This window comes from Streptomyces cyaneochromogenes (assembly GCF_003963535.1).
Lineage (GTDB): Bacteria > Actinomycetota > Actinomycetes > Streptomycetales > Streptomycetaceae > Streptomyces > Streptomyces shaanxiensis.
Map to the genome: position 1 here is coordinate 2,625,965 of NZ_CP034539.1, position 57,671 is coordinate 2,683,635.

At 70.7% G+C, this 57,671-nt stretch carries 48 protein-coding genes, 1 tRNA gene and 1 pseudogene (3 of these 50 only partly in view); 25 read left to right on the forward strand and 25 right to left on the reverse strand.

The features are described from left to right. A protein-coding gene (gene rpsA, locus EJ357_RS11675) for a 30S ribosomal protein S1 (RefSeq protein WP_126391287.1) crosses the window boundary here: on the reverse strand, positions 1-1,006 show its 5' portion. The gene continues 491 nt to the left of window position 1, outside the view; 1,006 of the gene's 1,497 nt are visible here — the first part of the coding sequence; it begins with the start codon at positions 1,004-1,006; its stop codon lies beyond the left edge, outside the window. 380 nt (positions 1,007-1,386) lie between these two features. Between rpsA and EJ357_RS11680 the strand changes: the two genes are divergently transcribed. Next, positions 1,387-2,208: a class I SAM-dependent methyltransferase gene (locus tag EJ357_RS11680; RefSeq protein WP_126391290.1), complete on the forward strand. Its 822-nt coding sequence runs from the start codon at positions 1,387-1,389 to the stop codon at positions 2,206-2,208. Positions 2,209-2,212: 4 nt separating this feature from the next. Then, positions 2,213-4,690 carry an ATP-dependent helicase HrpB gene (gene hrpB, locus EJ357_RS11685; RefSeq protein WP_126391292.1) on the forward strand — a complete coding sequence of 826 codons (2,478 nt, stop codon included), beginning with the start codon at positions 2,213-2,215 and terminating at the stop codon, positions 4,688-4,690. Here the strand turns inward: hrpB and EJ357_RS11690 are convergent. From EJ357_RS11690 to EJ357_RS11700, 3 genes are all read right to left on the reverse strand, one after another. Continuing rightward, positions 4,680-5,672: a DUF3068 domain-containing protein gene (locus EJ357_RS11690; protein ID WP_126391294.1), complete on the reverse strand. Its 993-nt coding sequence runs from the start codon at positions 5,670-5,672 to the stop codon at positions 4,680-4,682. The two genes, hrpB and EJ357_RS11690, sit on opposite strands and share 11 nt — an antisense overlap. A gap of 25 nt (positions 5,673-5,697) precedes the next feature. Continuing rightward, entirely contained in the window at positions 5,698-5,832 is a 135-nt protein-coding gene (locus EJ357_RS11695) for an SPW_0924 family protein (protein WP_126391296.1), read from the reverse strand. 166 nt (positions 5,833-5,998) lie between these two features. Next, positions 5,999-7,729 (reverse strand): lytic transglycosylase domain-containing protein, encoded by a 1,731-nt coding sequence (locus EJ357_RS11700; RefSeq protein WP_126391298.1) that lies wholly within the window; start codon positions 7,727-7,729, stop codon positions 5,999-6,001. A gap of 337 nt (positions 7,730-8,066) precedes the next feature. On the opposite strand from EJ357_RS11700, the gene EJ357_RS11705 reads away from it, so the two are divergent. Then, on the forward strand, positions 8,067-8,945 hold the full coding sequence (locus EJ357_RS11705) for a DUF4184 family protein (protein ID WP_126391300.1): 879 nt from the start codon (positions 8,067-8,069) through the stop codon (positions 8,943-8,945). A 561-nt stretch (positions 8,946-9,506) separates the two neighbouring features. Here EJ357_RS11705 and polA read toward each other — a convergent pair. Beyond that, positions 9,507-12,233, reverse strand: coding sequence for a DNA polymerase I (gene polA / locus EJ357_RS11715; RefSeq protein WP_126391304.1), 2,727 nt, complete (start codon positions 12,231-12,233; stop codon positions 9,507-9,509). 179 nt (positions 12,234-12,412) lie between these two features. On the opposite strand from polA, the gene EJ357_RS11720 reads away from it, so the two are divergent. The 9 genes from EJ357_RS11720 to EJ357_RS11760 all read left to right on the forward strand — a co-directional run bounded on the left by EJ357_RS11720 (position 12,413) and on the right by EJ357_RS11760 (position 23,059). Further along, positions 12,413-14,704: an FdhF/YdeP family oxidoreductase gene (locus EJ357_RS11720; protein WP_126391306.1), complete on the forward strand. Its 2,292-nt coding sequence runs from the start codon at positions 12,413-12,415 to the stop codon at positions 14,702-14,704. Positions 14,705-14,757: 53 nt separating this feature from the next. Beyond that, positions 14,758-15,246, forward strand: coding sequence for a hotdog fold thioesterase (locus EJ357_RS11725; protein ID WP_126391308.1), 489 nt, complete (start codon positions 14,758-14,760; stop codon positions 15,244-15,246). 171 nt (positions 15,247-15,417) lie between these two features. Continuing rightward, positions 15,418-16,290, forward strand: a complete 873-nt coding sequence (locus tag EJ357_RS11730) for a trypsin-like serine protease (protein WP_175647371.1) — start codon at positions 15,418-15,420, stop codon at positions 16,288-16,290. A gap of 177 nt (positions 16,291-16,467) precedes the next feature. After that, on the forward strand, positions 16,468-16,878 hold the full coding sequence (locus tag EJ357_RS11735) for a hypothetical protein (protein WP_126391311.1): 411 nt from the start codon (positions 16,468-16,470) through the stop codon (positions 16,876-16,878). A 481-nt stretch (positions 16,879-17,359) separates the two neighbouring features. After that, positions 17,360-18,589: a branched-chain amino acid ABC transporter substrate-binding protein gene (locus EJ357_RS11740; RefSeq protein WP_407698480.1), complete on the forward strand. Its 1,230-nt coding sequence runs from the start codon at positions 17,360-17,362 to the stop codon at positions 18,587-18,589. 114 nt (positions 18,590-18,703) lie between these two features. Continuing rightward, positions 18,704-19,633: a branched-chain amino acid ABC transporter permease gene (locus tag EJ357_RS11745; protein WP_126391313.1), complete on the forward strand. Its 930-nt coding sequence runs from the start codon at positions 18,704-18,706 to the stop codon at positions 19,631-19,633. Between the two features lie 23 nt (positions 19,634-19,656). Beyond that, a complete protein-coding gene (locus EJ357_RS11750) occupies positions 19,657-21,468 on the forward strand; it encodes a branched-chain amino acid ABC transporter permease (RefSeq protein WP_126399380.1) in 1,812 nt (603 codons plus the stop codon). Between the two features lie 5 nt (positions 21,469-21,473). Then, on the forward strand, positions 21,474-22,346 hold the full coding sequence (locus tag EJ357_RS11755) for an ABC transporter ATP-binding protein (RefSeq protein ID WP_126391315.1): 873 nt from the start codon (positions 21,474-21,476) through the stop codon (positions 22,344-22,346). Continuing rightward, on the forward strand, positions 22,343-23,059 hold the full coding sequence (locus EJ357_RS11760) for an ABC transporter ATP-binding protein (protein ID WP_126391317.1): 717 nt from the start codon (positions 22,343-22,345) through the stop codon (positions 23,057-23,059). The genes EJ357_RS11755 and EJ357_RS11760 overlap by 4 nt, the downstream gene beginning before the upstream one ends. Before the next feature lie 70 nt (positions 23,060-23,129). On the opposite strand, the gene EJ357_RS11765 is transcribed toward EJ357_RS11760, so the two are convergent. After that, positions 23,130-23,786, reverse strand: coding sequence for an ANTAR domain-containing response regulator (locus EJ357_RS11765; protein ID WP_126391319.1), 657 nt, complete (start codon positions 23,784-23,786; stop codon positions 23,130-23,132). A gap of 103 nt (positions 23,787-23,889) precedes the next feature. On the opposite strand from EJ357_RS11765, the gene EJ357_RS11770 reads away from it, so the two are divergent. Both EJ357_RS11770 and EJ357_RS11775 read left to right on the forward strand, forming a co-directional pair. Further along, positions 23,890-23,973, forward strand: a tRNA-Leu gene (locus EJ357_RS11770). Between the two features lie 86 nt (positions 23,974-24,059). Then, positions 24,060-24,836, forward strand: coding sequence for a helix-turn-helix domain-containing protein (locus EJ357_RS11775; protein ID WP_126391321.1), 777 nt, complete (start codon positions 24,060-24,062; stop codon positions 24,834-24,836). Positions 24,837-24,873: 37 nt separating this feature from the next. On the opposite strand, the gene pyk is transcribed toward EJ357_RS11775, so the two are convergent. Together pyk and EJ357_RS11785 are read right to left on the reverse strand one after the other, a co-directional pair. Further along, positions 24,874-26,310: a pyruvate kinase gene (gene pyk / locus EJ357_RS11780; RefSeq protein ID WP_126391323.1), complete on the reverse strand. Its 1,437-nt coding sequence runs from the start codon at positions 26,308-26,310 to the stop codon at positions 24,874-24,876. Positions 26,311-26,471: 161 nt separating this feature from the next. Then, positions 26,472-27,185 (reverse strand): SIMPL domain-containing protein, encoded by a 714-nt coding sequence (locus tag EJ357_RS11785; RefSeq protein ID WP_126391325.1) that lies wholly within the window; start codon positions 27,183-27,185, stop codon positions 26,472-26,474. 151 nt (positions 27,186-27,336) lie between these two features. Here EJ357_RS11785 and EJ357_RS11790 point away from each other — a divergent pair, with 151 nt between their 5' ends. Beyond that, a complete protein-coding gene (locus tag EJ357_RS11790) occupies positions 27,337-29,142 on the forward strand; it encodes a bifunctional metallophosphatase/5'-nucleotidase (protein WP_126391327.1) in 1,806 nt (601 codons plus the stop codon). 26 nt (positions 29,143-29,168) lie between these two features. Here EJ357_RS11790 and EJ357_RS11795 read toward each other — a convergent pair whose 3' ends face one another. The 6 genes from EJ357_RS11795 to EJ357_RS11820 form a co-directional block, all read right to left on the reverse strand. Then, the gene (locus EJ357_RS11795; RefSeq protein WP_126399382.1) at positions 29,169-30,539 is read right to left on the reverse strand and encodes a lysine N(6)-hydroxylase/L-ornithine N(5)-oxygenase family protein; all 1,371 of its coding nucleotides are present in this window, start codon (positions 30,537-30,539) and stop codon (positions 29,169-29,171) included. A 542-nt stretch (positions 30,540-31,081) separates the two neighbouring features. Continuing rightward, the gene (locus EJ357_RS11800) at positions 31,082-32,548 is read right to left on the reverse strand and encodes a pyridoxal phosphate-dependent decarboxylase family protein (protein WP_126391329.1); all 1,467 of its coding nucleotides are present in this window, start codon (positions 32,546-32,548) and stop codon (positions 31,082-31,084) included. Positions 32,549-32,813: 265 nt separating this feature from the next. Then, positions 32,814-35,318: an aminopeptidase N gene (gene pepN, locus EJ357_RS11805; protein ID WP_175647372.1), complete on the reverse strand. Its 2,505-nt coding sequence runs from the start codon at positions 35,316-35,318 to the stop codon at positions 32,814-32,816. Between the two features lie 101 nt (positions 35,319-35,419). Next, positions 35,420-35,965, reverse strand: coding sequence for a response regulator (locus EJ357_RS11810; RefSeq protein WP_126391333.1), 546 nt, complete (start codon positions 35,963-35,965; stop codon positions 35,420-35,422). Positions 35,966-36,167: 202 nt separating this feature from the next. Beyond that, entirely contained in the window at positions 36,168-36,518 is a 351-nt protein-coding gene (locus tag EJ357_RS11815) for a chorismate mutase (RefSeq protein ID WP_126391335.1), read from the reverse strand. 24 nt (positions 36,519-36,542) lie between these two features. Continuing rightward, on the reverse strand, positions 36,543-37,430 hold the full coding sequence (locus tag EJ357_RS11820) for a helix-turn-helix domain-containing protein (protein WP_126391337.1): 888 nt from the start codon (positions 37,428-37,430) through the stop codon (positions 36,543-36,545). An 87-nt stretch (positions 37,431-37,517) separates the two neighbouring features. Between EJ357_RS11820 and EJ357_RS11825 the strand changes: the two genes are divergently transcribed. Then, positions 37,518-39,293 carry a glycoside hydrolase family 35 protein gene (locus tag EJ357_RS11825; RefSeq protein ID WP_126391339.1) on the forward strand — a complete coding sequence of 592 codons (1,776 nt, stop codon included), beginning with the start codon at positions 37,518-37,520 and terminating at the stop codon, positions 39,291-39,293. Positions 39,294-39,317: 24 nt separating this feature from the next. On the opposite strand, the gene EJ357_RS11830 is transcribed toward EJ357_RS11825, so the two are convergent. After that, complete coding sequence (locus EJ357_RS11830) at positions 39,318-40,115, reverse strand: S1 family peptidase (RefSeq protein WP_126391341.1); 798 nt, start codon at positions 40,113-40,115, stop codon at positions 39,318-39,320. Between the two features lie 160 nt (positions 40,116-40,275). Between EJ357_RS11830 and EJ357_RS11835 the strand changes: the two genes are divergently transcribed. After that, a complete protein-coding gene (locus EJ357_RS11835) occupies positions 40,276-41,172 on the forward strand; it encodes a hypothetical protein (RefSeq protein WP_126391343.1) in 897 nt (298 codons plus the stop codon). Between the two features lie 117 nt (positions 41,173-41,289). On the opposite strand, the gene EJ357_RS11840 is transcribed toward EJ357_RS11835, so the two are convergent. The 3 genes and pseudogenes from EJ357_RS11840 to EJ357_RS11850 form a co-directional block, all read right to left on the reverse strand. Next, a complete protein-coding gene (locus EJ357_RS11840; protein WP_407698514.1) occupies positions 41,290-42,213 on the reverse strand; it encodes an SDR family oxidoreductase in 924 nt (307 codons plus the stop codon). Positions 42,214-42,378: 165 nt separating this feature from the next. Next, positions 42,379-42,501: pseudogene (locus EJ357_RS48855) on the reverse strand (SDR family NAD(P)-dependent oxidoreductase); the annotation flags it as partial. A 1-nt stretch (position 42,502) separates the two neighbouring features. Next, on the reverse strand, positions 42,503-43,243 hold the full coding sequence (locus tag EJ357_RS11850; protein ID WP_126391345.1) for an SDR family oxidoreductase: 741 nt from the start codon (positions 43,241-43,243) through the stop codon (positions 42,503-42,505). Between the two features lie 54 nt (positions 43,244-43,297). Here EJ357_RS11850 and EJ357_RS11855 point away from each other — a divergent pair, with 54 nt between their 5' ends. Genes EJ357_RS11855 through EJ357_RS11870 form a run of 4 tightly spaced genes read left to right on the forward strand, consistent with a single transcriptional unit; the run spans position 43,298 to position 46,702 of the window. After that, positions 43,298-44,089 (forward strand): enoyl-CoA hydratase family protein, encoded by a 792-nt coding sequence (locus EJ357_RS11855; RefSeq protein WP_126391347.1) that lies wholly within the window; start codon positions 43,298-43,300, stop codon positions 44,087-44,089. After that, positions 44,086-44,931 carry a CoA transferase subunit A gene (locus EJ357_RS11860; protein WP_126391349.1) on the forward strand — a complete coding sequence of 282 codons (846 nt, stop codon included), beginning with the start codon at positions 44,086-44,088 and terminating at the stop codon, positions 44,929-44,931. The genes EJ357_RS11855 and EJ357_RS11860 overlap by 4 nt, the downstream gene beginning before the upstream one ends. Beyond that, positions 44,928-45,650 (forward strand): CoA-transferase subunit beta, encoded by a 723-nt coding sequence (locus EJ357_RS11865; RefSeq protein ID WP_126391351.1) that lies wholly within the window; start codon positions 44,928-44,930, stop codon positions 45,648-45,650. Before EJ357_RS11860 ends, EJ357_RS11865 begins: the two co-directional genes overlap by 4 nt. Further along, positions 45,650-46,702: an NAD(P)H-dependent flavin oxidoreductase gene (locus tag EJ357_RS11870; RefSeq protein WP_126391353.1), complete on the forward strand. Its 1,053-nt coding sequence runs from the start codon at positions 45,650-45,652 to the stop codon at positions 46,700-46,702. Before EJ357_RS11865 ends, EJ357_RS11870 begins: the two co-directional genes overlap by 1 nt. A 65-nt stretch (positions 46,703-46,767) precedes the next feature. Here the strand turns inward: EJ357_RS11870 and EJ357_RS11875 are convergent, their stop codons facing one another. From EJ357_RS11875 to EJ357_RS11885, 3 genes are read right to left on the reverse strand one after another with little or no spacing between them, the layout of a single operon-like run. After that, the gene (locus EJ357_RS11875) at positions 46,768-47,925 is read right to left on the reverse strand and encodes an acetyl-CoA C-acetyltransferase (protein ID WP_126391355.1); all 1,158 of its coding nucleotides are present in this window, start codon (positions 47,923-47,925) and stop codon (positions 46,768-46,770) included. A 34-nt stretch (positions 47,926-47,959) separates the two neighbouring features. Beyond that, complete coding sequence (locus tag EJ357_RS11880) at positions 47,960-48,571, reverse strand: TetR/AcrR family transcriptional regulator (protein ID WP_126391357.1); 612 nt, start codon at positions 48,569-48,571, stop codon at positions 47,960-47,962. Positions 48,572-48,610: 39 nt separating this feature from the next. Further along, positions 48,611-49,393 (reverse strand): SDR family oxidoreductase, encoded by a 783-nt coding sequence (locus EJ357_RS11885; RefSeq protein ID WP_126391359.1) that lies wholly within the window; start codon positions 49,391-49,393, stop codon positions 48,611-48,613. A 60-nt stretch (positions 49,394-49,453) separates the two neighbouring features. Here EJ357_RS11885 and EJ357_RS11890 point away from each other — a divergent pair, with 60 nt between their 5' ends. Continuing rightward, a complete protein-coding gene (locus tag EJ357_RS11890; protein ID WP_126391361.1) occupies positions 49,454-50,593 on the forward strand; it encodes an acyl-CoA dehydrogenase family protein in 1,140 nt (379 codons plus the stop codon). Beyond that, positions 50,593-51,588: an acyl-CoA dehydrogenase family protein gene (locus EJ357_RS11895; protein WP_126391363.1), complete on the forward strand. Its 996-nt coding sequence runs from the start codon at positions 50,593-50,595 to the stop codon at positions 51,586-51,588. The genes EJ357_RS11890 and EJ357_RS11895 overlap by 1 nt, the downstream gene beginning before the upstream one ends. Here EJ357_RS11895 and qcrB read toward each other — a convergent pair. Continuing rightward, positions 51,566-53,212: a cytochrome bc1 complex cytochrome b subunit gene (gene qcrB / locus EJ357_RS11900; RefSeq protein ID WP_126391365.1), complete on the reverse strand. Its 1,647-nt coding sequence runs from the start codon at positions 53,210-53,212 to the stop codon at positions 51,566-51,568. The two genes, EJ357_RS11895 and qcrB, sit on opposite strands and share 23 nt — an antisense overlap. A gap of 120 nt (positions 53,213-53,332) precedes the next feature. Then, entirely contained in the window at positions 53,333-54,055 is a 723-nt protein-coding gene (locus EJ357_RS11905; protein ID WP_126391367.1) for a vWA domain-containing protein, read from the reverse strand. 146 nt (positions 54,056-54,201) lie between these two features. Here EJ357_RS11905 and EJ357_RS11910 point away from each other — a divergent pair, with 146 nt between their 5' ends. Both EJ357_RS11910 and EJ357_RS11915 read left to right on the forward strand, forming a co-directional pair. After that, the gene (locus tag EJ357_RS11910) at positions 54,202-55,167 is read left to right on the forward strand and encodes a rhomboid family intramembrane serine protease (RefSeq protein ID WP_228473029.1); all 966 of its coding nucleotides are present in this window, start codon (positions 54,202-54,204) and stop codon (positions 55,165-55,167) included. Next, the gene (locus tag EJ357_RS11915) at positions 55,164-56,072 is read left to right on the forward strand and encodes a chitosanase (RefSeq protein WP_126391369.1); all 909 of its coding nucleotides are present in this window, start codon (positions 55,164-55,166) and stop codon (positions 56,070-56,072) included. The genes EJ357_RS11910 and EJ357_RS11915 overlap by 4 nt, the downstream gene beginning before the upstream one ends. Before the next feature lie 136 nt (positions 56,073-56,208). Here EJ357_RS11915 and EJ357_RS11920 read toward each other — a convergent pair whose 3' ends face one another. Then, positions 56,209-57,671 carry the 3' portion of a glutamate synthase subunit beta gene (locus EJ357_RS11920; RefSeq protein ID WP_126391371.1) on the reverse strand. Its footprint extends 1 nt past the window's final position, so 1,463 of the gene's 1,464 nt are visible here — the last part of the coding sequence; the start codon is cut by the window's right edge — 2 of its three bases fall inside, at positions 57,670-57,671; it ends in the stop codon at positions 56,209-56,211. Beyond that, positions 57,665-57,671 carry the final stretch of a glutamate synthase large subunit gene (gene gltB, locus EJ357_RS11925; RefSeq protein ID WP_126391373.1) on the reverse strand. Its footprint extends 4,625 nt past the window's final position, so 7 of the gene's 4,632 nt are visible here — the last part of the coding sequence; its start codon lies off the right edge, out of view; the stop codon is at positions 57,665-57,667. Before gltB ends, EJ357_RS11920 begins: the two co-directional genes overlap by 8 nt.

Below are 57,671 nucleotides of genomic sequence, written 5' to 3' on the forward strand. Positions count from 1 at the left end.
TCTCCACGTGGCGCTCGGCCAGCTCGGAGATGTGGACCAGACCCTCGATGCCCTCGTCCACGCGGACGAACGCACCGAACGGAACCAGCTTGGTGACCTTACCCGGGACGACCTGACCGATCTGGTGGGTCCGGGCGAACTGCTGCCACGGGTCTTCCTGGGTCGCCTTCAGCGACAGGGAGACACGCTCGCGGTCCATGTCGACGTCGAGGACCTCGACGGTGACTTCCTGGCCGACCTCGACAACCTCGGACGGGTGGTCGATGTGCTTCCAGGACAGCTCGGAGACGTGGACCAGACCGTCGACGCCACCCAGGTCCACGAAGGCACCGAAGTTGACGATCGAGGAGACGACGCCGGAACGGACCTGACCCTTCTGGAGGGTGGTGAGGAACGTCTGGCGGACCTCGGACTGGGTCTGCTCCAGCCAGGCACGGCGGGACAGGACCACGTTGTTGCGGTTCTTGTCCAGCTCGATGATCTTCGCCTCGAGCTCCTTGCCCACGTAGGGCTGGAGGTCGCGAACGCGGCGCATCTCGACCAGGGAGGCCGGGAGGAAGCCACGGAGGCCGATGTCGAGGATGAGACCACCCTTGACGACCTCGATGACGGTACCGGTGACGATCCCGTCCTCTTCCTTGATCTTCTCGATCGTGCCCCAGGCACGCTCGTACTGAGCGCGCTTCTTGGACAGGATGAGGCGGCCTTCCTTGTCCTCCTTCTGGAGGACCAGGGCCTCGATCTCATCGCCCACGGCGACGACCTCGTTCGGGTCGACGTCGTGCTTGATGGAGAGTTCGCGGCTCGGGATAACGCCTTCGGTCTTGTAACCGATGTCGAGCAGGACCTCGTCCCGGTCGACCTTCACGATGACGCCGTCGACGATGTCGCCGTCGTTGAAGTACTTGATCGTCTCGTCGATCGCGGCGAGGAAGGCTTCCTCGTTACCGATGTCGTTGACCGCTACCTGCGGGGTGGTGGCGGTGGTCTCGGTGCTGCTCGTCATGTGGGAAAGGGCTCCGGTACGGACATTGAAGTCGTAGGTACTGCTACGCCGGGAGCCCGTATCGCTCTGAAGAAGCCGGACAGCCAAGGAAGCGCCACACCAGTCGAAACCGGTGGCGCCTCGAAAACCGAGGGGACATACAACAGATGCGAGCGCAGCCTGCTACGTCTGAGGTGCGCAGGCCCGCAGCGCAACTTGTAGCATACGGGGGCAGCCGGGCAGGGTCAATGCGCGAAGGCGCACACCCGGGGCGGATCGCCCCATACCCGGCACAAAACCTGTCTCCTGAGGCCACGCTGGCCGTAAGGCGTCCCTTTCGTGACACCGCCATATGGGTGATGCCATGGAGGTGACGGAAGAGTACGACGAGGGAGCCGATCATCCAAGAGCCCGCATCGTCCGAGTCCGGTTTCGAACCGGAGGCCACCCGCCGTGAGTCCGGGGTCGCGGAGAGTTCCCGCGCCAACCGGGGCTGGTGGGACCGCAATGCGGACGAGTACCAGATCGAGCACGGCACGTTCCTCGGCGACGACCGCTTCGTCTGGGGCCCCGAGGGCCTGGACGAGGTGGAGGCCGAGCTGCTCGGCCCGCCGGAGGACCTCAAGGGCAAGCAGGTGCTGGAGATCGGCGCCGGCGCCGCCCAGTGCTCGCGCTGGCTGGCCGCGCAGGGGGCAAGCCCCGTCGCCCTGGACATCTCCCACCGCCAGCTCCAGCACGCCCTGCGCATCGGCGGCGCGTTCCCCCTGGTCTGCGCCGACGCCGGCGCCCTCCCCTTCGCCGACGCCTCCTTCGACCTGGCGTGCTCGGCGTACGGCGCGCTTCCGTTCGTCGCCGACCCGGTGCTGGTGCTGCGGGAGGTGCGGCGGGTGTTGCGGCCGGGCGGACGCTTCGTCTTCTCCGTGACCCACCCGATCCGCTGGGCGTTCCCGGACGAGCCGGGCCCGGAAGGGCTGTCCGTCTCGGCCTCGTACTTCGACCGCACGCCGTACGTGGAACAGGACGAGCAGGGAAGCGCGGTCTACGTCGAGCACCACCGGACGCTCGGCGACCGCGTCCGGGACATCGTGGCGGCGGACCTCCGGCTGGTGGACCTGGTGGAGCCGCAGTGGCCGGCCTGGAACACCTCGGAGTGGGGCGGCTGGTCGCCGCTGCGCGGGAATCTGATCCCGGGGACGGCGATCTTCGTGTGCGTACGAGACTGAGAGCGTGATCCGTTACGACGCCCTGGACGCGTTGCCCGTACGCGGCGCCCTGCCCGGTCTGAACGACGCGCTGGACGCGCACGGCACCGCGGTGCTGGTCGCGCCGCCCGGCACCGGCAAGACCACCCTGGTGCCGCTGGTGCTGGCGGGGCTGGTCGGCGAGGGGCCGCAGCGGCGGGTGGTCGTCGCCGAGCCCCGGCGGATCGCGGCCCGGGCGGCCGCGCGGCGGATGGCGTGGCTGCTGGGCGAGAAGGTCGGCGAGAGCGTCGGCTACACCGTGCGCGGGGAGCGGGTCGTCGGACGCCACGCGCGCGTGGAGGTCGTCACGACCGGTGTGCTGCTCCAGCGGCTGCAGCGCGACCAGGAGCTGGCCGGCGTGGACGTGGTGGTGCTCGACGAGTGCCACGAGCGGCATCTGGACGCGGACACGGTGGCGGCGTTCCTGTGGGACGTACGGCAGACGCTGCGGCCGGAGCTGCGGCTGGTGGCCGCGTCGGCGACGACGGACGCGCGGGGGTGGGCGCGGCTGCTGGGGGACGCCCCGGTGGTCGAGGCGCAGGGCGTGTCGCACCCCGTGGACGTGGTGTGGGCGCCGCCGGCGCGTCCCGTACGGCCGCCGCACGGCATGCGGGTCGATCCGGCGCTGCTGACGCATGTGGCGTCGACGGTGCGGCGGGCGCTGGCCGAGCGGGCGGGGGACGTGCTGTGTTTCCTGCCGGGTGTGGGCGAGATCGGGCGGGTCGCCGGGCAGCTGGGGGACCTGGGCGACGTCGAGGTGCTCCAGGTGCACGGGCGGGCGCCGACGGCCGTGCAGGACGCGGTGCTGGCGGGCGGGGAGCGGCGCCGGGTGGTGCTGGCGACGTCCGTGGCCGAGTCGTCGCTGACGGTTCCCGGTGTGCAGGTCGTCGTCGACTCGGGGCTGGCGCGGGAGCCTCGTGTCGATCACGCGCGCGCTTTGAGCGCCCTGACGACGGTACGGGCCTCGCAGGCGGCCGGGCGGCAGCGGGCGGGGCGGGCCGGGCGTGAGGCGCCGGGGGCGGTGTACCGCTGCTGGGCGGAGGCCGAGGACACGCGGCTGCCGCGGTTCCCGTCGCCGGAGATCCAGGTGGCCGACCTGACGGCGTTCGCGCTGCAGGCGGCCTGCTGGGGCGACCCGCAGGCCACGGGGCTGGCGTTGCTCGATCCGCCGCCGGTCGGAGCGATGGCGGCGGCCAGGAGCGTGCTGAGGGCCATCGGGGCGGTGGACTCCGGGGGGCGGGCCACGCAACGGGGCACCGCGCTGGCCCGGCTGGGGTTGCACCCCCGGTTGGGGCGGGCGCTGCTGGACACCTCCGGTGCGGGCGCCGAGGTGGTCGCGCTGCTGAGCGAGGAGGCCCCGAGGGAGTACGGGGACGATCTGGCCGGCGCTCTGCGGGCGGCCCGGCGTGGCGGTGACGCCTATGCGGGGCGTTGGCGTGCGGAGGTGCGGCGGTTGCGGGCCGGTGGCGAGCGGGCGCCCGCGTCCGGTGTGGACGAGCGCACCGCGGGCCTCGTCGCCGCCCTCGCCTTCCCCGAGCGCGTCGCCAGGGCCGACGGCGGCTCCTACCTCATGGCGTCCGGCACGCGCGCCGAACTCGGTGACGGCAGCCCCCTGCGCGGCGCCCCGTGGATCGCCGTCGCCGTCGCGGACCGGCCCGTCGGCAAGGGGCACGCGCGCGTGCAGCTCGCCGCCGAGGTGGACGAGGACATGGCGCGGTCGGCGGCGGCCTCGCTGTACTCCGAGGGCCAGGAGGTGCACTGGGCCGACGGGGACGTCGTCGCCCGGCGCGTCGAGCGGCTGGGGGCGATCGAGCTCGCGGTGCGGCCGTTGCGGGACGCCGACCCCGCACTCGTACGCGACGCGCTCCTCGAAGGGCTGCGGCAGGAGGGGCTCGGCCTGTTGCGCTGGTCCCCCGACGCCGGCGTCCTGCGGCAGCGGCTGGCGTTCTTGCGCCTGCACCTGGGCGAGCCCTGGCCCGACGTGTCCGACGACGCGCTCCACGCGCGCGTGGACGAGTGGCTGGAGCCGGAGCTGGGCCGGGCCCGGCGGCGGGCCGACCTGGCGCGGATCGACGCCGGGCAGGCGCTGGCCCGGCTGCTCCCGTGGGCCTCGGGGGAGGCCGGGCGGCTGGACGAGCTCGCCCCGGAGCGGATCGCCGTACCGAGTGGGTCCCGGATCCGGATCGACTACGGCGACCCCGGACAGCCCGTTCTCGCCGTGAAGTTGCAGGAGATGTTCGGGCTGCACGAGTCGCCCCGCGTCGCCGGGGTGCCGCTGCTCGTCCATCTGCTCTCCCCCGCCGGGCGCCCCGCGGCCGTCACCGCCGACCTCGCCTCCTTCTGGAGGGACGGCTACAAGGGCGTACGGGCGGAGCTGCGCGGCCGCTATCCCAAACACCCGTGGCCCGAGGACCCCGCGACGGCCGAGCCGACCCGGCACACCAACGCGCGGCTCAGGCGGTGACCGGTTCCGGTTCGGTGTCCTGCGCGGGCTTCGGGTCGCCGGGGCGGCGGCCGCGTGCCTCCAGGTAGAGGGAGAGGGACAGCAGGAGCACGCCCAGGACCAGGAAGCCCCACGGCAGGTACGACGTCATCAGCAGGACCAGTGTGCGGTTGGACTTGACCAGGTCCACGGTGTGGTCGATGTAGTCCTCGCGCATCTTCACGTGGCCGGCGAACGCCGTCACCTTGTCGCGGTCGCCGAGGAGGGTGCCGCCGCGCAGTTCCTCCTTGTGGATCTCCTCGCCGTACACGGGCGCGCCGGTGAGGGGTTCGACCCAGAACTTGCGGACGGTGGTGTACCAGCGGGTCGTTCCGGTCTTGGCCACCGACTCCGGCGTGATGCCCTCGACCGGCATCGCCTTGGGGAACCTCACCTCGGTCCAGGGGATGGTCTGTTCGAAGTAGTAGACCTCGACGCCGCGGAAGTCCTGGGTGCCCTTGTAGTGGATGGGGGCGCTGGTGCGGGTCTGGGCGTCGAAGTACTCGTAGTCGCGTTTCTCGGTGAGGAAGGGCCACTTGAACTCGATGCCCTGCCGCTTCACCGGGTCGCCGTCGACCGTCTCGCCGGTGGCGTGGACGGGTTCCTGCGTGTGGGCGTCGAAGATGTAGCGCTCGGGGATCCTGGAGACCATCTTGCCGTCGGGGCCGACCACGTAGGAGAGGCCGTCCCAGACGACGACGTCCTTCCCCGCCGTCTTCTCGATCTTCTCCGACTCTTCGACGTTGCCCTTCAGCGTCTGCACGATGGTGACCTTGGGGACCTTGCGGGCCCGCATCGTGCCGTAGTCGAGGAGGGTCGCGTCCTTCGCCTCCAGGACCATGTCCTGGTACTGGCCGGCCGGGATCTTGGCCAGCCGCGGGAAGGCGTACCAGCGCAGCAGCGGGGACAGTGCCGCGAAGAACACGGCGAGGGCGAGCAGGATCAGACTGGCCTTGCGGCGCATCTCGGCCTCCCTCCCGGACGGGCGGTTACGGGTGTGCGGGAACCGTCGTGAGCAGCGGCTCGGGCGACGTCTTGCCGGTCGGTGCGCCCATGGCCGTGATCGCGAGGACCAGCGCGAACGCGAGGGCGAGACCGGTCGCGGCGGCGATCAGGGCGCGCATACGGGCCTCCCGGAATCCCGGAGCGAACACATCCCAGGAATCTGATACAGCGTCAGGTTCGGCACCGTAGCAACGGGCGGGCGAGATGAGAACAGGTTGCGCACATGAACAAAGGGCGCCCTGTCCGCCGTGGCGGAAGGGCGCCCTCGGTCCGGTTCCCCGGTGGCTACGCGCTCGGGCTCGCCGACTCCGACGGGGTCGGGCTGGGCGACGTCTCGGCGGCCGCCACCTTCAGCTCGACGGTCAGGGTCGCCCCGCCCGCGGTGTTGATGCGGAGCAGGAACGTGCCGGTGGTGTCGTCGGCGTAGAGCTTGGGCAGCTTGAGCAGGCCGTCGGCGTCCGTCTTCAGGCCGGTGAGGGTGCGCACCGTCTTGCCGTCGGCGTCCTTGAAGTAGGGGCCCTTGTCGTTCTCGGTCGGGTCGTCCGCCGACTTGATGAGGGTGGCGGTGGCCGCGACCTTGTCCGCGACGGCGCCCTTGTAGGTCGCCTTCAGCTCGACCTGGTCGGCGAACTCGCCGCCCGGGGTGCAGGTCAGCGCGGTGTCGCTGGTGCGGGTCAGGGTGTCGGCGGCGCGCTCGGTGACGGTGGCCGTGTAGTCGAGGCCGGCGATCGTGCGGCCGACGACGGTGGCACGGACGACGAACTCGCCCGTGTTCTCTCCCGCCTTCAGCGCCGGCGCCACCGCCTCGCCGGTGCTGCCGGTGAGGGTCGTGGCGTACTTCTCACCGGTGCTGAAGGTGGCGTCGGTGGCGCCGATGATGGTGAAGCGGACCCGGACCTTCGCGATGCCCTTGCCGGCGTCGGTCTCGGCGCGGGTGCTGACCTTCTCGGTGAAGGTGTCGCCCGCCATCGCGGTGAGCTTGGCGGTGCCCGCGTCCTCCAGGTGGTCCACCAGGTCGGTGGGGGTGGGAGGCGGGGTGGTGCTCGGCGGGGTCGTGCTCGGCGGCTTCGGCTTGGGGCTGGAGGAGCCGCCGTTGTCGCCGGGCTTGGGGCTGCTCGGCGCCGACGGGGTCGAAGGAGTCGTCGGGGTGCCGGGCGGCGTCGGGGTCGGGCTCGCGCCCGCCGTGTCGTCGCTGCGGTCGGACGGGAGGGTGCCGGTGCCGTCCGGGATCTCGTGGGTGCCCTTGCGGTAGTACTCCAGCCACGACAGGACGAGGTTGAGGTAGTCCCGCGAGTTGTTGTAGCTGAGGATCGCGCGGTCGAGGTCGCCCTGCGTGGACAGGTCCCAGCCGAAGCGGCAGAGGTAGTGGCCGGCGGCGAGCGCGGCGTCGTAGACGTTGTTGGGGTTCTTCTCGCCGTCGCCGTTGCCGTCGCGGCCGGCCCAGGCCCAGGTGGAGGGGATGAACTGCATGGGCCCGACGGCACGGTCGTAGGAGCTGTCCCCGTCGTAGGCGCCGTTGTCGGTGTCGCTGATGTTCGCGAAGCCGTTGCCGTTGAGCTGCGGGCCGAGGATCGGGGAGAGCGTGTTGCCGTTCGCGTCGACGCGGCCGCCGCGGGCCTGGCCGGACTCGACCTTGCCGATGGCGGCGAGCAGTTGCCACTGCAGGTTGCAGCCGGGCTTGGACTCCCTGAGCGCGGCCTCGGCCTTCTTGTACGCGTCGAGGACGGTCGCGGGGATGCCCGCCTCGCTGGCGCCCGGGGTGACGGGGGTGCTGGTGGTCGGCGAGGGGTTGGGACTGTTGAGCGGCGGCAGGTCCGTGTAGTACGGCGAATTGCCGGTCGCGCTGTCCTCGGCGGGGGGCGTGTCCGCGGAGGGCTGGGTGCCGGTGGTGACCTTTCTGCCGGCGTCGTCGGTCGTCACTCCCGGAGCCTGGGACGCGGCCAGTGCCGCGACCACGACCGCGGCCACCGTGGTGTTCACCGCGCCCTTGCGGAGCCTGCCGAATTGCGCCGCCATGAAATGGACCCCTCCCGTGGACGCCCGAGCGCCCGCCTCTGTCTGCCGGGCTCGCCGTGTCGTGCTCGCCCCTGTAGTGACGATCGACCCGCCGCGACAGTTGCCCTCGCGGCGCACACTTCCGTCGCTGTTCATCTGTTCGGTCGCGTTCCCCCGGCACGGTGACCCAGGCGACCCTACGACAACTTCCTTTGCGGGGGCACCCGTTGGTGCCCGATTTTTACCATTTGGCCACGTGTGAGCCATGGCCTGAGTCATGGGCCGGTCGTCCCGCATACTGGCATCGCCGACGAGCGGGGCAGACCGGCCCCGTCAAGACCCCACGCCAGGAGCCCCGTTGCCGTTCACGCTCAGCCATGCGGCGGCCGTTCTGCCCGCCGTACGCACCGACGGAACCGGCCGAGGCGCACTGATACCCGCCGTGTTGGTGGCGGGTACCTTCTCTCCCGACATGGCCTATTACGCGGCGAGTGTCCTGCCAGAGGCGATGGCGTTCGGCGATGTCACGCACTCGTTCGCGGGCGTGTTCACGGTCGACGTGGTGATCGCCTGGGCACTGGTGGGCCTGTGGCTGCTGCTGCGCGAGCCGCTGGTGGCGCTGCTGCCGGTGGGGCGCAGGGCCCGGGTGGCGACGCTGCTGCGCTGCGGGGCGCCACGCGCGCGTGTACGTCCTTCGCTCGCGGCACGGTGGTACGTCTCGGCCGCGCTCGGGTCGCTGACGCATGTCGTGTGGGACGCGTTCACGCATCTCGACCGCTGGGGGATGCGGGTGTTTCCCGTGCTGGGCGACGAGATCGCGGGGTCGCCGCTGTACTGGTATCTGCAGTACGGCGGTTCGGCGGTCGCCGCGGCCGTCATCGCCGCGTTCGTGGTCGTGGCGCTACGGCGGACTCCCGCGGCCCCGCCGGTCGCGGTGCCGGTCCTTTCCGTACGGGACCGGTGGCTGGCCGGTGCGGTGATCGGCGGGCCGGCCGTGGTGGCGGCGGGGCAGCGGGCGGTGCGCTGGTGGGAGTACTGGGGGTCGACCGCCGAGTACTGGGAGCTGATTCCGACGCTGTGCTTCGGGGCGGGCGCGGGGCTCGTGCTGGGGCTGCTGCTGTACGCCGTGGGCGTCAGGGTGTGGCGTCCGGTCCGGGGCCCTGGTGACGCGGGTGCGGATGCGGGCTCGGGTTCGGATGGGGCCGGTCGGGAGCCGAGCCGTCCTGGGGCTCGCTGAGCGTGGCGGCGGTCGCGATGAACACGGTGACCGTGCGGACGGGGCGGGACCGTGGGAGCCATGTGCGGGCCAGGGCCAGGTAGCTGCGGGCGAGTTCGGCCCAGGCCGGTGCGTGGTGAGGGAGCCGGTGGCGGAAGGTTGCCGCCTTGTGCCGCAAGGTGCTCGTCAGGTCGGCCGGGATGCGGGCGGTGCTTGCGCCGGCGGCGAAGGGTGGGGCCGACGGGTGGGCCGTGGTGGGGGCGTCGCCTGCGGTGTTCGCGTTCGCCGGTGCCGGGGCCGTCCGGCGGTTGAGCGTGCGTATACCCATGACCGCATCCTTACGGGCGGCGGAGGTGGGGGCGCTTTTGCGGGGGCCACGAGAGTGACGGGCCCTCCGGGGGTTGGGCCGGTTCCGCTGCGTCTGCCGGGGTGCGGTTGTGACGGGGCTGCGGGTTGGTTGTGGCCGGTCGCGCAGTTCCCCGCGCCCCTTCAGGGGCGTTGGGGTCCCCGCCTGCCCAAGAGGTCCACGGAGTGCCGGGCCGGTCGGGAGACCGGCCCGGCGTCGAGTTGTGGATCCATCGCCTAGTGGGCTGCCGACTCCCAGTCCGGGCCCGCGCCCACCGAGACGCCCAGGGGGACGCTGAGGTGGACCGCGTTGGACATCTCCCGGCGGACCAGTTCTTCCGTGGCCGCCCGTTCGCCGGGGGCGATTTCCAGGACGATTTCGTCGTGGACCTGGAGGAGCATGCGGGAGGTGAGGTTCGCCTCGCGCAGGGCCCGGTCGACGTTGAGCATGGCGATCTTGACGATGTCCGCCGCCGTGCCCTGGATGGGGGCGTTGAGGGCCATGCGCTCGGCCGCCTCGCGGCGCTGGCGGTTGTCGCTGTTGAGGTCGGGGAGGTAGCGGCGGCGGCCGAAGAGGGTCGCCGTGTAGCCCGTCGCCCGTGCCTCGTCGACGGCGCGGCGCAGGTAGTCCCGTACGCCGCCGAAGCGCTCGAAGTAGGCGTCCATCAGGGCGCGGGCCTCCCCCGCGTCGATGTTCAGCTGCTGTGAGAGGCCGAAGGCCGAGAGGCCGTACGCCAGGCCGTACGACATCGCCTTGATCTTGCGGCGCATCTCCGCGTCCACCGCGTCGGGTTCCACCGCGAACACCTGGGAGGCGGCCGTGGTGTGCAGGTCCTCGCCGGAGGTGAACGCCTCGATCAGGCCCTCGTCCTCGGAGAGGTGGGCCATCACGCGCAGTTCGATCTGGCTGTAGTCCGCGGTCATCAGGGACTCGAAGCCCTCGCCGACCACGAAGCCCCGGCGGATCGCCCGGCCCTCGTCGGTGCGAACGGGGATGTTCTGCAGGTTCGGGTCCGTGGAGGACAGGCGGCCCGTCGCGGCGACCGTCTGGTTGAACGTGGTGTGGATGCGGCCGTCCGCCGCGATCGTCTTGATCAGGCCCTCGACGGTGACGCGCAGCTTCGCCTGTTCGCGGTGGCGGAGCATGATGACCGGCAGTTCGTTGTCGGTCTGGGTGGCCAGCCACGCCAGGGCGTCGGCGTCCGTGGTGTAGCCCGTCTTCGTCTTCTTCGTCCTGGGCAGGGCGAGTTCGCCGAAGAGAACCTCCTGGAGCTGCTTGGGCGAGCCCAGGTTGAACTCGTGCCCGGCCGCCGCGTGCGCCTCCTTCACGGCCTGCTGGACGGCGCCCGCGAACATCTGCTCCATGGCCTCCAGATGGGCCCGGTCGGCCGCGATGCCGTGCCGCTCCATGCGGGCCAGCAGGGCGGAGGTCGGCAGCTCCATGTCACGGAGGAGGTCCGCGGCGCCGACCTCTTCGAGGCGGCTTTCGAAGGCCTCGCCCAGGTCGAGGACCGCGCGGGCCTGGATCATCAGGGCCTCGGCCTCGGCGCCGTCGTCCGCACCGAAGGCCAGCTGGCCGTCGGCCGCGGCGGCGGGGGCCAGCTCGCGGTGCAGGTACTCCAGGGACAGCGCGTCCAGGTCGAAGGAGCGGCGGCCCGGCTTGACCAGGTAGGCGGCGAGCGCGGTGTCCATGCGCACGCCCTCGATGCTCCAGCCGTGCTCGGCGAAGACCCGCATCGCGCCCTTGGCGTTGTGGAAGACCTTCGGCTTGCCGGCGTCGGCCAGCCAGTCCGCGAACGCCTTCTCGTCGGCCTCGTCCAGCTGCGACGGGTCGAACCAGCCGGCCGTGCCGTCGGCCGCGGCCAGGGCGACCTCGGCGACCGAGCCGGTGCCCAGCGCCCAGGTGTCGACGGTGGCCACGCCGAGGAGCGCGCCGCCGTGCCCGGCCAGCCACGGGGCCAGCTCGCCCGTGCCGAGCACCGAGCCGTCCAGCTCGACGCCCTCGGTGACGACCGGGGTGGTCTCGGCCTCCTCGGCGCCGGGGTCGACGCCGAAGAGCCGCTCGCGCAGGGACGGGTTACGGATCTCCAGGGTGTCCAGGACCATCGCGACGGCCTTGCGGTCGTACGGCTCGCGCGCGAGGTCGGGGACGGTCTTGGGCAGCTCGACGCGCCGCTCCAGCTCGGTCAGCCGGCGGTTGAGCTTGACCGCCTCCAGGTGCTCGCGGAGGTTCTGGCCGGCCTTGCCCTTGACCTCCTCGACGCGCTCGACCAGCTCCGCGAACGAACCGAACTGGTTGATCCACTTCGCGGCGGTCTTCTCACCGACGCCCGGGATACCCGGCAGGTTGTCGGACGGGTCGCCGCGCAGGGCCGCGAAGTCGGGGTACTGGGCGGGCGTCAGTCCGTACTTCTCGAAGACCTTCTCCGGGGTGAAGCGGGTCAGCTCGGAGACGCCCTTCGTCGGGTACAGGACCGTCGTGTGCTCGCTGACCAGCTGGAAGGAGTCGCGGTCGCCGGTGACGATCAGGACGTCGAAGCCCTCGGCCTCGGCCTGGGTGGCGAGCGTGGCGATCACGTCGTCGGCCTCGAAGCCGTCGACCGCGAACCGCGAGACGTGCATCGCGTCGAGCAGCTCGCCGATCAGCTCTACCTGGCCCTTGAACTCGTCCGGGGTCTTGGAACGGTTCGCCTTGTACTCGGTGAACTCCGCGGAGCGCCAGGTCTTGCGGGACACGTCGAAGGCCACGGCGAAGTGGGTGGGCGCCTCGTCGCGCAGGGTGTTGGCCAGCATCGACGCGAAGCCGTAGATGGCGTTCGTCGGCTGGCCCGTCGCGGTCGTGAAGTTCTCCGCGGGCAGCGCGAAGAACGCACGGTAGGCCAGCGAGTGCCCGTCCATGAGCATCAGGCGGGGCCGGCTGCCGCCGGGGTGGTTTTCGGTCTGCTTCGATGCTGTCTCTGCCACGCCCCCGATCCTGCCACGCCCCACTGACACTCGGTCCCCATCGGGGTACGGCTCCGGGAACGGGGTGCGCGACGAGGGCGGAGAGGGGCGTGCGGGTGCCGGGCCCCCACCCCCGTTGTCGGTCCCGCGTGCGAGGATCGGAGATGTACCTCACACGTGTACACGAAGGGGAATGCGCGATGGCCACCAAGCCGCCCAAAGGTGATCCGGTTCAGGACGCGCCGCAGGTCGCCGAGCCGCAGCACGCGGCGGCGGGGCTGCCTGCCATCGGCCACACCCTGCGGATCGCGCAGCAGATGGGCGTGAAACGGACCGTGCTGACGCTGCTGAGCGTCAACCAGAAGAACGGCTTCGACTGCCCGGGCTGCGCCTGGCCGGAGCCGGACCACCGGCACAAGGCGGAGTTCTGCGAGAACGGCGCGAAGGCGGTGGCCGAGGAGGCGACCTTGCGCCGGGTCACCCCGGAGTTCTTCGCCGCGCACTCCGTCGCCGACCTCGCCACCAGGAGCGGCTACTGGCTGGGGCAGCAGGGGCGGCTCACCCACCCCATGTTCCTCGCCGAAGGCGGCACGCACTACGAGCCCGTCACCTGGGAGCGCGCCTTCGACATCATCGGCGAGGAGATCACCGCCCTCAGCTCCCCCGACGAGGCCGTCTTCTACACCTCCGGGCGCACCAGCAACGAGGCCGCGTTCCTCTACCAGCTCTTCGCGCGCGAGCTCGGCACCAACAACCTGCCGGACTGCTCGAACATGTGCCACGAGTCGTCCGGGTCGGCGCTGAGCGAGACCATCGGCATCGGCAAGGGCAGCGTCCTGCTGGAGGACCTCCACAAGGCCGACCTGATCATCGTCGCCGGCCAGAACCCCGGCACGAACCACCCGCGCATGCTCTCCGCCCTGGAGAAGGCCAAGGCCAACGGCGCGAAGATCATCAGCGTCAACCCGCTGCCCGAGGCCGGCCTGGAGAAGTTCAAGAACCCGCAGACCCCGCAGGGCATGCTCAAGGGCGCCGCGCTCACCGATCTGTTCCTGCAGATCCGCATCGGCGGCGACCAGGCCCTGTTCCGCCTCCTCAACAAGCTGATCCTCGAGACCGAGGGTGCCGTCGACGAGGAGTTCGTCGGCGAACACACCCACGGCTACGAGGAGTTCGCCGCGGCCGCCCGCGCCGCCGACTGGGACGGGACGCTGACGGCGACCGGCCTCACGCGCGCGGACATCGAGAAGGCCATGGCGATGATCCTCGCCTCGCGGCGCACCATCGTGTGCTGGGCGATGGGCCTCACCCAGCACAAGCACTCCGTGCCGACCATCCGCGAGGTCGTCAACTTCCTTCTGCTGCGCGGCAACATCGGCCGCCCCGGCGCGGGCGTGTGCCCGGTGCGCGGTCACTCGAACGTGCAGGGCGACCGCACGATGGGCATCTTCGAGCGGCCCGCCCCGGCGTTCCTGGACGCCCTGGAGAAGGAGTTCGGCTTCGCTCCCCCGCGCGAGCACGGCTACGACGTCGTACGGGCCATCCGCGCGCTGCGGGACGGCGAGGCGAAAGTCTTCTTCGCGATGGGCGGCAACTTCGTGTCCGCGACGCCGGACACGGACGTCACCGAGGCGGCGATGCGGCGCGCGCGGCTGACCGTGCACGTGTCGACGAAGCTCAACCGCAGCCATGCCGTCACCGGCGCCCGGGCGCTGATCCTGCCGACGCTGGGCCGCACCGAGCGCGACATCCAGGTCGGCCCGAACGGGAAAAGCACAGCGCAGTTCGTGACCGTCGAGGACTCCATGGGCATGGTGCACGCCTCCCGGGGCCGCCTGGAGCCCGCGAGCACGCATCTGCTGTCGGAGCCGGCGATCGTGTGCCGGCTGGCACGCCGCGTGCTGGGCGAGGGCAGCCGCACGCCCTGGGAGGAGTTCGAGAAGGACTACGCGACGATCCGGGACCGTATCGCCCGGGTGATCCCCGGCTTCGAGGACTTCAACGCGCGCGTCGCCCGCCCCGGCGGCTTCACCCTCCCCCACGCCCCGCGCGACGAGCGGCGCTTCCCGACGGCGACGGGCAAGGCCAACTTCACGGCGGCCCCCGTCGAGTACCCGGAGGTCCCCGAGGGGCGGCTGCTGCTGCAGACCCTGCGGTCGCACGACCAGTACAACACCACGATCTACGGCCTGGACGACCGCTACCGGGGCATCAGGAACGGCCGCCGGGTCGTCATGATCAACCCCGAGGACGCACAGCGGCTGAACATCGCCGACGGCTCGTACGTCGACCTGGTCGGCGAGTGGAAGGACGGGATCGAGCGGCGGGCGCCCGGCTTCCGGGTCGTGCACTATCCGACGGCCCGGGGCTGCGCGGCGGCGTACTACCCCGAGACCAACGTCCTCGTGCCGTTGGACGCCACCGCGGACACCAGCAACACCCCGGCCAGCAAGTCCGTCGTCGTCCGTCTGGAACAATCGGCCACCGACTGAGCGTTTGCTCAGTCGACCTCTGCCGACTGAGCACGACGAACGGAGCCGGACCCATGGGCGAGCAGCAGCACGTGAAGTTCCCGCAGGAGGTCATCGACGAGTACGCCGCGCTCGGCGTCGACCTGCCGGCCCTCTTCTCCGCCGGACACCTCGGCACGCGCATGGGTGTCCAGATACTGGAAGCCTCCGCCGAGCGCGTCGTCGGGACCATGCCGGTGGAGGGGAACACCCAGCCGTACGGGCTGCTGCACGGCGGCGCGTCCGCGGTGCTCGCCGAGACCCTCGGCTCGGTCGGCTCCATGATGCACGGCGGGAGCTCCAAGATCGCCGTGGGCGTGGACCTGAACTGCACGCACCACCGGGGTGTGCGCTCCGGGCTGGTGACCGGCGTGGCCACTCCGGTGCACCGGGGGCGCTCCACGGCGACGTACGAGATCGTGATCAGTGACGAGCAGGACAGGCGGGTGTGCACCGCCCGGCTGACCTGCCTGCTGCGGGACGTGCGCCCGGGCGACGGGGAGCACGTCCGCGGGGCGAGCTGAACGCGCCAGGTCGCAGGCGTCGTACACCACCCCTGCAGCCGTCCACAGCCCGCACATAGGGAAAACCCTGGGGAGGCGGTCGCGCCCTTGTCGCGGCCGCCCCCCGGACGCTTCACTTGCCCCACCCCCCACAGGAGAACACCCACGCTCACCTGCAGAAGGGCCGTTCTTTTGTCAGCCATACGCGCCACCGCCGTCACCGCGGCGTCCTGTGCGGCCGTGCTCGCCACCGCACTGCCGTCCTCGGCGATCAACTCGTACAACGCGGCGCCCGCCCCCGAGCGCACCGAAGTCGGCGCACTCGTCGCCACCTGGGACAACGACGCCGACCCCGCGACCCCCGACCGGGTCGACTGGGTCTGCTCCGGCACCATGATCGACGCGGACACCTTCCTGACCGCCTCGCACTGCACCACCGACTGGCCCGAGAACGTCAAGTTCTACGTGTCCCTCGACCAGGACGTGCAGGCCGGCCTCGACGCCGCCGCGAAGAAGTACCCCGGCGACCCGGCCGCCCAGGCGAACGCCGTCGCCGTCCAGGGCGTCGCACACAGTCACCCCGACTACCCGGGCCCCGCCTCCGACACCCACGACATCTCGGTGATCGAACTGCCGGGCGGGTCGGTCAAGGCCCGCTGGACCTTCACCCCGGCCACCCTGCCGACCGCGAACCAGCTCGGCGCGCTCGGCCCGCAGGGGCTGAACTCGACCGACTGGACCGTCGCCGGATACGGCACCCAGGAGGCCCAGCGCGGCCCCGGCGGTCACACCCACCCCGGCGGCGGCGTCCGCATGAAGGCGCCCGTCACCTACAACGCCCTCAACGAGACCTGGGTCCGCCTGGCGATGACCGCACCGCAGGGCAACGGGGGCGCCTGCTACGGCGACTCCGGCGGCCCCAACTTCGCGGTGGTCGGCGGCAGGAGCGTCCTCGCGGCCACCACCATCACCGGCGACGGCCCCTGCTACGCGACGAACGTCGTGTACCGCCTGGACACCCCGAGCGCCCGTGCCTTCCTGTCGCCCTTCGTGAAGCTGCCGTAGCTCCACGGCAGTCGACAGTTTCACCGCGGCCGACGGTTCCATGGCCGGTCGGCGCGGTGCCGGATGCCCGTGACGCCGTTGCTCCGCACCGGCGCCCGGGCATCCGGCACCGCGCGGTCAACCCCCATACATTTCCCCGCCGTTGAACCCGGACGCCCGGCGGCATACCGTCGTGCCATGACGACGGGAGGAGCACGCCGCAAGAGGGCATTGCTCGGACCGGCGCTGCTGGCCGTCGCCCTGACGGCCGGATGCGGCGGCCAGTCGGGCGCCCGGGACGGTGCGAGCGAGACCCGGGCGAGCGCCAACTCGCCCTCCCCGTCGGCGACTTCGCCCGCACAGCTGTGCACGCGGCTCATCGGACACTGGTCGCGCCGGGCACTGAGCGGCGACACGTACGGCGACTACCAGTCGATGGGCCTGTCCGACGGCCAGTACGAGATCCTCCGCCAGGTCGTGGACGCCGCCAGGGCGGAGCGCGGGCACGCGGACGCGACCGCGGCCGACCGGCTCATCGACCGCCGGGCGCGCGAGTTGTGCGAGGAGCGGTACCGAAACGGCGAACCCACCGGAGGGCCATGGGGCTGAGCGAGGCAATACCGATTCCGTTTTTCGTGCCCTATACACGAAAAGCGCCGGAGAACACCCGACACTTTTCCCGGGTGTAACTCTGCGTAATACGGCTGCAATACAGCCCGTGAATCTCCCGTAGTGAGCAACCTTCTCACAAGCCCACCGAGACCGTCAGGTAGCCTTCAGCAACGACCCCGGTAATCACCAAAACATGTGAACACTCGTGAAGACGCTACGCGCGAACGCTGCGAGTTCTCACTATGTGGACAGGGCGAATCGGCTGGAAATCCACTCTTCCCCCCACGGAGTACCGCTCTGTGTTACCCCGTGTCATAACAAGAGCGTCACAGCCTTGGTCAGAGCCTCCTCCATGTTCCCCACACGCGCTTAGAGTCACCGCCAGTCACCGAGCCACCGGATTCGAAGCCACTTCGGCCCAGCGCTCGACTCGGCGCGTTCCATGGGGAGCCGCCGTGCCAGGGAAAGGACCTGATTCGTGCGTCAACGTTCGATCATCGCAATAACCGCCGTGCTCGCGGCGGGATCGCTGACACTCACGGCTTGTGGGTCGCGTGACGAGGGCGGCAACAGCAGCAACGGCGACAAGACCACTGTGGTGATCGGCCTCGACGCCCCGCTGACCGGCGACCTGTCCGCACTCGGCCTCGGCATGAAGAACTCCGCCGACCTCGCCGCCAAGACGGCCAACAAGGAAGAGTTCGTCAAGGGCGTCGAGTTCAAGATCGAGCCGCTCGACGACCAGGCGCAGCCCTCCGTCGGCCAGCAGAACGCCCAGAAGTTCATCAGCAACAAGGACGTCCTCGGCGTCGTCGGCCCGCTGAACTCCAGCGTCTCCCAGCAGATGCAGAAGCCGTTCAACGACGCCGGCCTGACCCAGATCTCCCCGGCCAACACCGGCACCGAGCTCACCCAGGGCGACGGCTGGAAGACCGGCGACTCGGTCCGCCAGTTCAAGACGTTCTTCCGCACCGCCACCACGGACGAGATCCAGGGTGCCTTCGCCGCCGACTACCTGTACAACCAGGCGAAGATCAAGAAGGTCTACCTGATCGACGACCAGAAGACCTACGGTGCGGGCCTCGCCGCCTCCTTCAAGGCGAACTTCACCAAGTTCGGCGGCCAGATCGTCGGCAGCGACCACATCAACCCCGACGACCGTGACTTCAACGCCGTGGTCGCCAAGATCAAGAAGACCGGCGCCGAGGCGCTGTACTACGGCGGCGAGTACCCGGCCGCGGCCCCGCTGAGCCAGCAGCTCAAGGACAGCGGCCAGAACATCCCGCTCATGGGCGGCGACGGCATCTACTCCGGCGAGTTCCCGAAGCTGAACAAGAAGGCCGAGGGCGACCTCGCCACCTCCGTCGGCGAGCCCGTCGAGAAGCTCGACTCCGCCAAGACGTTCATCAAGAACTACGAGGCGGCCGGCTACGAGGACGACTACGAGGCCTACGGCGGCCTCACCTACGACGCCACCTGGGCCATCATCGAGGCCGTCAAGCTGGCGGTCGAGGGCAACGACGGCAAGGTCCCGTCCGACGGCCGCAAGGCGGTCCTGGACGCCATGGCGAAGGTCAAGTTCGACGGCGTCACCGGCGGCATCTCCTTCGACGAGTTCGGTGACACCACCAACCACACCATGACCGCGTACAAGGTCAAGAGCAACGCCTGGGTGCCGGAGTTCAGCGGCGAGCCCAAGCTTGGCTGAGCAGAGGACGAGTAAAGAGCACTCCCCCAACACACATTGATCCAGGCCGCGCGGGAACGCCCACCAGCGCTCCCGCGCGGCGCCATATCCGAACCACTCCACGGAGGCCCTGCGGTGAACGAACTGCCGCAACAGCTGGCCAATGGACTCATCCTCGGCGCGATGTACGGACTCATCGCGATCGGCTACACGATGGTCTACGGCATCGTCCAGCTCATCAACTTCGCCCACGGCGAGATATTCATGGTCGGGGGCTTCGGCGCCCTGACCGTCTGGTTGGTTCTCCCCGAAGGCTTCGGCCTCGCCGCCGCCGTCCCGCTCATGATCATCGGCGGCATCCTCGTCTCGGTCGCGGTCGCCACCGCGGCGGAACGCTTCGCCTACCGGCCACTGCGCACAGCGCCACGGCTGGCCCCACTCATCACCGCCATCGGCCTGTCCATCGTCCTTCAGCAGGCCGTGTGGATGTGGTACCCGGACGCGAAGAAGGACCAGCCCTTCCCGCAGTTCGAAGGCGGCCCGATCGACGTCCTCGGCGCCAACATCCAGCGCGGTGACCTCTTCGTCCTGATCGCCGCCCCGCTGTGCATGCTCGCCCTCGGCCTCTTCGTCACGAAGACGCGCTCCGGCCGCGGCATGCAGGCCACCGCCCAGGACCCCGACACCGCCAAGCTGATGGGCATCAACACCGACCGCATCATCGTCATGGCCTTCGCCATCGGTGCCGCGTTCGCCGCCATCGCCGCCGTCGCCTACGGCCTGAAGAACGGCCAGGTCGGCTTCCGCATGGGCTTCCTGATGGGCCTCAAGGCCTTCACGGCGGCCGTCCTCGGCGGCATCGGCAACATCTACGGCGCCATGCTCGGCGGCGTCGTCCTCGGCGTCGCCGAGTCCCTCGCCACCGGCTACATCGGCGACCTCCCCGGCATGGAACTCTTCGGCGGCGGCGCCTGGAAGGACGTATGGGCGTTCGCCCTGCTCATCCTCGTCCTCCTGTTCAGGCCACAAGGCCTGCTCGGCGAACGCGTCGCGGATCGGGCGTGATACCCATGACCACCGACATCCCCATGGACAAGAGCAACGACACCACCAAGGTGTCCACCGCACCGGCCACCCCGATCATCCCCCTGCCGCAGGCCGCGGCACGCGCGCTGACCGTCGCCGGCTCCGCCGTCGCCCTCATAGGCACCTTCCTCGCCTGGACCTGGACCGACGAATTCCCCGGCAACCTCACCGTCACCGGCTACCCCGGCGGCCTCCAGGTCCTCACCCTCGTCGGCTCCGTGCTCACCCTGCTGTTCGCCCTCTCCGGCTACGGCATCCCCGGCCTGCGCTGGCTCACCCCCGGCGGCAAGAACAGCCCCGTCCTGCTCGCCGCCCTCGGCGTGTTCGGCACCACCGGCTACGCCATGGGCGCGATCAGCCAGGAGCTCGGCGGCCTGGTCAACCTGGAACCCGGCGCCTGGGTCTCCGGCATCGGCGCACTCGTCGCCCTGATCGGCGCCCTCGGCCTCCCGGTCGACCAGCCCTACGACGCGGGCGACCCGACCCCCAACCTCTGGGGCCGGATCCGCCACTCGCTCACCGCACCCGAACCCGCCCGAGCCAAGGACCTGCCCTCCTGGGCCGAGATCCTGATCATCGCCGCCGGATTCGGCGTCGGCCTGTACGTCTTCGCATACGGCATCGGCACCGAGTACTCCGAGCTGTTCATCGGCTTCCTGATCCTCACCGCCTTCGGCTTCACCGCCGTGACCCGCGCAGGCCTCCTCAAGCGGCTCTCGCACCTCACCGCCAAGCACCGCAACGTGGCCATGGCAGCGGCCTTCGTCGCGGCGATCTGCTTCCCGTTCACCCAGACCAACGACCAGTTCGCCCTCATCGGCGCGAACATCCTGATCTTCGCCACGGTCGCCCTGGGCCTCAACGTCGTCGTCGGCCTCGCCGGCCTCCTCGACCTCGGATACGTCGCCTTCCTCGGCGTCGGCGCCTACGCCGCCGCCCTGGTCTCCGGCTCCCCGCAGTCGAGCATCGGCGTCGAATTCCCGTTCTGGGCGGCCGTCCTCACCGGCGCCGCCGCCTCGCTGATCTTCGGCGTGGTGATCGGAGCCCCGACCCTGCGACTGCGCGGCGACTACCTCGCCATCGTGACGCTCGGCTTCGGTGAGATCTTCCGCATCACCATGAACAACCTCAACGGCAACAGCGGACCGGACGTCACCAACGGCTCCAACGGCATCCCCAACATCCCGGACCTGGAGATCTTCGGGTTCAACCTCGGGCTGCCGCACGACGTCCTCGGAACCGAGCTCACCCGCTCCGGCAACTACTACCTGCTGATGCTGCTGTGCACGGCCATCGTCGTCCTGGTCTTCCGCCGCTCGGCGGAATCCCGCATCGGCCGCGCCTGGGTCGCCATCCGCGAAGACGAGACCGCCGCCACCGCGATGGGCATCAACGGCTTCCGCCTCAAGCTCCTCGCCTTCGCACTCGGCGCCTCCCTCGCCGGCCTCGCCGGCACCGTCCAGGCGCACGTGTCCTACAGCGTCACGCCCGAGCAGTACCAGTTCGCCGGCTCCGTGCCGCCGAACTCGGCCTTCCTGCTCGCCGCCGTCATCCTCGGCGGCATGGGCACCATCAGCGGCCCGCTGATCGGCGCCGCGCTGCTCTACCTGATCCCGGCCAAGCTCCAGTTCATGGCGGAGTACCAGCTGCTGCTCTTCGGCATCGCACTGATGCTGCTGATGCGCTTCCGTCCCGAGGGCCTGGTCGCCGACCGCAGGAAGCAGCTCGAATTCCACGAGACCGGACAGCTCGACGTACCAGAGGACAAGCCATTGCCCGAAGGCGCGACCGGCGTCGCGAAGGCAGGGGCGTGACCGCCATGACCACCACCACGACAACAGCCACCGCCACGACAGTGCTCGACGCGAGCGGTGTCACGATGCGCTTCGGCGGCCTGACCGCCGTACGCGACGTCGACCTCACCGTGAACACCGGCGAGATCGTCGGCCTCATCGGCCCCAACGGCGCCGGCAAGACGACCTTCTTCAACTGCCTCACCGGCCTCTACGTGCCGACCGAGGGCAAGGTCGCCTACAAAGGCACCGTCCTGCCGCCCAAGCCCCACCTGGTCACCCAGGCCGGCATCGCCCGCACCTTCCAGAACATCCGGCTCTTCGCCAACATGACCGTTCTGGAAAACGTGCTGGTCGGACGGCACACCCGCACCAAGGAAGGCCTCTGGTCGGCCCTCCTGCGCCTGCCCGGCTTCAAGAAGGCCGAAGAAGAGTCCCGCGCCCGAGCCATGGAACTCCTCGAGTTCACCGGCCTCGCCGCCAAAGCCGACCACCTCGCCCGCAACCTGCCCTACGGCGAACAGCGCAAGCTGGAAATCGCCCGGGCACTCGCGAGCGAACCCGGCCTGCTCCTCCTCGACGAACCCACCGCAGGCATGAACCCGCAGGAGACCCGAGCGGCCGAGGAACTCATCTTCGCCATCCGGGACAAGGGCATCGCCGTCCTCGTCATCGAACACGACATCCGGTTCATCATGAACCTCTGCGACCGGGTCGCCGTGCTCGTCCAGGGCGAGAAGATCGTCGAGGGCCCCGCCGAGGTCGTCCAGGCCGACGAACGCGTCATCGCCGCCTACCTGGGCACGCCCTTCGAGGGCGCCCCCGGCGAGGCGGAAGCCGCCGAAGTCGAAGCCGCGGAGGCCGACGCGCAGAGCAGCACGGAAGGAGACGACAAGTGACCGCACTGCTCGAGGTCGAGGACCTCAGGGTCGCCTACGGCAAGATCGAAGCCGTCAAGGGCATCTCGTTCAAGGTGAACGCGGGCGAAGTCGTCACCCTCATCGGCACCAACGGCGCCGGCAAGACCACCACCCTGCGCACCCTGTCGGGCCTCCTCCAGCCGCTGTCCGGCGACATCCGGTTCGACGGCAAATCGCTGAAGAAGATCCCCGCCCACAAGGTCGTCTCACTGGGGCTCGCCCACTCCCCCGAGGGACGGCACATCTTCCCCCGCATGACCATCGAGGACAACCTCCGCCTCGGCGCGTTCCTACGCACCGACAAAGAGGGCATCGAGAAGGACATCCAGCGCGCCTACGACCTGTTCCCCATCCTCGGAGAGCGCCGCAAGCAGGCCGCGGGCACCCTCTCCGGCGGCGAGCAGCAAATGCTCGCCATGGGCAGGGCACTGATGTCCCGACCGAAGCTGCTCATGCTCGACGAGCCCAGCATGGGCCTCTCCCCGATCATGATGCAGAAGATCATGTCCACCATCCAGGAGCTCAAGTCCCAGGGCACCACCATCCTGCTCATCGAGCAGAACGCCCAGGCCGCGCTCTCCCTGGCCGACCACGGCCACGTCATGGAGGTCGGCAAGATCGTCCTCTCCGGCAGCGGACAGGACCTCCTGCACGACGAGTCCGTGCGGAAGGCATACCTGGGCGAGGACTGACGCCCACGCATACGGGCGAGGCCCGCGTCCCCTTCCGGGGGCGCGGGCCTCTCTCATGCGGTCGGGCGCGTCAGCCCTTGCCGGCCTTCTTCTCCTCGGCGTCCTGAATGACCGCCTCGGCGACCTGCTGCATCGACATCCGGCGGTCCATCGACGTCTTCTGGATCCACCGGAACGCGGCGGGCTCGGTCAGCCCGTACTCCGTCTGCAGGACAGACTTCGCCCGGTCCACCAGCTTCCGCGTCTCCAGCCGCAGCGTGAGGTCGGCGACCTCCTTCTCCAGCTCCTTCAGCTCCGTGAACCGCGACACGGCCATCTCGATCGCCGGCACCACGTCACTCTTGCTGAACGGCTTGACCAGATACGCCATCGCACCGGCGTCCCGCGCCCGCTCCACGAGGTCACGCTGCGAGAACGCCGTCAGCATCAACACCGGCGCGATGCTCTCCTCGGCGATCTTCTCAGCCGCCGAAATACCATCCAGCTTCGGCATCTTGACGTCGAGAATGACAAGGTCGGGCCGGTGCTCACGGGCCAGCTCCACGGCCTGCTCACCATCACCGGCCTCACCGACGACGGTGTACCCCTCCTCTTCGAGCATCTCTTTGAGATCGAGCCGGATCAGCGCCTCGTCCTCGGCAATGACGACACGGGTCGTCAGCGGAGGCACGTGCGACTTGTCGTCGTCGGGCGCGTCTACGGGCTGGGGCGACTCGGGGGCGGTCACGGGGGCTCCTTGTTGCGGGCCGGGCAGTGCTACTGCGTAAGAAGCCTACCCAGAGGCGGGGAGCTGCGATGACCCGGTATGCTTCCCGACAGCCCACCAACTTGCCCGGTTGGAGGAACTGGTCAGACTCGCGGCACTCAAAATGCCGTGCCCTTTGGGCATGTGGGTTCGAATCCCACACCGGGCACCTTCAGGGAGAAGCGGATGCTCACGTTCTCGTGAACATCCGCTTTTTCGCATCCTCAGTTACGATCAGTGACGCAGAGTGTCCGCATGAACTTTCACGGCACTGAAGTTCGACAGAGGGCTCTGACACTGCTGCGTAACGGCGCAAGGAACGCAGACGTCGCCCGGCAGCTCAACGTTCCCGCCGGGACGATCGGCAAGTGGCTTCACCTGGACCGGTCGAAGCGCGGCGAGTGCCCTGGTAGGAAGCCTCCGAAGTGCCCCCGATGCGACGGCCGCCCTCTCGATCAAGGCGCCTACTCCTACCTTCTCGGCCTCTACCTCGGGGACGGCTACATCGTCCAGTGGTCCGGAAGCAGAACCCCAAGCCTCATCATCACCTGCGACAACGCTTGGCCCGGCCTGATGGACGAGTGCGAGCAAGCCATGCACTCAGTCTTCCCCAACAACGCTGTGTGCCGGTCGCCCAAGGAGGGGTGCCACGATGTGAAGCTCTCCTCCAACCACCTGCGCTGCATGTTCCCCCAGCATGGCCCCGGCAAGAAACACGAACGCCCCATCGCCCTCGAACCCTGGCAACAGGAAATCGTCGACACCTACCCCTGGGAATTCATCCGGGGCCTCATCCACTCCGACGGCTGTCGCATCACCAACTGGGCGACTCGCCTCGTTGCGGGTGAGCGGAAGCGCTACGAGTACCCCCGATACTTCTTCACCAACCTGTCGGGCGACATCATGCGCCTCTTCACCGAGACCCTGGACTACGTTGGTGTCGATTGGCGGCATGCGAACCCGCGCAACATCTCCATCGCCCGCAAAGCCTCCGTAGCCCTAATGGACACGCACGTAGGCCCGAAGCACTAACCGCAAAGGGCCCCTCCTCAAGAGGGGCCCTCGCCCGCTACTTCGGACTGTCGTCCTCCCCGATGTGATGCACCCGCACCATGTTCGTCGAGCCCGACACCCCCGGAGGCGACCCCGCCGTAATAACCACCGTGTCGCCCTTCTTGCAGCGGCCGTACTTCAGCAACAGCTCATCCACCTGGTCGACCATCGCGTCCGTCGACTCCACGTGCGGGCCCAGGAACGTCTCCACGCCCCAGCTCAGATTCAGCTGCGACCGCGTCGCCGGCTCCGGCGTGAACGCCAGCAACGGGATCGGTGACCGATACCGGGACAGGCGGCGGGCCGTGTCGCCGGACTGGGTGAAGGCGACCAGGAACTTCGCGCCCAGGAAGTCGCCGATCTCGGCGGCCGCGCGGGCGACCGCGCCGCCCTGGGTGCGGGGCTTGTTGCGTTCCGTGAGGGGCGGGAGGCCCTTTGCGAGGATGTCTTCCTCTGCGGCCTCGACGATCTTCGCCATCGTCCGGACCGTCTCGATCGGGTACTTGCCGACGCTGGTCTCGCCGGAGAGCATCACTGCGTCCGTGCCGTCGATGACGGCGTTCGCGACGTCCGACGCCTCGGCCCTCGTCGGGCGGGAGTTGTCGATCATGGAGTCGAGCATCTGGGTGGCGACGATGACCGGCTTGGCGTTGCGCTTGGCCAGTTTGATGGCGCGCTTCTGGACGATCGGGACCTGCTCGAGTGGCATTTCCACGCCCAGGTCGCCGCGGGCGACCATGATGCCGTCGAAGGCGGCGACGATGTCGTCGATGGCGTCGACGGCCTGTGGTTTCTCGACCTTGGCGATGACCGGGAGGCGGCGGCCTTCCTCGTCCATGATGCGGTGGACGTCCTCGATGTCGCGTCCGGAGCGGACGAAGGACAGTGCGATGACGTCGAAGCCTGTGCGCAGGGCCCAGCGCAGGTCGGTCTCGTCCTTCTCCGACAAGGCCGGTACCGACACGGCGACGCCGGGGAGGTTCAGGCCTTTGTGGTCGGAGACCATGCCGCCTTCGACGACGGTGGTGTGGACGCGTGGGCCGTCGACGGAGGTGACCTCCAGGCAGACCTTGCCGTCGTCGACGAGGATGCGTTCGCCGGGGGTGACGTCGTCGGCGAGGCCGGGGTAGGTGGTTCCGCACTGGTGGCGGTCGCCTTCCGCGCCGTTGTCCACGGTGATGGTGAAGGTGTCTCCGCGTTCAAGGAGTACGGGTCCTTCGGTGAAGTGGCCGAGGCGGATCTTCGGGCCTTGAAGGTCGGCGAGGACGCCGACGCTGCGGCCGGTCTCGTCGGAGGCCTTGCGCACGCGCTGGTAGCGCTCCTCGTGATCGGCGTGGTCGCCGTGGCTGAGGTTGAATCGTGCGACGTCCATTCCGGCGTCGACCAGTGCCTTTATCTGGTCGTACGAGTCGGTGGCGGGTCCCAGGGTGCAGACGATTTTCGCTCGGCGCATGTTTCGACTCTATGACTTACCGGTGGGTAGAGAATTGGTCCGGCGTGACTACTCAACAACCTTTGCGTGAAGGGCTATTGACAAGGGTTGAATTGTGCGGCGGGGTGCTCCGATGAGCGTTCGAAACATCCCGCCGGGGTTGTTCACAGGCCGGGGTCATTTCACAGTTGCGGCGGCGTCATCGTGAATCGCGCGTTCACCTGGGCGTGGACGTGCTGCCGTTCGGGTTCGAGGTCGAGCGGGGCTGCGGCGGTGTCCTCGGCGGTGGCGTAGGCCATGGAGCGCATTCGGCCGCCGGGGGCCTGCGGGTAGGGGGCGTTCTCCGCGCCGATGTCGGCGAGTTCCACCAGCGCGGCCAGGGAGCTCCCCAGCGCCTCCGCGTACTCCCGCGCGCGCTGTACCGCTTCCCGAACCGCCTGTTGCCTCGCTTCCCGGTGGGCCGGCGAGTCGGGGCGCAGGGCCCACCAGGGGCCGTCCACGCGGGTGAGGTCCAAGTCGGCCAGTCGTGTGGTGAGTTCGCCGAGTGCCGTGAAGTCGGTCAGTACGGCGGTGATGTGGACGCGGCCGTGGTAGGCGTGGACGCGTTCGCCGCGGCCTTTGTCCTTGAGTTCGGGGCTGATGGAGAAGGCGCCGGTCTCCAGGCGTTCGACGGCGTCGCCGTAGGTCTTGATGAGGTCGAGGACGGTGGTGTTGCGGCGGGTGAGGTCGTCGAGGGCGGCGCGTCGGTCCTTGCCGCGGGAGGCGACCGTGACGCCGATCCGGGCGATCTCCGGGTCGACCTCCAGGTGGGCTTCGCCGCGGACGGCGATGCGGGGGGCGTCGGGGGTGCCGTAGGGGACGGCGGGCTGTGGGTCGTCCGTTGCGGGGCTGGTCATACGTCCCACTCTGTCACCCCTTGGCGCGTTAGGGGCCCGGGAGTTCACAGCTTCGGTCATCAGATCGAAACCTGCGGGGTCTGTTGTTCCTCGCCATGCCCAGGTCAGAATCTACGCGCGTTGTTGACCATCCCCCTCAGGAGAAGCACTCATGCCGTTGGACCGCCGGAAGTTCCTGAAGAAGTCCGCCGTGACCGGAGCGGGGGTGGCACTGGCCACTGCGGCGGCCGCCCCGGCGGCGCAGGCCGCGCAGACGGCGAAGGGCTCCCGGCCGGCGAAGCGGTACGCGCTGACCGTGATGGGCACGACCGACCTGCACGGCAACATCTTCAACTGGGACTACTTCAAGGACGCGGAGTACGCGGACGCCAAGGGCAACGCGAAGGGTCTGGCGCGTGTCTCGACGCTGGTGAACCAGGTCCGTGCGGAGAAGGGCCGGCGCAACACGCTGCTCATCGACGCGGGCGACACGATCCAGGGCACCCCGCTGACGTACTACTACGCGAAGGTCGACCCGATCACCGCGAAGGGTGGTCCGATCCACCCGATGGCGGCGGCGATGAACGCGATCGGGTACGACGCGGTGGCTCTCGGCAACCATGAGTTCAACTACGGCATCGAGACGCTGCGCAAGTTCGAGGAGCAGTGCGACTTCCCGCTGCTGGGTGCGAACGCGCTGGACGCGAAGACGCTGAAGCCCGCCTTCCCGCCGTACTTCATCAAGAGGTTCTGCGTGCCGGGCGCCCCTGACGTGAAGGTCGCGGTGCTGGGTCTGACCAACCCGGGTATCGCGATCTGGGACAAGGCCTACGTCGAGGGCAAGATGGTGTTCCCGGGGCTGGAGGAGCAGGCGGCGAAGTGGGTGCCGAAGCTGCGTTCGATGGGTGCGGACGTCGTGATCGTGTCGGCGCACTCGGGTTCGTCGGGGACGTCGTCGTACGGTGACCAGCTGCCGTACATCGAGAATTCGTCGGCGCTGGTGGCCCAGCAGGTGCCGGGCATCGACGCGATCCTGGTCGGGCACGCGCACACGGAGATCGCGGAGCTGCTGGTCACGAACGAGAAGACGGGCAAGACGGTCGTGCTGTCGGAGCCGTTGTGCTACGCCCAGCGGCTGACCCTGTTCGACTTCGAGCTGGTCCTCGTCAAGGGCCGCTGGACGGTCGAGTCGGTGAAGGCGACGGTGCGCGACTCGAAGACGGTCGCCGACGACCCGAAGATCACCAAGCTGCTGAAGGACGACCACGACATCGTCGTGGAGTACGTCAACCAGGTCGTCGGTACCGCGACCGAGAAGCTGACGACGGTCGAGGCCCGCTACAAGGACGCCCCGATCATCGACCTGATCACCAAGGTCCAGGAGGACGTGGCGAAGGCGGCGCTGGCGGGCACGGAATACGCCTCGCTGCCGGTCATCTCGCAGGCCTCGCCCTTCTCCCGCACCTCGGAGATCCCGGCCGGCGACGTGACCATCCGGGATCTGTCGAGCCTGTACGTGTACGACAACACGCTGGTCGCGAAGCTGATGACGGGCGCGCAGATCAAGGCGTACCTGGAGTACTCGGCGCAGTACTTCGTGCAGACCGCCGCCGACGCGGCCGTCGACGTGGAGAAGCTGACGAACGCGAACAACCGCCCGGACTACAACTACGACTACGTGTCGGGTCTGTCGTACGAGATCGACATCGCCCAGCCGGCCGGTTCGCGGATCAAGAACCTGTCGTACAACGGTGCCGCGCTGGACGACGCGCAGAAGTTCGTGTTCGCGGTGAACAACTACCGGGCCAACGGCGGCGGCGCGTTCCCGCATGTCGCGTCGGCTCAGGAGCTGTGGGCGGAGTCGACGGAGATCCGCACCCGGATCGCGGAGTGGGTGACCGCGAAGGGCGTGCTGGACCCGAAGCAGTTCTCGTCGGTGGACTGGAAGCTCACGCGCAACGGCACGCCGGTGTTCTAGACCCGGAGTTGGTCTTCTGGGGAGCCTCAGATCCCGTCCATGAGCGGTGTCAGCGCCTTCGGCTGACGCGCCCGCGGGATCCGGGGCTCCTGCTGTTGCAGGCCGAAGGTGGTGAAGGCCGTTCGGGTGGGGAGGGTGTAGGTCTCCTTGCCCGTGACGGAGTTGAGGATGTCGGCGCTGCGCCAGGCCGCGAGGCCGAGGTCGGGGGTGCCGACGCCGTGGCTGTGGCCGCCGGCGTTCTGGACGTAGACGTTGCAGCCGGAGCCGGTGACGTGCGGGTCCATGACCAGGCGGTACTGGTCGTCGATGCGGGGGCGTTCCTGGCTGTCGCGGCGCAGGTACGGGTCGAGGCCGGCCAGGAGGCAGTCGAGGGGGCGTTCGCGGTAGCCGGTGGCCAGGACGACCGCGTCGGTGGTCAGGCGCGAGCGGGTGTTCTGGTGGACGTGCTCCAGGTGGAGTTCGATCTTGGTGGTGGCGATCCGGCCCCCGGTGCGGACGCGGACGCCGGGGGTGAGGACCACCTCGGGCCAGCCGCCGTGCAGGGTGCGGCGGTAGAGCTCGTCGTGGATCGCGGCGAGCGTGTCGGCGTCGATGCCCTTGTGGAGCTGCCACTGGGACGCGACGAGCTTGTCGCGGACCGGCTCGGCGAGGGCGTGGAAGTAGCGGGTGTAGTCGGGGGTGAAGTGCTCCAGGCCGAGCTTGGAGTACTCCATGGGCGCGAAGGCCTCGGTACGGCCGAGCCAGTGGAGCCCCTCGCGCCCCGCGGGACGGCGCCGGAGCAGGTCCAGGAAGACCTCGGCGCCGGACTGTCCCGACCCGATGACGGTGACGTGGTCGGCGGCCAGGAGGCTGTCGCGGTGGTCGAGGTAGTCGGCGGCGTGGATGACGGGGACGGCCGGTGCCTCGACGAGGGGCCTGAGCGGGTCGGGGACGTACGGCTCGGTGCCGATGCCCAGGACGATGTTCCGGGTGTAGGTACGGCCCAGTGCCTCGGCCTCTCCGTCCGGGCCGAGCTGGGTGAAGTCGACCTCGAAGACGTCGCGTTCGGTGTTGAAGCGGACGGCGTCCACCTGGTGGCCGAAGCTCAGCCCGGGGAGGTTCTCGCAGACCCAGCGGCAGTAGGCGTCGTACTCGGCGCGCTGGATGTGGAAGCGCTCGGCGAAGTAGAAGGGGAAGAGCCGGTCGCGGGCCTTGAGGTAGTTGAGGAAGGACCACGGGCTGGCGGGGTCGGCGAGCGTCACCAGGTCGGCGAGGAAGGGCACTTGGATGCGCGCGCCGTCGATGAGCAGGCCGGGGTGCCAGGCAAAGGCGGTGCGCTGCTCGTAGAAGACGGCGTCGAGCTCGGCGAGGGGGTGGGCGAGGGCGGCGAGGGAGAGGTTGAAGGGGCCGATGCCGATGCCGACGAGGTCGCGGGGGGTGTCGGGGTCGGGGTCGGGCTGTGGGGGTGTTCCTGGGGCTGGGTGAGGGGCGGAGTCGGGGGTTGGTTGGGGGGTTGGGCGAGGGGTCGCCGCGTGCGGGTCGGTGGGGCGGGTCGTGTCGGGGCGGGTGCGGGGGTCCGCGTGAGGGCCGGCGTAGGAGCCGGCGTGGGAGCCCGTGTGAAGGCCGACGCGGGCGCCGTCGTGACGGAGGCCGACGTGGGGATCGGTGGAGAAACTCGCGTCAGGGCCGGTGCGGGAGTCCTCCTGAGGGCTCGTGCGAGGGCGGGCGCAGGCGCCGACGTGTGGGCCGGCCTGGGAACCCGTGCGAAGGCCGGCGTGAGGGTCGGTGTGGGGCTCGGTGTCGCCGATGCCGTGGGGGTCGGTGTGGTGGAGGCTGGCGCGAGGGTCGGTGTGACCGTTGCCGTTGAGCTCGGTGTGGCGGAGGCCGGCGTGGGGGTCGGTGTGACCGTTGCCGTTGGGCTCGGTGTGGCGGAGGTCGGTGTGGGGGTTCGGCTGGGGGGTCATCGGGGGGTGTTTCCTTCCACCAGTTTCAGGAGGGCGGCCAGGTCGTCCGGGCGTGTGTGGGGGTTGAGGAGCGTGGCCTTGAGCCACAGGCGCCCGTCTATCCGGGCCCGGCCGAGGACGGCGCGGCCTTCGGTGAGGAGCCTTCGGCGTACGGCGGCGACGGCGGCGTCGCCGGTGTGTGCGGGCCGGAACAGGACCGTGCTGATGGTGGGCGGGGCGTAGAGCTCGAAACCGGGGTGGTCGTGGACGAGGGCGGCGAACTCACGGGCGTGGTCGCAGACTTGCTCGACGAGTCGGCCGAGGCCGGTGCGGCCGAGGGCCTTGAGGGTGACGGCGATCTTGAGGACGTCTGGTCGGCGGCTGGTGCGCAGGGAGCGGCCGAGCAGGTCGGGCAGGCCCGCCTCGGTGTCGTCCTCGGCGTTGAGGTAGTCGGCGCGGTGGTGGAGGACGGCCAGGTCGTGCGGGTCCCGGACGGCGAGGAGACCTGCGGCGACCGGCTGCCAGCCGAGCTTGTGCAGGTCGAGGGTGACGGTGTCGGCGGCGTCGAGGCCGGTGAGCCTGTCGCGGTACCGGTCGCTGAACAGGAGGGCTCCGCCGTAGGCGGCGTCGACATGGAGGCGGGCGCCGTGGGCCGCGCACAGGGCGGCGATCTCCGGGAGGGGGTCGATGAGGCCGGCGTCGGTGGTGCCCGCGGTCGCGGCGACCACGAGGGCGCCTGGCTGAGCGGACCCGCGGCGCAGCCGCTGAGCGGCGCAGGAGGTGAGGGCCTCGCCGAGGGCGGCGGGGTCGAGGGCGCCGGCCGGGGCGGGTACGACGACGGGTTCGGGCAGCCCGAGCAGCCAGGCGGCGCGGGGCAGGGAGTGGTGCGCGTTCGCCCCGTGCACGAGCCGGACATCGGCGCCGTGCGCTTCCCTGGCGAGGAGAAGGGCGAGCTGGTTGGACTCGGTGCCGCCGGTGGTGATCAGGGCGGAGGGAGCGCTCGGGGCGGCGGTGGCGTTCGGGGCGGCGGGTGCTTTCGGGGGTGGAGTCGATCGGGAGGCTGCGGTCCCGAAGACCTCCGCCGCCAGCGCTTCCGTCACCAGCCCCTCCAGTTCCGATGCCCCGGGCGCCTGGTCCCAGGAGTCGAGCGAGGGGTTGAGGGCCGAGGCGGCCAGGTCGGCGGCGGTGGCGAGGGCGAGGGGCGGGCAGTGGAGGTGGGCGGCGCAGAAGGGGTCGGAGGGGTCGGCGGCGCCCTCCGCGAGCGCTCTGACGATGTCGTGGAGGGCGTCCGGGTCGCCCTGGTCGGGCAGTACGTCCCCGATCGCGTCCCGCAGGCGCACGGCGACCGCCTCCGGGCCGCCCGAGGGCAGTGGGCCACCGCGTACCCGGGCACCCTCGCTCAGCGCGTCGAGCACGGTGTCGAGCAACGGCCGCAGGGCGTGCGGACCTTCAGGGCCTGACGCGAGCGACGACGGCGTGCTCATCGTGTCCTCCCGGGCGCTGGGCAAGAGGGATTCCCAGCTTGTACCCGGATGCGTGGTCACGCCCGAAAAGCCCAACGATCGGAACCCGAAAGGGGGTACCTGCGTACGGGGAAAGCGTGTCGGGGTGGCGTACGCATGGTTGCGGAGTAAAGGAGCTGCTCGCGAGGGCCGGTCGTCCCGGGTCCCGTCCGGTGCGGGCGGGACGATCAGCCCTGCGCGTCAGCCGTCGGAAGCAGCGCCCCCTACGTCGTACGGACCGGCGTGCTTACGCCTGCCGCACCCGCAACGCCCGTGCCAGGTCGTCGAGTTGGTCGGCGAGCCTGCGTCGCAGCGCCGGGATCGGCTCGCCGTCGCTCAGGCACTCCTCGCCCAGGCGCAGGGCTTCGGCGTCGACGGCGTACGCGGGGAAGGCGTAGCGGCCGGCGGCGTCGGCGATGGCGGGGCCGCGGCGGGCGGCGAGGGCGACCGCGGCCTTGTAGTAGAGCGGGACGTAACTCCGTACGAGGTCGGCCTGTTCGGGCTGCCAGAAGCCCTGGGCGGTGGCGATGAAGAGGTAGTTGGACAGGTCGGTGCTCTCGTCGGTGGCGAACAGGGCGTTCCAGGCCCTGGTCTTGGCCTCCTCGTCGGGCAGGGCGGCGCGACAGCGGGCGGCGCCCTCCTGGCCGGTGGCGCTGGGGTCGAGTTCCAGTTCGGCGGCGATGGCGGCCTCGTCGACGGCGCCGAGGACGGCGAGGCGGCCCAGGACGCGCCAGCGCAGCTCGGGGTCGAGTTCCGGCCCGCCCGGCACGGTGCCGTCGGCGAGCCAGGCGGCGATGGTGTCGGGGTGGGCGGCGACGTCGATGAAGTGGCGTACGGCGATCAGGCGCAGCCCGGGGTTGTCGCCGTCCTCGGTGCGCCGGATGAGGTCGCGGCACAGGGCGGAGAGGGTGGCCAGGGCGGCGGGCCGTTCCTCGGCGGTGAGGTAGCGGTCGGCGACGTGGGCGGTGGCGAAGCCGAGGACGCCTTGGACGACGGCGAGGTCGGTCTCGTGCGGCAGATGGGCGCGGGCGGCCTCCAGGTAGGCGGTGGCGGCCAGTTCGCCGTCGCGGACGGCGTCGCGCAGGGCGTTCCAGACGACCGCGCGGCTGAGCGGTTCCGGCAGTCCGGCGAGGCTCGTGCGGACGGTCTCGAAGGAGGCGGGCTCGAAGCGGACCTTGGCGTAGGTCAGGTCGCCGTCGTTGAGGAGGATCAGGGCGGGGCGCTTGCCGATGGGGTGCGGGGCGGTGTGCGGGACGTCGAGGTCGAGGCGTTCGCGCAGGACGAGGTGGCCCTCGTTGTCGCCGAGGTCCAGGTCGTACAGGCCTACGGCGATGCGGTGCGGGCGGCTGCCGGCACGGTCGACGGTGAGGCTGTAGGTACCGTTCTCGCCGGGGGCGACGGTCGGGGTGAGGGTGTCGACGCCGGTGGTGCGCAGCCAGGCGTCGGCCCAGGCGTGGACGTCGCGTTCGGTGGCGGCGGCGAGGGAGTCGATGAAGTCGGCGAGGGCGGCGTTGGCGAACTTGTGCCGGGCGAAGTGGATGTTGATGCCGGCGAGGAAGTCCTTCTCGCCGAGCCAGGCCACCAGTTGGCGCAGCGCGGAGGCGCCCTTGGCGTAGGAGATGCCGTCGAAGTTGAGCTGGGCCGTGGCGGTGTCGTCGACGCCCTCGGGGGCGACGGGGTGGGTGGAGGGGCGCTGGTCGGCGTCGTAGCCCCAGGACTTGCGGGCGACACCGAAGTCGGTCCAGGTGTCGGTGAAGCGGGTGGCCTCGGCGCAGATCTGGTAGCCCATGTACTCGGCGAAGGACTCGTTCAGCCAGATGTCGTCCCACCAGCGCAGGGTGACGAGGTCGCCGAACCACATGTGGGCCATCTCGTGGGCGACGACCATGGCGCGGGTCTGGCGCTCGGTGTCGGTGACGGCGGAGCGGAAGACGAACTCGTCGCGGAAGGTGACGAGTCCGGGGTTCTCCATGGCGCCGGCGTTGAACTCGGGGACGAACGCCTGGTCGTAGGAGTCGAAGGGGTAGGGCTCGTCGAACTTCTCGTGGAAGCGGTCGAAGCAGGCCCGGGTGACGTCGAGGAGTTCGTCGGCGTCGGCGTCCAGGGACGATGCGAGGGAGCGGCGGCAGTGCAGGGCGAAGGGCAGGCCGCGGTGCTCGGTGCGGATCGAGTGGTAGGGGCCGGCGGCGATCGCGGCGAGGTAGGTGGAGATCGGCGGGGTGTCGGCGATCGTCCAGCGACCCGCGTCGGCCTGGGTGGCGATGCCGTTGCCGAGAACGGTCCACTCGGCGGGTGCGGTGACGGTGAAGGAGAAGACGGCCTTGAGATCGGGCTGGTCGAAGGCGGCGAAGACGCGCTGGGCGTCGTCCATGCACAGCTGCGTGTAGAGGTAGGTCTCGCCGTCGACGGGGTCGGTGAAGCGGTGCATGCCCTCGCCGGTGCGGGAGTAGCGCATGGCGGCGTCGACGCTCAGTTCGTGTTCGCCTGCGGTGAGGTCCTTCAGGGGCAGCCGGTTGCCGTCCAGGGTCTCCGGGTCCAGGGGGTGCCCGTCGAGGGTGACGGAGCGCAGCTCGGCCGGCTTGATCTCGACGAACGTGTCCGTGCCCGCTCGGTCCGCGCGCGTGGTGAACCGGATGACGGTGCGGGAGTCGAAGGTCTCGTCCCCGGTGGTCAGGTCGAGTTCGATCGTGTACCGGTGGACTTCGAGGAGCTGGGCACGGGTCTGCGCTTCGTCGCGCGTCAGTACGGACATGAACGACATGCTGCCTGATGCCGTCGGCAAGGCACAGGGGCGGATCGGTAAGGGCGTTATGTCCGCTCGGTGGTGGGTGCGAGGTGAGTGCCAGGCGGGCGTCAGGTCCGGTCCGTGGTCGGCGCCGCCGCCGGGCTGTCGCGTTGTGGCGGGACGCGGGCGTCGGGGTGGGGCAGGGCGGGGCGCGGTCCGGGTTCGCGGGCCGCGGGGTCGTCCTTGACCAGGGCGCGTAACTCGCGCACCTCGTGCTCCAGCGCGCGATGGCGCCGGTAGGCGTCGTACAGGTAGCGGACCTTGGTGCGCAGCATCCAGGGGTCGATCGGCTTCATGACCAGGTCGGCGACGCCGAGCCCGAAGGCGGTGGACATCAGCTCCTGGTCCGCGCCGAAGCCGGTGAGCAGAACGACCGGTATGTGCTGGGTCTGTTCCACCCGCCGCATGTAGCGCACCACGTCCAGGCCGCTGACGCCGGGCATCCGGACGTCCAGGAGCAGCAGGCCGACCTGGCCGCGGAGCACCTGCTTGAGCGCCTCGTCACCGCTGGTGGCGCGGGCGAGCCGGTAGCCCAGCGGGGCCAGGGCGCTCTCCAGCGCGTACAGCGTGTCCTCGTGGTCGTCGACGATGAGGATCTTGGCATCCGACGGCATGGCCCGACGTCCCTCCCGCGTGGACATCCAGGGTATGTCCAGGGTGCTGACGGGGAGTGCCTGTCAGCTGACATGCGGTGCACAGCGCAGCATGCCCGGCGCGGGCCGCCGTGTCACTCCCCCGGGAGGGCCTGTCCGGTGCCCGCCGTCACATTCACGTCGCCCGCGCGCGGTGAGTGCGGGCGCGCGGCGGGGCCGGTGGTCACTTCGCCGTGGACGCCGCGCCGTTGATCGTGTCCTCGGCGATGCTCTCGTGGTGCCTGATCACCTCGGCGATGATGAAGTTCAGGAACTTCTCGGCGAACGCGGGGTCGAGCTTGGCGTTCTCGGCGAGGGTGCGCAGCCGGGCGATCTGCCGGGACTCGCGGGCGGGGTCGGCGGGCGGGAGCTGGTGCCGGGCCTTGAGATGGCCGACCTGCTGGGTGCACTTGAAGCGCTCGGCGAGCATGTGGACGACGGCCGCGTCGATGTTGTCGATGCTCTCGCGCAGCCGGGCGAGCTCCTCGCGGACGGCGGGGTCCACGTCACCGGGGGTCGGGTTGCTGGTGGTCATGGGGGTCCAGCCTACGGGGCCGCCTCATGCGGTCGTTCGTTCGATCACGGGCGGGTCGTCGGGGTCGGGGACCTGGTTGCTCCAGCCGCCGGGGACGGTGCGGCCCTGCTGGGCGCGGAAGCGGACGGGGGCCATGCCGACGCGGCGGGTGAACAGGCGGGAGAAGTAGGCGGGGTCGTCGTAGCCGACACGGCGGGCTACGGCGGCGACGGGCAGGTCGGTGGCGGCGAGGAGTTCCTTGGCGCGGCCCAGGCGGATGCCGAGCAGATAGTCCTTGGGGCTGCAGCCGGCGCCGCGCCGCACGGCGGTGCGCAGCTCGGCGAGGGTCATGCCGTGCCGGGCGGCGTGGTCGGCGACGGTCAGCGGCAGGCAGGCGTCGCGGGCGAGGGCCTTGAGGACCGCCTCGCCGTCGGGCGCGAGGTCGGCGCGGGCGCGGCGCAGGGCGACGAGGAGTTCGTGGACGGCGGCGCCGGTCTCCACATCCAGGAGCGGGTTGTCGCGGCGGGCGGCGCGGGCGATGCGGCCGATGACGGCGCGGGGGCCGGCGGCGTCGGACAGGGGCACGACGGGGCGCTCGGGCTCGATGTAGCCGAGTTCGGTGTACGTCGTGGTGGCGGGCCCGGCGAAGTCGACGAAGCCCTCGTCCCAGCCGGTGCCGGGGTCGGGCGCGTAGTGGTGCGGTACGCCTGGGGTCAGCCACAGCAGCGCGGGCGCGGTGACGGTCGTACGGCGGCCGTCGGGGCTCTCGTACCAGCCGCCGCCCGCGTTGACGACGACGGCCACGTGGTGGTCGAGGGTGCGCGGGCCGACGGTGGGCAGGGGGCCGTACTGGAGGCCGACGCCGAGGCAGACGAGGCCGAGCCTGTGGTGGGCGGGGCCGGGCGTGAAGAACCGCATCCAGGTGTGGTACATCCGCGCTCCTCCCGGGGCCACTTGCGTCCAACCAGCGCCGATCTTTGTCCATGGACGTTGATCGCCGCCAGAGGTGAGGCTGGGGCCATGAGCGAGTTCACGGTGGGGGACACGGACTTTCTGCTGGACGGGCGGCCGGTGCGGCTGCTGTCCGGGGCGCTGCACTACTTCCGGGTGCACGAGGCTCAGTGGGGGCACCGGCTGGCGATGCTGCGGGCGATGGGCCTCAACTGCGTGGAGACGTACGTGCCGTGGAACCTGCACGAGCCGGAGCCGGGCCGCGGCCGGGACGTGGGAGCGCTCGGCCGGTTCCTGGACGCGGCCCGGGCGGCGGGGCTGTGGGCGATCGTGCGGCCGGGGCCCTACATCTGCGCCGAGTGGGAGAACGGCGGGCTGCCGTACTGGCTGACGGCCGAGGTGGGCGCACGCGCGCGTACCCGTGACGAGCGCTATCTGGGCCACGTGGCGCGCTGGTTCGAGCGGCTCCTGCCCGAGGTCGTGCCCCGGCAGAGCGACCGCGGCGGCCCGGTGATCATGGTGCAGGTCGAGAACGAGTACGGCAGCTACGGCTCGGACGCGCAGTACCTGCGCCGTCTGGCCGGTCTGCTGCGCGAACACGGCGTCACCGTCCCGCTGTTCACCTCGGACGGTCCCGAGGACCACATGCTCTCCGGCGGCTCGATGCCGGGCGTCCTGGCCACCGTCAACTTCGGCTCCCACGCGCGCGTGGCCTTCGAGACGCTGCGCCGGCACCGCCCCGAGGGTCCGCTGATGTGCATGGAGTTCTGGTGCGGCTGGTTCGACCACTGGGGCGGCGAGCACGTCGTACGGGATCCCGGGGACGCGGCGGCGGCCCTGCGGAAGATCCTGGAGTGCGGGGCGTCGGTCAACCTGTACATGGCGCACGGCGGCACGAACTTCGCGGGCTGGGCGGGCGCCAACCGGGGCGGCGGCGCGCTGCACGACGGCCCGCTGGAGCCCGACGTCACGTCGTACGACTACGACGCCCCGATCGACGAGTACGGCCGCCCCACAGCGAAGTTCTGGGCCTTCCGCGAGGTCCTCGCCGGGTACGCCGACGCCCCGCTGCCCGAAGTGCCGCCCACACCGCCGTCGTTGGGGGCGCCGGCCGAGGTGGTCCTGACCGGCTGGGCGCCCCTGGGCGACCTTCTGCGGACGCTGGGCGGCCCGGACACGGCCGGTCCCGTCCCGCCCTCCTTCGAGGAACTGGGCGTCGAGCGCGGCCTGGTGCGGTACGAGGTGACGGTGCCGGGGCCCCGGCGGCCGTATCCGCTGACGGTGCGCGGGCTGCGGGACCTCGCCGTGGTGTACGTCGACGGGGAGCGGGCCGGGGTGCTCAGCGAGGACGAGGCGAGCCTCGAGGAGCCCGTCGCCGGCTACGCGCGCGTGGAGCTGTGGGTGGAGTCCCTGGGGCGGGTGAACTACGGGCCGCGGCTGGGCGAGCCCAAGGGGATCACCGGGGGCGTGCTGCACGAGCGGCAGTATCTGCACGACGTACGCGCGCGTGGGCTGCGCCTCGATGCGCTGGACGACGTCGAGCGGGTGAGGGCGGTGCCGTCGCGGGAGCTGCCCGAGGACGGCGCCCCGGGGCTGTACCGGGGCACCGTCACCGTGCGGGGCGCCGGTGACGCCCGCCTGGAGCTGCCGGGGCTGACCCGCGGGTTCGTCTGGATCAACGGCTTCGGTCTGGGCCGTTACTGGTCCGCGGGCCCGCAGCGCTCGCTGTACGTCCCGGGGCCCGTGCTGCGGGAGGGAGTCAACGAGGTGTGGGTGCTGGAGCTGGACGAGACGGCCCGGCCGGGGTCCGCCGAGGCGGGCGCCCCGTTCCTCCGGGCCGTCTGACGTACCTCTGGTGCGGCGAGCGCCCTACAGCGCGTTCGCCGCGCTGGCTATGTCCTTCGCGAAGGTGCTGACCTCCGTGTAGACGCCGGGCACACCGGCGCGGGCGCAGCCGTCGCCCCAGCTGACGATGCCGACCTGGAGCCACTTGCCCGCGTCGTCCTTGCGGAACATGGGGCCGCCGGAGTCGCCCTGGCAGGTGTCGATGCCGCCGCTCTGCCAGCCGGCGCACAGTTCCTCCTTCGACACCAGCCGGTTGCCGTAGTGGCGCTTGCAGATGCGGTCGGCGACGAAGGGAACGGTGGCCTTCTGGAGCTTGGTCGTGCCCTCGCCGGCCCCTTCCTTCGTGTCGCCCCACCCGGCGATCGTGAACATGCCGCGGTTGTAGCGGTCCGTGGTGGCGATCTTCAGCGTCGGCTTGTCGATGGGCCGGGCGAGCTTGATCAGCGCCCAGTCCTTGCCGGAGCCGTTGTAGCCCGGGGCCACCTTGACCTTCTTCGACTTGACCTTGATCGCGGCCGAGGAGTCGAGGTCGTTGACACCCGCGGTGACGGTGATGCTGGTGTTGTTGCCGGAGCCGTCCATGCAGTGGGCCGCGGTCAGGACGACGTCCTTCTTGTACAGCGCCCCGCCGCAGCCCATGGAGAGATGGACCATGAACGGGAACTCGTTCTGCGCGGCGGGCGTTCCACCGACGACGCGGGTGGACGCGGCGTTCGCGCTGAGGGGCTGGAGGGAGGCGACCGCGAGCGCGACGGCACCGACGGCCGCCGCTCTCTTGGCCAGGGTCTTGCCGCTTCTCTTCGGCGAGCTGGAGGTCAACATACGTCCTTTCATGGCGTGTTGAGCGGCCCGCAGTATGAAGATCGGGTGGCATGCCTGACAAGGACGGATCTCACGTCCCGGCGGTGGAACCCCGTCAGGGAAAATCCCCTCTCATCCCCGTAGAGTGGAATCGGGTTCAAGGCGTCTTGGGGGTACGGGCGTGGCGAACGGCGGACCGGTTCAGCACGGCTTCCCACACCTGGAGACGGTGCGGGCCTCCATCACCGCGCTCTACAGGCGGCTGTCGTACGACACCATCCAGACGTTCGCGGCCAGCGTGGCGCCGGTGGACGTGGCGTTCTCCGACACGGACGATCTGTATCTGGGTGCGCAGCGTGTGGCCCGCGAGCTGGTCCGGCACTACCGCCTTCCGGACGCCCGGCTGATCGTCAGCTTCCGGGAGATGAGCCACGCGGCGAACGTCGAACTCGCTGCCGGGCCCGAGTACTTCGTCGAGCTGAACGACCGGTTCCGCACCCATCGCCGGGACATCGGGGCGGCGCTCGCCCACGAGGTGATGCATGTGTATCTGCACCGACTCGGCCTGTCCTTCCCGGGCACACGGGACAACGAGATCCTCACGGACACGGCGACGACGTATCTGGGCGCGGGGTGGCTGCTCCTCGACGCGTACCGGGAGGACGCGGCGTCCTCGCAGAAGCTGGGGTATCTGACGCCGGAGGAGTTCGGGTACGTCCTCGCCAAGCGGGCGCTGCTCTTCGCGGAGGATCCGTCGGTGTGGTTCACCAGTCCGCAGGCGTACGCGGCGTATGTGAAGGGCCTGGCCGAGGCCCGCCGCGACGAGCAGCAGCCGCCGCTGACGGCGGCCGGGTGGGCGGGGCGGCGGCGGTACGCGCACGATCGGCGTCATGCGCAGGACCAGCGTGGGGCCGGAACGCGGCCGGGGGCGCCGTATGCGTTCACGCCGGACGGGCGGGGGCCGTTGCGGGTGTCGTTTCCCTGCCCTACGTGTCAGCAGCGGATTCGGGTGCCGGTGCGGGGGAGGGTTCGGGCGCGGTGTGGGTTGTGCCGGACGGTGCTGGAGTGTGACACGTAGGGGGTTCTTCGCCCCCGCCGCCCGGGCTGAAATCAGCCCCTGCGGCGTTTGAGGAGGGGGCTCTGGGGCGGAGCCCCAGAAGGACGGGAAGGGTAGGGGCGGCGCGGGCGAAAACCCTCACGCGCCGTACACCACTCCCTGCACCCCCGCCTCCCCCAACAGCTTCAGCGCCGCCTCCCCCACCTCCCCCGGCACCCACCGCGCCCCCTTGTCCACACTCGGCCCCGCCCTCCACCCCTCCATCACCGTGATCCGCCCACCCTCCGCCTCGAAAACCCTCCCCGTCACGCCCTCACTCCCCACCGAGCCCAACCAGACGACCAACGGCGAGACGTTCTCCGGCGCCATGGCGTCGAAGCCGGCGTCGGGCACCGCCATCGTCTCGGCGAAGGCACGCTCGGTCATCCGCGTACGCGCCGCCGGGGCGATCGCGTTGACCTGAACGCCGTAGCGACCCAACTCGGCCGCAGCGACCAGCGTCAGCGCAAGGATCCCGGCCTTCGCGGCGCTGTAGTTGACCTGCCCCAGCGAGCCCGACAGACCCGCCCCGCTGCTCGTGTTGACGACCCGGGCATCCGGCCTGCGGCCCGCTTTCGCCTCCGCCCGCCAGTACGCGGCAGCGTGCTTCAACGGGAGGAAGTGCCCCTTGAGATGGACGCGCACGACAGCGTCCCAGTCGTCCTCGTCGAGGTTCACCAGCATCCGGTCACGCAGAAAGCCGGCATTGTTGACGAGGGTGTCGAGACGGCCGTACGTCTCCACGGCGGCCGCCACCAGCGAGGCCGCCCCGGCGCTCGTCGCCACGTCACCGCCGTGCGCGATCGCCTCACCGCCGGCCGCGCGGATCTCCTCGACCACCTGCTGGGCGGGATGGTCCGCGACCACCTGCCGACCGGCACTGTCCGCAGCCACCGGCCCGGCAGAACCGCCCCCGGCCGGCCGCCGAGCCGGACCGCCCACATCCCCCTGCCCGCCAGGACCCTCCGCAGCCCCCTGCCCACCGGGACCCTCCAGAGCCCCCTGCCCACCACGACCGTGCACAGCCCCCTGCCCAGCCAGGCCACCGCCCCCAGCCGCCCACCCGGCCGCCCCACCGACACCCGTCTGCCCGCCCGAGCCCCCCACGGCCCCTGCCCCCTGCCGAGCGGGCCCGCCCTCGCCCACCTGCCGGGCAGATCCGCCCCCGCTCGCCAGACCGTCCAGCCCGACCCCGAGATCGTTGACGACGACCTTCGCCCCCTCCCGTGCGAACGCCAGCGCATGCGCACGCCCCAGCCCCCGCCCCCCGCCGGTGACCACGACGACCCGCCCCTCACAGATCCGGCTCATGTCATGCCTCCTTGTTGACCGTTGCGGCGTCCAGGAACGCGGGCCGCTCGCCCCCGCCGTGCACGAGCAGGCTCGCCCCGCTGATGTAGGCGGCGGCCTCGGAGGCGAGGAAGACGGCGGCCGCGCCGATGTCGGACGGTTCGGCGAGGCGGCCGAGCGGGACGGTGCGGGAGACGGCCGCGATGCCGTCCTCGCCCCCGTAGTGGAGGTGGGACCGCTCGGTGCGGACCATGCCCACGACCAGCGTGTTGACCCGCACTTGCGGCGCCCACTCCACCGCCATCGACCGGGCCAGGCTCTCCAGCCCGGCCTTCGCCGCCCCGTACGCCGCCGACCCGGGCGAGGCACGGCCGCCGCTGACACTGCCGATCATCACCACCGAGCCCCGCGCCCGCCTGAGGTGCTCGTACGCGGCCAGGGACGCCGTCATCGGCGCGACGAGGTTCAGCTCGACCACACGCGCGTGCCGTTCGGCGTCGGCGTCCGTCAACCGTCGGTACGGTGTGCCACCCGCGTTGTTGACCAACACGTCGAGACGGGGCAGGGCCGCGAAGAAGGTCCGTACGGCTTCCGGGTCCCGCAGGTCCAGGGGACTGAACTCGGCGCCCGCGCACGGGACTTCGGGTGGTCTGCGCGCACAGACCACGACCTGCGCGCCGGCCTCGGCGAAGGCCCGGGTGATCCCGGCGCCCACGCCCCGCGTGCCGCCCGTGACGACCACGACCTTCCCGTCCAGCCCCATGCGCGGCTACCCTTCACCTAACAAACGTTTGGTGGAAAGGTAGCTGATGCGGCCATGGGTGTCTCCACCTCGTCCCCGGAAAACTCGTCCCCGCAGACGGGGCCCGAGGAAAGCGGTATCGCCGTCGTCACCGTCGACTTCCCACCGGTGAACGCCCTGCCGGTGGAGGGCTGGTTCGCGCTGGCCGACGCGGTGCGGGCGGCGGGCCGGGAGCCCGCGACCCGGTGTGTCGTCCTCGCGGCCGAGGGGCGCGGGTTCAACGCGGGCGTGGACATCAAGGAGATACAGAAGGACGGGCACAGTGCGCTGATCGGCGCCAACCGCGCCTGTGCGGACGCCTTCGCGGCGGTGTACGACTGCGAGGTGCCCGTCGTGGCCGCCGTGCACGGCTTCTGCCTGGGCGGCGGTATCGGGCTGGTGGGCAACGCGGACGCGATCGTGGCGAGCGAGGACGCCGTCTTCGGACTGCCCGAGCTGGACCGGGGAGCGCTGGGCGCGGCCACCCATCTGGCCCGGCTGGTCCCCCAGCATCTGATGCGCGCGCTGTACTACACCTCGCGCACGGCGACCGCGGCCGAACTGCACGCGCACGGCTCGGTGTGGCGGGTGGTGCCGCGCGAGCGACTCCGCACCGCCGCCTTGGAGTTGGCCCGCGAGATCGCCGCCAAGGACGGACAGCTGCTGCGCCTGGCCAAGGCCGCCATCAACGGCATCGACCCGGTCGACGTCCGGCGCAGCTACCGCTTCGAGCAGGGCTTCACCTTCGAGGCGGGCCTCAGCGGAGTGGCCGACCGGATCCGCGACACGTTCGGAGTGACTCGTTCGGAAGGGACGGTGGCTGAATGAGCGACAAGACGACGACCGCGGACGAGGTCGTCTCACGGCTGCGCAGCGGCATGACCCTGGGCATCGGCGGCTGGGGCTCGCGGCGCAAGCCGATGGCCCTGGTGCGCGCGCTGCTGCGCTCCGACATCACCGATCTCACCGTCGTCTCGTACGGCGGGCCGGACGTCGGCATGCTCGCCGCCGCCGGACGTGTCCGCAAGCTGGTCACCGCCTTCGTCACCCTCGACTCGATCCCACTGGAACCGCACTACCGCGCGGCCCGCGAACGCGGCGCCTTCGACCTCATGGAGATCGACGAGGCGATGTTCATGTGGGGCCTGCACGCGGCCGCGAACCGGCTGCCCTTCCTCCCGGTGCGCGCCGGGATCGGTTCGGACGTCATGCGGGTCAACCCCGGCCTGCGGACGGTGACCTCGCCGTACGACGACGGGGAGACGTTCGTCGCCATGCCCGCCCTGCGCCTGGATGCCGCCCTGGTACACGTCAATCGCGCCGACCGGCTGGGCAACGGCCAGTACCTGGGCCCCGATCCCTACTTCGACGACCTCTTCTGCGAGGCGGCGGACACGGCCTACCTCTCCTGTGAACGGGTCGTCGACACCGCCGAGTTGCTGAAGGAGGCGGCCCCGCAGTCGCTGCTGATCAAACGACACACGGTGACGGGGGTCGTGGAGGCCCCGAACGGGGCGCACTTCACGTCCTGCGCGCCGGACTACGGCCGGGACGAGGCCTTCCAGAAAGCGTACGCGAGCACGCCCTGGGCTGAGTTCGCGGCGCGGTTCCTCGGCGGGGACGAGCAGGCGTACCGGTCGGCGGTCCGGGAGGGGGCGTGGAGGTCATGACGGAGGCCACCCGCGCCGAGTACTGCGTGATCGCCTGCGCGGAGGCATGGCGGGGCAACGGGGAGGTGCTGGCCAGCCCGATGGGTCTGATCCCGTCCATCGGCGCCCGCCTCGCCCGGCTCACCTTCTCGCCCGACCTGCTGCTGACCGACGGCGAGGCGACACTCGTCCGCCCGGACGGGACGACCGAGGGCTGGCTGCCGTACCGCCGGCACCTCGCCCTGGTCACCGGCGGCCGTCGGCACGTGATGATGGGCGCGAGCCAGATCGACCGGTACGGCAACCAGAACATCTCGTGCATCGGCGACTGGGCGAGGCCGAGGCGCCAGCTGCTCGGGGTGCGCGGCGCGCCGGTCAACACCCTCAACAATCCGACCAGTTACTGGGTCCCGAGGCATTCCCGGCGGGTCTTCGTCGAGCGGGTCGACATGGTGTGCGGGGTCGGTTACGACCATGCGGGCGGCGCCCGCTACCACCGCATCCCCCGTGTCGTCTCCGACCTGGGCGTCTTCGACTTCGGCACCCCCGACCACTCGATGCGGCTGGTCTCGCTCCACCCGGGAGTCACCCTGGACCAGGTCGCAGAGGCCACCTCCTTCGAGCTGGCCGTCCCGGACGACGACGTGCCCCGGACCCGTCCCCCCACCGCCGAGGAGCTGCGGCTCATCCGCGAGGTGATCGATCCGGAGAACATCCGCGTCAAGGAGGTCGGCGCGTGATGGAGACACCGCTGACGCGGCTGGTCGGGGTTCGCCACCCGATCGTGCAGACGGGGATGGGCTGGGTGGCGGGCCCGCGGCTCGTGTCGGCGACGGCCGAGGCCGGCGCGCTGGGCATCCTGGCCTCCGCGACGATGACCGTCGACCGGCTGCGTGAGGCGATCCGCGAGGTCAAGTCCCGTACGGACGCTCCGTTCGGGGTGAATCTGCGGGCGGACGCCTCGGACGCCGGCGACCGGGTCCGCGTCATGATCGACGAGGGTGTGCGCGTCGCCTCCTTCGCCCTCGCGCCCTCCCGTGAGCTGATCGCCGAACTCAAGGACGCGGGCGTGGTCGTCATCCCCTCGATCGGCGCCCGGCGGCACGCCGAGAAGGTCGCGGCGTGGGGCGCGGACGCGGTGATCGTGCAGGGCGGTGAGGGCGGCGGACACACCGGAGAGGTGGCGACGACGGTGCTGCTGCCGCAGGTGGTCGACGCCGTGGAGATACCGGTCGTGGCGGCGGGCGGCTTCTTCGACGGGCGGGGACTGGTCGCGGCGCTGGCGTACGGGGCGGCGGGGGTCGCGATGGGCACGCGGTTCCTGCTGACCTCGGACTCGACGGTGCCGGACGCGGTGAAGGCGCGCTATCTGGCGGCGACCGTACGGGATGTCACGGTCACCCGGGCCGTGGACGGCCTGCCCCACCGCATGCTCCGCACGGACCTGGTCGACGCTCTCGAGCACTCCGGCCGCTTGCGGGCTCTCCTCCAGGCGGTGCGCAGGGCGGCCGGCTACCGGAAGCTGTCCGGCACCAGCCGGCGCCGGATGCTCAGGGAAGGCCGCGCGCTCAGGCACGGCAAGGACCTGAGCTGGAGCCAGGTCCTGCTCGCCGCGAACACGCCGATGCTGCTGAAGGCGTCCATGGTGGACGGCCGTACGGATCTGGGGGTGATGGCGTCCGGGCAGGTCGCCGGGGTGATCGACGACCTGCCGTCGTGCGCGGAGCTGGTGGAGCGGATCATGGAGGAGGCCGAGGGGGCACGCAAACGGCTGCTCGGCAACGCCCTATAGGGGTGCGGGGAACCGCGCGACCAGCCACGACGGCGCCGCGGACGAACAACGACGCATCGCGATGCTCAGAGCCTCTCGATGATCGTCACGTTCGCCTGTCCCCCGCCCTCGCACATCGTCTGCAGCCCGAACCGACCGCCCGTGCGCTCCAGTTCGTGCAGCAGGGTCGTCATCAGCTTCACGCCCGTCGCGCCCAGCGGATGCCCCAGGGCGATCGCCCCGCCGTTGACGTTGACCTTGTCCGGATCCGCGCCGGTCTCCTTCAGCCAGGCCAGGACCACCGGCGCGAAGGCCTCGTTGATCTCGACGAGGTCGATGTCGTCGATCGACAGGCCGGTCTTCTTCAGGGCGTGGGCGGTGGCGGGGATCGGAGCGGTGAGCATGCGGATGGGATCCTCACCGCGCACCGAGAGGTGGTGCACCCGGGCCCGGGGCGTGAGCCCATGCTCGCGCACGGCCCGCTCCGAGGCCAGCAACATCGCCGCCGCGCCGTCGGATACCTGCGAGGAACAGGCCGCCGTGACGGTGCCGCCCTCGATGACCGGCTTCAGCGCCGCCATCTTCTCCAGTGAGGTGTCCCGGCGCGGCCCCTCGTCGACGGCGACCGGCCCGTAGGGCACGAGCTCGCGCTCGAAGCGACCCTCGTCGATCGCCCGCAGCGCCCGCCGGTGCGAGCGCAGCGCGAACTCCTCCTGGTCCGGCCGGCTGATCCCCCACTTCGCGGCGATCATCTCGGCGCCGGCGAACTGGTTCACCGGCTTCTGGCCGTACCGGGCCCGCCAGCCCTCGCTGCCCGCGAAGGGCCCCGCCGTCAGCCCCAGTGGCTCGGCCGCCTGCCGGGTGGCGAAGGCGATGGGGATCATCGACATGTTCTGCACGCCGCCCGCGACCACCAGGTCCTGGGTGCCGGACAGCACGCCCTGCGCCGCGAAGTGCACGGCCTGCTGCGAGGACCCGCACTGCCGGTCCACGGTCACCCCCGGCACCTCCTCGGGCAGCCCGGCCGCCAGCCAGCAGGTCCGCGCGATGTCCCCGGCCTGCGGCCCGACGGCGTCCAGGCAGCCGAAGACGACGTCCTCGACGGCGGCCGGATCCATGCCCGCGCGCGAGACGAGTTCCTTGAGCACATGCGCGCCCAGGTCGGCCGGATGGACCGCGCTGAGCCCTCCTCCACGCCGCCCGACGGGCGTGCGGACCGCTTCGACGATGTAGGCCTCGGCCATGGCAACTCCCCAATGAGTTACGTGCGTACGGCGATCACGTGCGTACGGCGATCCCGTCCAGCACCATCGACAGGTACTGCCGGGCGATCTCCTCCGGGCTGTGCTGCCCGCCGGGCCGGTACCAGGACGCGGCGACCCACACCGTGTCCCGCACGAACCGGTAGGTGAGCCGGACGTCGAGGTCGGAGCGGAACACCCCGGCCGCGACCCCGCGCTCCAGCGTGGACAGCCAGGCCTTCTCGAACCTGCGCTGCGACTCGGCGAGGAACGCGAACCGCTCCTGCGCCACCAGCTGTTTGTTCTCCTTCTGGTAGATCGCGACGGCGGCGCGGTGCCGGTCGATCTCCCGGAACGACTCGGTGACCAGGGCTTCGAGGGTCTCGCGGGGCCCGAGCTCGGCGCCCAGGACGGCGTCGTAGCCGCCCCAGAGCTCGTCGAGGAAGGTCCGCAGGATCTCCTCCAGCATCGACTCCTTGGAGTCGAAGTGGTAGTAGAGGCTGCCCGCGAGCATGCCCGCGTGGTCCGCGATCTTGCGTACGGTCGTGGCGTTGTAGCCCTGCTCGGCGAAGACCTCGGCGGCGGTGTCGAGGAGTTCGCGCCGCCTGGCGGCTGCGGCGGTCACCTGGGGCTTCTTCTTGGTCGGCACGGGTCCATTGTCGTCCTGGGCGTGGGGGCGGCCGTCGTCCTAGGCATGCTGGCTGCTGACGGAGACGATCTCGCCGGTCATGTACGACGAGTAGCCCGACGCCAGGAAGACGATCACGTTGGCCACCTCCCAGGGCTCGGCGTACCGCCCGAAGGCCTCGCGGGCGGTGAGCTCCTCCAGCAGCTCGGGGGTCGTCACCTTCGCCAGGTGCGGGTGCATGGCGAGGCTCGGCGCCACCGCGTTGACCCGCACCCCGTACTCGGCGGCCTCGACCGCGGCGCACCGGGTCAGCGCCATCACGCCGGCCTTCGCCGCGGCGTAGTGCGCCTGCCCTGCCTGGGCGCGCCAGCCGACGACGGAGGCGTTGTTGACGATCACGCCGCCGGTGTCGCGCATCCGGCGCAGGGCGGCCCGGGTGCATCTGAAGGTGCCGTTCAAGGTCACGTCGAGGACCTTCGACCACTGCTCGTCGGTCATGTCGACGAGGGGCGAAGTCCCGCCGAGGCCCGCGTTGTTGACGACCACGTCCAGTCGGCCGTGCTCCTGCACGGCGGTGTCGAAGAGGGCCCGCACCTGCGTCTCGTCGGTGACATCGCACACCGCGGACGTCACCGCGCCCCCGAACTCCCGGGCCAGCTCGGCCTCGTGCTCCTTCAGCCGCCGCGCGTGGGCGTCGCTGACCAGCACGCGGGCGCCCTCCTCCAGGAGGCGGCGGGCGGTGGCGCCGCCGATGCCCGCGCCGGCCGCGGCGGTGACGACGGCGGTGCGCCCGCGGAGCAGTCCGTGCCCGGGAACGTACGTCGGCGCCTCGACGTTTGTCATGGCAGCACGCTAACCTACCAAACACTTGTTAGGGAAGACTCGCAGGGAGGGAGGACGACAGTGGACCTCACCCACTCCGCCGCCGACGAGGCGTTCCGCGCCGAGGCCCGGGCCTGGCTGCGCGCGCATGTGCCGCCCGACCCGCTTCCCTCCCTGGAGACCGAGGCGGGCTTCGCGGCGCACCGGGCCTGGGAGGCCCGGCTCGCCGCCGACCACTGGTCGGTGGTGAACTGGCCGGCGGCGTACGGCGGCCGGGACGCCACGCTCGTGCGGTGGCTGCTGTTCGAGGAGGAGTACTGGGCGGCGGACGCGCCGGGACGCGTCAACCAGAACGGCGTCGGCCTCCTCGCCCCGACCCTCTTCGAGTACGGCACCGAGGAGCAACGCGCGCGCGTGCTGCCGTCCATGGCCACCGGCGAGGTGGTCTGGGCGCAGGCGTGGTCGGAGCCGGAGGCGGGCTCGGATCTGGCCTCGCTGAGGTCGAGGGCGGTTCGCAGGGACGGCGGCTGGCTGCTGTCCGGCCAGAAGACCTGGTCCTCGCGCGCCGCCTTCGCCGACCGCGCGTTCGGCCTGTTCCGCACCGACCCGGACCGGCCCAAGCCCCACCAGGGCCTGACGTACCTGATGTTCGACCTGCGCGCCCCCGGTGTCACAGTCCGCCCCATCGCCCGCCTCGACGGGAAACCCGCGTTCGCCGAGCTGTTCCTGGACGAGGTGTTCGTACCGGACGAGGACGTGATCGGCGAGCCGGGCCAGGGCTGGCGGATCGCGATGTCGACGGCGGGCAACGAACGCGGCCTGATGCTGCGCTCCCCCGGCCGCTTCCTCGCGAGCGCGGATCGCCTGACGCACCTCTGGCACACCCGGGGCAGCCCGCAGAGCACACGGCACCGCGTGGCCGACGCCCTGATCGGCGCCCGGGCGTACCAGCTCTTCACCTATGCCGCCGCCTCCCGCTTCCTGGACGGCGAGTCGATCGGCCCGGAGTCCAGCCTGAACAAGGTCTTCTGGTCGGAGTACGACATCGCGCTGCACGAGACGGCCCTCGATCTCCTGGGCGTCGAGGGCGAGCTGGCCGACACCGACTGGTCCGAGCGCTACGTCTTCTCCCTCGCCGGCCCCATCTACGCGGGCACGAACGAGATCCAGCGCGACATCATCGCCGAGCGGCTGCTCGGCCTGCCGAAGGGGCGACGCTGATGAGGTTCCTCCTCGACGCCGAGCAGCGGGCCTTCGCCGACTCGCTGGACGCGATGCTGACGGCGGCGGACACGCCGTCGGTCGTGCGGGAGTGGAGCCGGGGCGAGCATGCCGGTGGCCGTGCGCTGTGGTCCCGTATCGCGCAGGCCGGAGTCTTCGCGCTGGCCGTTCCCGAGGCTTACGAGGGACTGGGCCCGCGGCCCGTCGAACTCGCCGTCGCCTTCGTGGAGTTGGGGCGGCACGCGGTGCCGGGGCCACTGGTGGAGACGGTCACCGCCGCGGCCCTGCTCGCCGGTCTGCCGGACCCCGGCGCGGCCAAGCGGCTCCTTCCGGCGCTGGCGACGGGCGAGGCGATGGCGACGCTGGCGTGGACGGCGCCGTACGCCCTGGACGGCGACGCGGCCACCACCCACCTCGCGCTGACCCCGCACGGCCTGTACCTCTCCCCCGGCCACGGCCCGGTGCGGCCCTCTCTGGACCCGGCCCGCCGCCTCACGCCCCTCGATCCCGGCGGCGAGCTCCTCAGCCCCGACCCGCCCACCGCGCAGGCCCTCGCCCACGCCCGCCTGACCACCGCCGCCCAGGCCCTCGGCGTGGGCCTCGCGCTGCTCGACAGGACGGTCGCCCACGTCCGGCGGCGGACCCAGTTCGGCGTGCCCATAGGCTCGTTCCAGGCGGTCAAACATCGGCTCGCCGACGCGAAGGTCGCCCTGGAGTTCGCCCGGCCCCTCGTCCTCGGCGCCGCGCTCACCATGGACCCGGCCGACATAGCCGCCGCCAAGGTCACCGCCTGCGAGGCCGCGTACACGACCGCCCGTACTGCACTCCAGGCGCACGGCGCGATCGGCTACACGGCGGAGTACGACCTGTCGCTCTGGCTCACCAAGGCCCGCGCCCTGCGCACCGCCTGGGGCGGCCCGGACGCCTGCAGGGCCGAGGTGCTCGGCGCCGCCCGGCCAGGGCAGGACCGTGTCAGTGGTGATCGCCGCTGGTGACCTCGCGGTACTCCTCCACCGTCGGCTTGGTGATCCGCGAACGAGGCCCGAACATCGCCCGCGCCAGCCGGGCCCGCACCCGCTGGGTCCGGCGGACCCGGCGCCGGACGCCGTTCGCGTCGACGAGCGGACCGACCTCGTACGGCGGATGCTCCTCGTGCTGGGTGAGGGTGAACAGCTGCCCCTGGGAGAGGGGTTCGTGGACCTCGATGAACTTCCCCTGCGGGAGCCGCTTGATGGTGCCCGTCTCCCTGCCGTGCAGCACCTTGGCCCGGTCCCGGCGCTGCAGCCCGAGGCAGATCCGCTTGGTCACCATGTAGGTGACGACCGGCACGACGAAGACCGCGATCCGCACGAACCACGTGATCAGGTTGATGGACAGATGCAGATGCGTGGCCACGATGTCGTTGCCGCCACCGATCAGCAGCACCGCGTACAGACTCAGCCAGGCAGCGCCGAGGCCGGTGCGCACGGGCATGTTGCGCGGCCGGTCGAGGATGTGGTGCTCCCGTTTGTCGCCGGTGATCCACGCCTCGAGGAACGGATACACGCCGAGTGCGAGCAGGATCAGCGGGAAGAGGGAGAAGGGGATGAAGACGCCCGGTTCCAGGGTGTGGCCCCAGGCGTTGATCTCCCATCCCGGCATCACCCGGATCAGACCCTCGGAGAAGCCCAGGTACCAGTCGGGCTGGGCACCCGTGGTCACCAGGTCCGGACGGTAGGGCCCGAACGCCCACACGGGGTTGATGCTGGCGATGCCGCCCATGACCGCCAGCACGCCGAAGACCAGGAAGAAGAAGCCGCCCGCCTTGGCCATGTACACCGGCAGGAAGGGCATGCCGACGACCGTCTTCTGGTCGCGGCCGGGGCCCGGGTACTGCGTGTGCTTGTGGTAGAAGACCAGGATCAGATGGGCGACCACCAGGCCCAGCATGATCCCGGGCAGCAGCAGGATGTGGATCGGATAGAGCCGGGCGATGAAGTCCTCCCCGGGGAACTCCCCGCCGAAGAGGAAGAACGCCACGTACGTCCCGACGATCGGGATCGACAGGATCGCGCCGTGGGCGAACCGCAGGCCGGTGCCGGACAGCAGGTCGTCGGGGAGGGAGTAGCCGGTCAGGCCGGTGATGATGCCGAGCATCAGCAGGGACCAGCCGAACACCCAGTTGATCTCGCGCGGCTTGCGGAAGGCCCCGGTGAAGAACACCCGCATCATGTGCACGAGCATCCCGGTGACGAAGACCAGCGCCGCCCAGTGGTGGATCTGGCGTATGAGCAGCCCGCCGCGCACGTCGAAGCTGATGTCGAGCGTGGACTCGTAGGCCCTGGTCATCAGGACGCCGTTGAGGGGTTCGTAGGTGCCGTTGTAGACGACCTCGTTGGTGCTCGGGTCGAAGAACAGGGTGAGATAGACGCCGGTGAGGATCAGGACGAGAAAGCTGTAGAGGCAGACCTCGCCCAGCATGAAGGACCAGTGGTCCGGAAAGACCTTGCGCATATTGGCCTTGGCCAGCGCATAGATCCCCAGCCGTCCGTCGGCCCAGTCGGCGATCCTCTCGCCCTTCGCGGGCGGGGCGGCCCGCCCGGCCACCGCTTCCTCGTTCCCCGATCGTGCGCCGTCCATACGCCGTCGCCTCCCCGTCGGATCAACCACAGGGTTACACGGCCGTACCGCCCAAGCCAACGGGGCGAGCAACCGGGTGAGCGAGTGCCGCGAGCCCTCCGGGCCGGCGACCGTGCGCCGCTACCCCCGTACGATCCCCTGCGCCCGCGCCGCCACCAGCCACTTCGGGAACTCGCCGACGAGCCGGTCGTACAACTCGGCGTCGGACACCTTCCGCGGCTCCGCGCCGACGTGGAAGAAGCCGGCGTTGTCGACGACCCGCTTGTCCGGGACGGACAGGTCGTCGAGCTTGCGCAGGTAGTCGAACTGCTTGCTTTCCGGGTCGCCGAAGCCGATGAACTGCCAGAACAGCGGGAGGCGGGCCGCCTTGCACAGGTAGCGTTCCGCGGCGAGCTTGTTGATGGGGCCGCCGTCGGTCTGGAAGACGACCAGGGCGGGGTCCGTCGACCCGCTGTCGAGGTAGTGGTCGATGACGGCGTCCATGGCCAGGTGGTAGCTGGTCTTGCCCATGTGCCCGAGGCCGGCCACGATCCGCTCGATGCGCCCCCGGTGGTCGGCCAGCGCGATCTCCGTCTGCGCGTCGACGTCGGTCGAGAAGAACACCACCGGCACGGTCCCGTCGTCGTCGAAGTGCGCCGACAGCCCGAGCACCCGGTCGGCGAGCGCCTGCACGCTGCCGTCCTTGTAGTACGGCTTCATCGAGCCGGAGTAGTCCACGACCAGGTAGACCGCGGCTCGCGCCCCGTCCAGTCCGTGCTTGCGCAGCGACACCCCGGCGGTTTTGTACAGGCTGACCAGCGCGGGCGCGGTCTCCTCGACTTTGCTGAGACTGATCGCTGCCATACTGTCTCCCCCTCGCGCATCCCACTGGGTGCCGAGGTTACGACACCGCGGACCCACCTCTCCCTGTGTCCACAGGTGTTCGCTATTTTGTTCGCCGCCGCCCCCACCGGCTCACCGTTCGTCCAGTCCCCTTCGAGGAGCCGGCTGTGGAGCCCGAGTCCACCCAGTCCGAGTCCAGCCATTCCCAGTCCGCCCAGCCCACGGTCACGACCTGCTATCGCCACCCCAAGGTCGAGTCCCACGTCCGCTGCACCCGCTGCGACCGGTACATCTGCCCGGACTGCATGCGGGAGGCGTCCGTCGGCCACCAGTGCGTGGAGTGCGTGAAGGAGGGCGCGCGGTCGGTGCGGCAGGCCCGGACGCTCGTCGGCGGGCGGATCGCCGCGACGCCGCTCGTGACCTCCGTACTCATCGGGCTCAACGTCCTCGCCTACCTGGCCGAGGTGGTGCGCCCGGAGATCCTGGACCGGTTCTCGATGCTCGGCGCCCGGCTGGCCGGGCCGGACGGCTACTACGTCTACGCGCCCGGGCACCCGTCGGACCTGCACGCCGAGGGCGTGGTCGCCGGAGAGTGGGAACGGCTGCTGACCAGCGGGTTCCTTCACTCGGCGCCGACCGAGGGCACCTTCGGGGTGCTGCACATCGTGATGAACATGCTCACGCTGTGGCAGCTCGGCCGGGTCGTGGAGCCCATGCTGGGCCGGGTCCGGTACCTCGCGCTCTATCTGCTGGCCACGCTGGGCGGTTCGGTGTTCGAGCTGCTGCTCACCGACCCGCACGTGGAGTCGGTCGGCGCGTCGGGAGCGATCTTCGGTCTCGGTGCCGCCTACTACGTCCTCGCCCGCCGCATCGGCGCCGACATGCGCTCCGTCAACCGTTTCATGGCGTTCCTGCTCCTGTGGCTGCTGCTCTCCGCGAGCATCACCTCCTGGCAGGGCCACCTCGGTGGGCTGCTGACGGGGGCCGCGGTCACGTTCGCCTACGCGTACGCCCCGCGCGGGCCACGCCAGGCCCTGATCCAGGCGGCCGCCTGCGTGGGCGTGCTGGTGCTGCTGGCGATGGCCGCGGTCGCCAAGGCCGCGGAGCTGACCGGCGGAGGGATCGCCCAGTGAGACGTATCGGAATCCTGTTCTTCGCCGCCGTCCCGGTCGCCGTCGCGGCGGTCGTCTACTTCCTGATCCCCTCGGAGTCCGCGCAGAGCCCGGCGGAGTCCACCGTCGCGTCCGAGCAGCAGGCCGCCCTTCAGGAGGCCAAGAGCCGCGCCGAGCAGGACCGCGCGTCGGACGACGAGCTGATCGCGAGCCTGCCGAAGGGCCTCGCCGCGCCCGCGAAGAAGGAGCTCGCCCAGCAGCTCGTGTCCAGCGCCGAGAGCTCGACCGTCGACTGGCGCCGCACCTACGGCTACATCGAGGACCTCGGCGACGGCCAGGGCTACACGGCCGGCATCATCGGCTTCTGCACCGGCACCCACGACCTGCTGGACCTGGTCGAGAACTACACCGAGGACCACCCGGACAACGGGCTCGCCCGCTATCTCCCCGCCCTGCGCAAGGTCGACGGCACCGACTCCCACGAGGGCCTGGACCCCGGTTTCACCAAGGCCTGGAAGGCGGAGTCCCGGGTGGCGGCGTTCCGCGAGGCCCAGGACGCCGAACGCGACCGCGTCTACTTCGACCCGGCGGTGCGCCTCGCCAAGCTCGACGGGCTCGGCACGCTGGGCCAGTTCGTGTACTACGACGCGATGGTCTTCCACGGCGCGGGCATCGACGCGGACGGCTTCTACGTCCTGCGCGAGCGCGCCCTGCGCAAGGCGGACTCCCCCTCCGAGGGCGGCGCGGAGACGGCGTACCTGGACGCCTTCCTCGACGTCCGCCGGGCGGCCATGCGGGCGAAGAGGCCGGACACCGACACGACCCGTATCGACACGGCCCAGCGACGGTTCCTGAACAACGGGAACCTCCGGCTGAACACTCCGCTGGTGTGGCAGGTGTACGGGGAGACGTACAAGGTGCCCTAGGGGAGCCCTGGAGGGCGTCTTCCGGACCATGCCTGAGAAAGGCGACGGCGCCTGCCCTTTCGTCCGGTCGGGGACAAGGGGCAGGCGCCGTCAGTGTTCCGTACGCCGTTGTACGGGACGTCTGTTGATCTCCGGATCAGACCATCAGCGAGCGGTCCGTCGGCCGGATCGGGGCCGGCAGGTCGCTCGCGCCGGTCAGGAACCGGTCGGTGCCGCGGGCGGCCGAGCGGCCCTCCGCGATCGCCCACACGATGAGCGACTGGCCGCGGCCCGCGTCACCGGCGACGAACACGCCGGGCACGTTGGTCTGGAAGTCGGCGTCGCGGGCGATGTTGCCGCGCTCGTCGAGCTCCAGGCCGAACTGCTCGACCAGGCCGTTCTCGCGGTCGGTGCCGGTGAAGCCCATCGCCAGCGTGACCAGCTGGGCGGGGATCTTGCGCTCCGTGCCCGGCTTCGGGGTCAGCTTGCCGTCGATGAACTCCACCTCGGTGAGGTGCAGCCACTGGACGTTGCCGTCCTCGTCGCCCTCGAAGTGGGTGGTGGAGACGGAGTAGACCCGCTCGCCGCCCTCCTCGTGCGCGGACGTGACCTTGTACAGCATCGGGAAGGTCGGCCACGGCTGGGAGACCGCGTTCCGCTCGTCGTTCGGGCGGGGCATGATCTCCAGCTGCGTCACCGAGGCCGCGCCCTGGCGGTGGGCGGTGCCCACGCAGTCGGCGCCGGTGTCGCCACCGCCGATGACCACGACGTGCTTGCCCTCGGCGGTGATGGGGGGCGCCACGAAGTCGCCCTCCTGCACCTTGTTCGCCAGCGGCAGGTACTCCATGGCCTGGTGGATGCCCTTGAGCTCGCGGCCGGGGACCGGGAGGTCACGGGCGGTCGTCGCACCGGCGGCGATGACGATCGCGTCGTACCGCTTCTTGAGGTCGGTCGCCTTGAGGTCGCGGCCGATCTCGATACCGGTACGGAAGCGGGTGCCCTCCGCGCGCATCTGCTCGATACGGCGGTTGATGTGCCGCTTCTCCATCTTGAACTCGGGGATGCCGTAGCGGAGCAGGCCGCCGATGCGGTCGGCACGCTCGTAGACGGCGACGGTGTGGCCGGCCCGCGTGAGCTGCTGGGCGGCGGCCAGGCCGGCCGGGCCCGAGCCGATCACGGCGACGGTCTTGCCGGACAGGCGCTCCGGGGCCTGCGGGGCGACGGTGCCCGCGTCCCACGCCTTGTCGATGATCGAGACCTCGACGTTCTTGATGGTGACGGCCGGCTGGTTGATGCCGAGCACACACGCCGACTCACACGGAGCAGGGCACAGACGGCCCGTGAACTCCGGGAAGTTGTTCGTCGCGTGCAGGCGCTCCGACGCCGCCGACCAGTCCTCGCGGTAGGCGTAGTCGTTCCACTCGGGGATCAGGTTCCCCAGCGGACAGCCGTTGTGGCAGAACGGGATGCCGCAGTCCATGCAGCGGCTGGCCTGCTTGCTGATGATCGGCAGCAGGGAGCCGGGGACGTAGACCTCGTTCCAGTCCTTCAGACGCACGTCGACCGGGCGGGACTTGGCGACCTCGCGGCCGTGGTTCAGAAAGCCCTTCGGGTCAGCCA

Coding starts and splice junctions, on each gene's coding strand:
- EJ357_RS11775 (WP_126391321.1), top strand. CDS start 24,060: ATGAACTTTCACGGCACTGAAGTTCGACAGAGGGCTCTGACACTGCTG.
- EJ357_RS11830 (WP_126391341.1), bottom strand. CDS start 40,115: ATGTTGACCTCCAGCTCGCCGAAGAGAAGCGGCAAGACCCTGGCCAAG.
- EJ357_RS11855 (WP_126391347.1), top strand. CDS start 43,298: ATGGGTGTCTCCACCTCGTCCCCGGAAAACTCGTCCCCGCAGACGGGG.
- EJ357_RS11820 (WP_126391337.1), bottom strand. CDS start 37,430: ATGTACCACACCTGGATGCGGTTCTTCACGCCCGGCCCCGCCCACCAC.
- EJ357_RS11905 (WP_126391367.1), bottom strand. CDS start 54,055: ATGGCAGCGATCAGTCTCAGCAAAGTCGAGGAGACCGCGCCCGCGCTG.
- EJ357_RS11800 (WP_126391329.1), bottom strand. CDS start 32,548: ATGAGCACGCCGTCGTCGCTCGCGTCAGGCCCTGAAGGTCCGCACGCC.
- EJ357_RS11790 (WP_126391327.1), top strand. CDS start 27,337: ATGCCGTTGGACCGCCGGAAGTTCCTGAAGAAGTCCGCCGTGACCGGA.
- EJ357_RS11885 (WP_126391359.1), bottom strand. CDS start 49,393: ATGACAAACGTCGAGGCGCCGACGTACGTTCCCGGGCACGGACTGCTC.
- EJ357_RS11725 (WP_126391308.1), top strand. CDS start 14,758: ATGGGCGAGCAGCAGCACGTGAAGTTCCCGCAGGAGGTCATCGACGAG.
- pyk (WP_126391323.1), bottom strand. CDS start 26,310: ATGCGCCGAGCGAAAATCGTCTGCACCCTGGGACCCGCCACCGACTCG.
- EJ357_RS11870 (WP_126391353.1), top strand. CDS start 45,650: ATGGAGACACCGCTGACGCGGCTGGTCGGGGTTCGCCACCCGATCGTG.
- EJ357_RS11865 (WP_126391351.1), top strand. CDS start 44,928: ATGACGGAGGCCACCCGCGCCGAGTACTGCGTGATCGCCTGCGCGGAG.
- EJ357_RS11895 (WP_126391363.1), top strand. CDS start 50,593: ATGAGGTTCCTCCTCGACGCCGAGCAGCGGGCCTTCGCCGACTCGCTG.
- EJ357_RS11695 (WP_126391296.1), bottom strand. CDS start 5,832: ATGCGCGCCCTGATCGCCGCCGCGACCGGTCTCGCCCTCGCGTTCGCG.
- qcrB (WP_126391365.1), bottom strand. CDS start 53,212: ATGGACGGCGCACGATCGGGGAACGAGGAAGCGGTGGCCGGGCGGGCC.
- pepN (WP_175647372.1), bottom strand. CDS start 35,318: ATGTCCGTACTGACGCGCGACGAAGCGCAGACCCGTGCCCAGCTCCTC.
- EJ357_RS11810 (WP_126391333.1), bottom strand. CDS start 35,965: ATGCCGTCGGATGCCAAGATCCTCATCGTCGACGACCACGAGGACACG.
- EJ357_RS11690 (WP_126391294.1), bottom strand. CDS start 5,672: ATGCGCCGCAAGGCCAGTCTGATCCTGCTCGCCCTCGCCGTGTTCTTC.
- EJ357_RS11700 (WP_126391298.1), bottom strand. CDS start 7,729: ATGGCGGCGCAATTCGGCAGGCTCCGCAAGGGCGCGGTGAACACCACG.
- EJ357_RS11750 (WP_126399380.1), top strand. CDS start 19,657: ATGGACAAGAGCAACGACACCACCAAGGTGTCCACCGCACCGGCCACC.
- EJ357_RS11850 (WP_126391345.1), bottom strand. CDS start 43,243: ATGGGGCTGGACGGGAAGGTCGTGGTCGTCACGGGCGGCACGCGGGGC.
- EJ357_RS11815 (WP_126391335.1), bottom strand. CDS start 36,518: ATGACCACCAGCAACCCGACCCCCGGTGACGTGGACCCCGCCGTCCGC.
- EJ357_RS11825 (WP_126391339.1), top strand. CDS start 37,518: ATGAGCGAGTTCACGGTGGGGGACACGGACTTTCTGCTGGACGGGCGG.
- EJ357_RS11755 (WP_126391315.1), top strand. CDS start 21,474: ATGACCACCACCACGACAACAGCCACCGCCACGACAGTGCTCGACGCG.
- EJ357_RS11785 (WP_126391325.1), bottom strand. CDS start 27,185: ATGACCAGCCCCGCAACGGACGACCCACAGCCCGCCGTCCCCTACGGC.
- EJ357_RS11735 (WP_126391311.1), top strand. CDS start 16,468: ATGACGACGGGAGGAGCACGCCGCAAGAGGGCATTGCTCGGACCGGCG.
- EJ357_RS11875 (WP_126391355.1), bottom strand. CDS start 47,925: ATGGCCGAGGCCTACATCGTCGAAGCGGTCCGCACGCCCGTCGGGCGG.
- EJ357_RS11860 (WP_126391349.1), top strand. CDS start 44,086: ATGAGCGACAAGACGACGACCGCGGACGAGGTCGTCTCACGGCTGCGC.
- EJ357_RS11720 (WP_126391306.1), top strand. CDS start 12,413: ATGGCCACCAAGCCGCCCAAAGGTGATCCGGTTCAGGACGCGCCGCAG.